Source organism: Micromonospora sp. NPDC002389 (genome assembly GCF_040296095.1).
Classification (GTDB): domain Bacteria; phylum Actinomycetota; class Actinomycetes; order Mycobacteriales; family Micromonosporaceae; genus Micromonospora.
In genome coordinates, this window is sequence record NZ_JBEOWP010000014.1 from 115,344 (window position 1) to 158,103 (window position 42,760).

Here is a 42,760-nt window from a genome sequence, read left to right on the forward strand (position 1 = left end):
CGCGCCGGGCGAAGGTGACGGAGAGGTCGTCCACTTCGAGTAGTGCCATTACGAACCCTCCTACTTCCGCAGCTTCGGATCGAGGGCCTCGCGCATCGCCTCACCGAGCAGGGTGAAGCCCAGCGCGGTGATGATGATGGCGACCGCCGGATAGATGGCCAGCTCCGGCCGTACCCCGAGGTACTGCTGCGCGTCGGCCAGCATGACGCCCCACTCGGGAGTGGCCGAGTCGGGGTTGCCGAGCCCGAGGAAGGAGAGCGCGGCGGCCTCGATGATCGCGGTGGCCAGGGTCAGCGTCGCCTGGACGATGACCGGGGCGAGCGAGTTGGGGAGTACGTGGGTCAGCGCGATCTTCGACTTGCGTACGCCGAGCGAGGTGGCGGCGAGGACGTAGTCACTGTTCGACTGCACGATCATCGAGCCACGTAGCAGCCGGGCGAAGACCGGCACCGAGACCATGCCGACCGCGATCATCACGGTGGTCAGGCTCCGGCCGAGCAGGGCGGCGATGCTGACCGCGAGCAGCAGGCTGGGCAGCGCCAGCAGCATGTCGATGAACCGCATCAGGACGCTGTCGATCCAGCGCCCCCAGCGGCCACCCAGGCCGGCGGCAGCACCCGCCACGCCACCGATCAGCGCGCCGACGGCCAGACCGATGAGGGTGGCCACCACGCCGACCAGCAGGGTCTGCCGGGCGCCCACCACCATCCGGCTGAACACGTCCCGACCCTGGTGGTCGTAGCCGAACCAGTGCTCGCTGGACGGGCCGGGGATGGTGCCCGGCCGGATCACGCCTTCGCGGATGCCCATCGTGTCCGTCGGGCCGTACGGCACCAGGAACGGGCCGATCAGCGCCACCAGCACGAAGATGGCCAGGATGACCGCGCCGATGATGGCCGCCGGGTTGCGCCGCAGCCGCCGGAAGGCGTCCTGCCACAGGCTGACGCCCCGCTCCTCCTCGCGCGCGGCGAGTTCGGCGAGCCGGTCGATCTTCTCGCGCTTCTTGCCACTGATGATCGTCATCGGACCCTCACCCTCGGGTCGATCAGGCTGTACGAGAGGTCCACGATCAGGTTCACCAGCACGTACACCACCGCAATGATCATGATGAAGCCCATCAGGACCGGATAGTCGCGCTGGTTGATGGCCTCGGCGAGGAAGGCGCCGATCCCGCTGAACGCGAAGACGGTCTCGGTGAGCACCGCGCCGGAGAGCAGACCGCCGGTGAGCAGACCGATCGAGGTCACCACCGGGAGCATGGCGTTACGCAGCACATGCCGGCGGCGTACGACGTTCTCGGTCAGGCCCTTGGCCTCGGCGGTGCGGACGAAGTCCTCGTTGAGCACCTCCAGCACGCTGGCCCGGGTGATCCGGACGATGATCGCCAGCGGGATGCTGGCCAGCGCGAGCCCGGGCAGGACCAGATGCCACAGCGCGTCGGCGGCGGCGTCCCACTCCCGGGTCATCAGCCCGTCCAGCACGAAGAAGTTGGTGATCCGGGTGGCGCCGATCGTCGGGTCCTGCCGTCCGCTGGAGGGGAACCAGCCGAGGTTCTCCGAGAAGATCGCCTTCAGCACGTACGCCAGGAAGAAGACCGGGATGCAGATGCCGATCAGCGACCCGCCGACGGAGGCGTGGTCGAGGAAGCGGCCGCGTCGGCGGGCGGCCAGATAGCCCAGCGGGATACCGATGCCGATCGCGATCACCATCGCGGTGACGGTCAGCTCGACGGTGCCGGGGAAGCGCTGGAGGAACTCGGTGGTGACCTCGCGCTTGGTGGAGATCGACGTACCCAGGTCCAGGCGGACCATCCGCCGCACGAACCGGCCGTACTGGATCAGGATCGGCTCGTCGAGGCCGAGATTGCGGCGGATCGCGGCGCGCATCTCGGGTGTGCCCCGCTCGCCGAGGATGGCGGTCTCGGGGCCACCGGGCAACCGCCGGAGCCAGATGAACAACAGGATGGAGAGCCCGAACAGCGTGGGTATCAGCTGCAGGAGGCGTCTGACGATGAACCGGAACACGGCGGCCTCGAAGGGTGTGCTGAGGGTAGCGGGCGGGCGCTGTGGTACAGCGCCCGCCCGCGTTCTATATGCGTCAGATCAGGACTTGAACTCGGCGGTGGAGAACCGCTCGTCGGTGAGCGGGCTCGCCTTGACCCCGGTCACGTCCTTGCCGAACACGATGGCCGGCGGTGCGTGCGAGATCGGCACACCGGGCAGGAAGTTCATGATGTCGGCGTTGATCTCCTTGTAGAGCGCCACCTTGGCCGCCTGGTCCGCGGTGGTGTCCGCCTGCTTGAACTTCTCGAACAGCGCGGGGTTGTTGAAGCCCCACTCGTCCTTCTGCCGGTCGAAGAACGTGCCGATGAAGTTGTAACCGTCGCCGTAGTCACCGGTCCAGCCGAGGAAGTGCAGGTCGTGCGCGGAGCCGGAGGTGGTGGCGTTGAGGTAGTCCGGGCTCCACTTCAGCGGGATCGGCTCGATCTTGATGCCGGCCGCCTGGAGGTCCGCCGAGACCAGCTCGAACAGGTCCTTCGGGTTCGGCATGTAGGGCCGGGTCACCTCGGTCGGGTAGTGGAACCGCAGGGTCAGGTCCGACGCGCCGGCCTCGGCCAGCAGCGACTTGGCCTTGTCGACGTCGTAGTCGTACTTGGTGACGTCGCCGTTCCAGCCCTCGACGGTCTCGGGGAAGAAGTTCACCGCGACCTGGGCGCCCGGGGGCAGCTTCGAGTCGACCAGCGCCTGGCGGTTGATCGCGTGCGCCAGCGCCTGCCGGACCTTGAGGTCGGCCAGCTTCGGGTTCCCCTTCTGGTTGATCGCCAGGTAGAGGATGTTGAAGGCCGGGCGGGTCAGGACGTTGAAGCCCTCGCCCTTGAGCGGCTCGACGTCGGCCGGTCCAACCAGGTCGTAGCCCTGGATGTCACCGGAACGCAGCGCCTGCTTACGCGCGTTCTCGTCCGAGATGGTGCGGAAGATCAGGCTCTTGAGCTTGGCCTTCTCGCCCCAGTAGTCCTCGTTGCGCTCCAGGGTCAGCGTCTTGTTCGGGACGTCCCAGGACTTGAACTTGAACGGACCGGTACCGGTCGGGTGCTCGGTCGCGTACGCCGGGTACTTGATGTCGTCCGCGCTGCCCGTGACGTTGCTGGCGTCGTGCTCCTGCAGCGCCTTCGGGCTGTGGATCGAGAAGGACGGCAGCATCAGGGCGGCCGGGATCTTGCTGGAGACCCGGGTGAAGGCCAGGCTGACCGTGGTCGCGTCGGTGGCGGTGCAGGACTTGAAGAGGCTCTCCGGGAGAGTGTCGTCCTCGTTGGCGGCGAAGCCGCCCATGATGTCCTGCCAGTACGCCGTCACGTCCGGGCTCTGCATGAGGCCCTTGGCGTTGTACCACCGGTCGAAGTTCGTGCAGACGGCCTCGGCGTTGAAGTCGGTGCCGTCGTGGAACTTCACGCCGGAACGCAGCTTGAACGTCCACGTCGTACCCGTCGCGTCGGGCTCCCAGGACTCGGCGAGGCCGGGGCTGACCTTGGTGCCGCCCTCCTCGGGGCGGACCAGCGTCTCGAAGACCTGACGCGCCACACGCAGCGACTCACCGTCGCTGGCGAAGCTGGGGTCGAGCACCTTCGGGTCTCCGGCGACGCCGAAGACGAGGGTCTCGTTGCTACTACCGCTGGAACCTTCGCGATCGCTTTCGGCACAGCCTGCTACCGCGAGGGCCGCGGCCGCCACGGCCGCGATAGCGACCTTCGGCCTGGATGCACGCATGGGTGCTTCACCTCGTCCTTGGGGTTACGGACAACGTGGTGACAGGGTCACCGATGGCGGTGACCATAGCTCCCACTTCGACCGCCGGGAAACGGCGCGCGAAGCTCTTGGTACCGGATCGTGTCCTTAGTGACCGGCCACCAGCAGACACGCTCAGAGGCTATGCGACAAAAGGGGCCAATCCCCCCATACAATCGATATCAATCTGTTACGTGCTCGGGTGAGCCGCCGCCACCGGTGTCACACCCACCCGCCCTCGGTCAGACCGCGCGGCGGCCCTCGAAAGCACGGCCCAAGGTGATCTCGTCGGCGTACTCCAGGTCGCCGCCGACCGGGAGGCCACTGGCCAACCTGGTCACCGAGATCCCCATCGGCTTGACCATGAGGGCGAGGTACGTCGCGGTCGCCTCGCCCTCGGTGTTCGGGTCAGTGGCCAGGATCAACTCGCGGACCTCACCGCCGCTCAGCCGAGCCAGCAGCTCCCGGATACGCAGGTTGTCCGGCCCGATGCCCTCCAGCGGATTGATCGCCCCGCCGAGCACGTGGTACCGCCCCCGGAACTCACCGGTCCGCTCGATCGCGACGACGTCCTTCGGCTCCTCGACCACACAGATCACCTCGTTGCCGCGACGCGGATCACGGCAGATCCGGCACTGCTCCGACTCGGCGACGTTGTAGCAACTGGTGCAGAAGCGCACCAGGTCCTTGACCTTGCGCAGCGCTCCGGCCAGCCGGTTCACGTCGGCCGGATCCGCCGACAGGACGTGGAAGGCGATCCGCTGGGCGCTCTTCGGGCCCACGCCCGGCAAGCGCCCCAGCTCGTCGATCAGATCCTGGATGGCACCCTCGTACATCGGGTGGCTCAGAACCCGGGCAGGCCGAGGCCGCCCATCCCACCCGCGACCGGGCCCATCTTCTGGTCGGTCAGCTCACGGGCCGCCGCGGTGGCGTTGTGCAGCGCCGCAAGGACCAGATCCTCCAGGGTCTCCACGTCCTCCGGGTCGACCGCCTTCGGGTCGATCTTGATGCTCTTGATCTCACCGGCGCCGGACACGGTCGCGGTGACCAGACCGCCGCCGGCGGTGCCGGTCACCTCGGCCTCGGCCAACTCGGCCTGCGCCTTGGCGATCTGCTGCTGCATCTTCTGCGCCTGCTTCAGCATCTGCTGCATGTTCGGCTGTCCACCAGGCCGCACGATCGCTCCCTCGACTCGTCTACAAGACCACGCCCACCCTAACCATGCCCACCGACCACACCCCGGCGGCCACACCCCGGCTGCCGCACCCCGCCCATCGGGCGCGGCGCGTGGGTCAGCGGGTCGGCACCTCGTCGATCTTCTCGGCGCCGAACGCCTCCCGCAGCAGACGTACCGCCTGCGCCTCGCCGGACTCCCGGGCGGTCTTCTCGTCGATGACCTCGTCCCCCGGCTCGTCGCCCGGGTCGAAACCCTCGTAGACCGGCGCCGTGGCCGGCGGGCCACCGCCGGGACGCCCGCCACCGCGCCCCGGACCGTCGAAGTCCGGATCGTACGGCGGCTCACCGGCAAACTCGGCGTCCGCGGTCCGCCGGCCCGCCGCAGCGGTACGTGTGCCCGCCCCAGCGGTACGCGTACCCCGCCCGGCCGCCGCCGCCCGGGCCGCCGCGATCGCGCTGCTGACCGGTGCGCCACCCGCACCACCGTCGCCGTTGCCCACCGGAGCCTGCCGGGGCGGGGCCGCCGCACCGGACCGGCCTGCCGCAGCCTCCACGGCGTGACCGCCCGACGCCGGGGCGGACCGGCCGTTCGCGACCGCGGCCTGCGCTGCCGGGGCGACGGTCGACGCGGACGCACCGCCCGGTCGGGCCGCCTCCGGCCAGCCCTCATCCGACCCGCCCGACCCGCTTGACCCGCCCGACTCGGCGGGCGGCGTCGAGCCACCGGGACGCGCCGGTTCCGGCCAGCCCTCGTCGTCGTCCTCGCCCGACACGGCTGGCGAACCGCTACCAGCCCGTCCCTGCGGTCGTCCGGCAGCACCGAGGTGCGCAGAACCGGGCGCACCCGTGTAGGCCGCACCACCGGAGCGTGCGCTACCAGTCGCGCCACCGGGGCTCCCACCGGCCGTGCCCCCGGTACGGCCTGCGTCAGCAGCACCGGGGCCAGCGTTCGCACCACCGCCAGTGCCCGCGTCGACGCCGCCGGGTCGACCGGCCGCTGCCGCACCGGCGGGACCCGCAGCAGCGGCACCTCCGGGAGCGCGGCCAGCGGAGCCCGGGTGGGCCGTGCCGTCAGACGAACCGCTGTCGACCGGAGTCCCCGCACCAGCGGGACGACCCGAACCCTCGGCGGCGGGACGGCCGGGCCCCTCAGCGGCGGGGCGGCTCGGAGTCTCGGCGGCGGGCGTCGGACGGGCGGGAGCCGAGCCGGCGGCACGCGGGTTGCCGGGCGACATGCCGCCCCGCTCGCCGGCCACCTCGCACCGGATCTGCCAGCGCCCGCCCAGCTCCTCGTAGAGCGCGTCGGTGAGCACCCGGGCGTGGTCGGTCATCATCTTGGCCAGCACGCTCGACTTCACGGTGACCACGAGCGTGTCGCCGTCGAGGTCGCGCACCACCGCGTCCCGCATCAGCGCGGCGATCCGCTTGTTGCTCCGGTTGACCTTGCCGACCACCTCGGGCCAGACCCGGCGCACCGCCACCGCGTCCAGCTCGCCGGGCGCCGCCGCACCGGGGCGGGGCGGCTCCGGGGTCGTCGGATCGGGCATGACGGCCGATGGCGGCACCTGACGACGCGGCGCGACCGGCTCGGCCTGACCCGCATCGCCGCCGGAGCCACCTGCGGCACCTCCGCCCGTTCGGGCGGTGCCGTCAGCGGTGGCGTCGTAGTCGTATCCCGAGGAAGGGGCACTCCCGGCCGGGGCGGCACCGGCCGAGGTGGGGGCGGCAGCCGGCGTGCCGGTCCCGGCCCGGTGCGCGGCGGCAGCCGCGGGCGAGGCGGGAGGCGCTGAGCGTACGGCGGCGGGCTCGGTCGCGGGTGCGGAGCCGACGGCGGCCGACGGTGCGTCCGTGCCGGCGAGCGTGAGCCGACGTTCCATGCGTTCCAGGCGCTGGAGCAGGCCGCCGGTGGAATCGTCGACGCCGGGCAGGAGCATCCGGGCGCAGATCAACTCCAGCAGCAGCCGGGGCGCGGTGGTACCCCGCATCTCCACCAGGCCGTCGTGCACGATGTCGGCGCACCGGGACAGCGTGCCCGGCCCGAGCTGCTGGGCCTGGGCGGCCATCCGCTCGATCTGGTCGTCCGGCCCGTCGATGAGCCCCTTGGTGGCGGCGTCCGGCACCTGCTGGAGCACGATCAGGTCGCGCAGACGTTCCAGCAGGTCTGAGGCGAACCGGCGCGGGTCGTGCCCGGCCTCGGCCACCCGGTCGACGGTCGCGTACGCCGCCGCGCCGTCCCCGGCCGCCAGCGCGTCGCACATCTCGTCGATCAACGCCGCGTCGGTGACGCCGAGCAGCGCGGCGGCCCGGGCATAGCTGACCCCGTCCGGGCCGGCACCGGCGATGAGCTGGTCGAGCACCGAGAGGCTGTCCCGGGCGCTGCCCCCACCGGCGCGCACGACCAGCGGGAACACCGCCGGCTCGACCTGCACGCCCTCGGCCTCGGTGAGCTGCTCCAGGTATGGCCGGAGGGTCTTCGGCGGGATGAGCCGGAACGGGTAGTGGTGGGTCCGCGACTTGATCGTGCCGAGGACCTTCTCCGGCTCGGTGGTGGCGAAGATGAACTTGACGTACTCCGGGGGCTCCTCGACCAGCTTGAGCAGGGCGTTGAAGCCGGCCGACGAGACCATGTGCGCCTCGTCGATGACATAGATCTTGAAGCGACTGTTGGCCGGCGCGAAGAACGCCTTCTCCCGCAGCTCACGGGCATCGTCCACACCACCGTGGCTGGCCGCGTCGATCTCGATGACGTCGATCGAGCCGGCCCCGTCGCCGCTCAGCGAGCGACACGAGTCACAGGTGCCGCAGGGCTCCGGGGTGGGACCGTGCTCGCAGTTGAGCGACCGGGCCAGGATGCGGGCGCTGGAGGTCTTGCCGCAGCCACGCGGCCCGGAGAAGAGGTACGCGTGGTTGAGCCGCCCGCTGCGCAGCGCCTGCGACAACGGCTCGGTGACGTGCTCCTGCCCGATGACCTCGGCGAAGGTACGCGGCCGGTACTTGCGGTAGAGCGCCAGTGCCACGGCGTCCCGCCTCCTCTCGACCGCGCCATTCTCGCCCCGCGCACACCCCACTGACCACCCACCCCGCTGAACCGGGTGCTCCGGGATGCAAGGAAGGGCACCTTATTAACGCCTCCGGTAGAGGAAGGGCCCCTTGTTAACACCGACAGCTCGGTGCCTGACCACGCTGGGTGGGAGGGGAGGCACGGTGCCGGAGACAGAAAGGCCTCCCGTGCACCCGGCAGAGCTCGCTTATCCTTGCTGCCTTCCGGCCCTGGGGAGGTTCACGAGATACCGCCGCACGGGAGGTAGCTCCAGCCTACCCGACCCGTCCCCGATCTTCAGGGGGTGGTGGGGTGGGCGGGTCGGCAGGGACCTGTACTCTGTTCGACGGAGGATTCGCCTAGAGGCCTAGGGCGCACGCTTGGAAAGCGTGTTGGGTTTACACCCTCACGAGTTCGAATCTCGTATCCTCCGCTCGCTTGAGCAGCACGAACGACAGGGCCGGCCCCACGGGGACCGGCCCTGATTCGTTACGCGATGTCTGCTAGGGCCACTCGCCCTCCTCCGGTTGCCGGCTTTCGAACCAACCAGCAGGTACGGCGGCTGGCTATCCTCGTCGTGCAGTGTGGCCGAGCGGCGTCGGGCCGGCGAACAACTGCGGATGCTCATGCAGGCGGAAGACCGGTGGTGAGACCGGCGGGTGTTCGTGCCTGGCCATACTCATGGAGAGCTTCACGCGCCTTCCACAACGCAGCGAGCAATGTCGAACTCCCGCGCTGCCCGTAGCCGCTCCATGAGGAGGGCTGACGGGCCGTACGCCGGGTTGACTCGGCGACCGATGATGACCGCCGCCACGGCTACCGCTCCGGCCGCCTTGAGGGCAAAAGCCAGCGACTGGACACGACTGCCCGTCGTCCATGTGTCATCGAGAAGAAGGACCCTTCCGCCAGAGGCGCTGCTCGGCGGCAGTTGGAAACGATCGTGATGGAAGCTCCGGTCGTCACCACTGTAGGCAGGGCTCGAGACTGGACGAAGGACAGGGAGAGGTAGACGCCTGGCCACGATGGTCTCGAGCGGGTGAACGCCCTGCCGGCCTCGCGTGGAGGGAACAGTGACGACGTGGGTGAAAGGACCGCCAAGCACGTCCGCAAAGCAGTCCCAGTGAAACGCGAGGTAGAGGACCGTCAGCGAGGAGAGGTTTCCCATCGCGACCGCCGACGGCTGAGCCGACTTATAAACAATCAGGTTGTGATCGTGCTGCTCTCGCGCCACCGAGTAGGCGATCGGGGCGACGACGTCTGCCTGAATACCGCCGGATGCAGAACGGTGCTGGCCGCACTGGTAGCACAGCTCGAATCCGCTCCCCGCAGTGCTGCGGCAGACGACACAGATGCCGTCACCCGGCGGCAATGGGCTGCGCAGGTAGTTGCGCTGTCGCTCAACCACCTGCATCTCGTCATGCTGGGCGGTCGCTCATTGTCTATAGGTCGACAAGACGCGGTAGACCTTCAAGTGCCTGAGGGGAATGGGGCATCTGGTGCACGATGAGGTCGACCGTAGCAACGAGCTCGTTAGCTGTCGATACGACATGCACGCCCGGCCGGTCGGCGTACTCGCGCGCCCAGTCGTGCTGCAGGAGCGAGTCGGTCAGGACCACTGGTCGGCCGTGCTGCAGCGCGAGGCGAGCCTGCATCCGAGCTCCGCTACGGTATGCCGCTTCCACCACGATCGTCGCCGCAGCGTAGCCACTCATGACGGCGTTTCGCATCGGGAAGGTGTACTTGGCAGGTGGCGTGTCTGGCCAAAACTGACTGAGCACTAGGCCATCTCTGATGATCTGATCTTGTAGCTGCCTGTTTGCTGCGGGATAGGACTTATTCACCCCGGTGCCGATGACCGCCACCGTGCGACCACCTGCGCGCAAAGCTGCGGTATGCGCCGCCGTGTCGATTCCGGCAGCTAGACCGGAGACAACCGTGAAACCCGACTCCGCCAGAGCAGTGGCACAGGTCTCGGCGATGCCCACGCCGTGCTCCGTGGGCCTACGGGTTCCGACTACGGCAACCGCCCGTCGATCCTCGGCGAGCGCCCCCCGTGTGAACACAATTGGGGGCATCTGGTGAATGTCACGCAGGCGTGTGGGGTAGGCGTCATCAAAGAACGAGTACACCCCGATGCCATCCGCCGCCCAGGCCTGCAACTCGGTCCGCGCAGCGCTCAACGCATCCTGCACCGGGTCATCGCCGAACAGCGTCTCTCCCACCCCGATCTGCCGGTGCAAGACGGCAAGCGCACTGCCTTCGGCAAGCACCTCTGCGGCTATCTCAGTCCAGCGAGCGCCAGGCTGGCGCAGCAGCGCGACGAGGGCCGCCACCTGCACCTGATGGCCTTCTGGCATGGCACTGATCCTAGAAGTGGTGTGTACCGGCGGCAGCGACACGGGACTCGTTGCCGCTCCTTCCCTCGACTCGCCCACGACCCTAAGCCTCGTACAGCCGTACGACTGTTCCGCTCGGTCACGGTAGCGCCATTGTCCAGCTTCGCGGCCCAGCAGTGCATCTGGCCGCACCGGCGAACACGCTGCGCACCGCCGGGCCGAACCGCACTGCCCACAGGCTGGCGGACAGCATGAACGGTTGACGGCATATAACGGTGACCGTAGTATTGGCGGCCATGCAGGAACCCACATTTCTGATCCTCACCGCGCTGGCCGCGCAGCCGTTGCACGGTTACGGCGTGATCCGGGCCGTCGAGGAACTCTCCGCCGGTGAGGTCAAACTGCGACCGGGCACCCTCTACGGCGCTCTCGACCGGCTGACCGAGCAGGGCCTGCTCGTCGTCGACCGGGAGGAGGCCGTCGAGGGCCGGCTGCGCCGCTACTACCGGCTCAGCGACACCGGCGCCGCCGCCCTTCAGGAGCAGATCGCGCGGTTACGCCGCCACGCCACCGCAGCGGAGAGCCAGCTCGGCAAGCGCTTCGGCGGGGCACCGGGCTTAGGGACGGTGACCGCGTGACCACCGTCTGGCCGGAGGCCGACCACAGTTTGGAGCGCAGCTACCGGACGCTGCTGCTCGCCTATCCGCGACGGCACCGGCGTCGGCACGGCACCGAGCTGGTGACCACGCTATTGGAGATGGCGGCACCGGGTCAGCGCCGTCCCCGCGCCGGGGACGCGGTGCACCTGATCGCCAGCGGTCTGCGGCTGCGGCTCCGGCTACCCGCCGGCCGTCCGCTCCTGGCCGTCGTGGCGGTCCTCACCGCGTTGACCATGGGTGGCTTCGGTGCCGCCGCCGGTTCATGGCTGGGCGCGCAGACGTTCGCCGACCTGCCCGACGTCGCCGAGATGACCCGGCTCACCGCACAAGCCACCGGGACGAGCGACGAAGCTCTCCAGTCGCGCGTGGCGACGCCATGGCAGACCGACACGGCCGGGAGCACCACGTTCGTCCTCCAGCCTCGACCAATGCCCTGGCGTGCCGACAGTCCCGGAACCGTCACGTTCTCCGCCAGCACCTGGAACCCCGATCAAGCCCGTCAGCGGTTCGCCGCAGACGGCTGGTCGGTCTCCTCGCTGACACCGCTGAACGGGAAGCATCTCAGCGCCGAGGACGACGGAACCTTCACCGAGACCTCGGTACGCGGCGCGCGGTTCAGCGCCCAGTCGAACGGTCTGATCATCCACGTGAGCGGTTACACGACAGACGGAAGCGTCGTCTCGGTCCAGGCCGCACCAGCGCGTACCGCTGCGTTCCTGCCGATGATCGTGGGCGGGACGGGCGTCGGGCTGCTTGTCGGCTGGCTGGTCGCGGCTTCCGTCGCTTACCGGATGGTGGCGGCGTCGCCCGGACGGCGCTGGAGCGCCGCAGGGCTCTGGTCTGCTGCGCTGCTGGTGCTGGCTCTGCCGGCGGGCGCGTTGTACGGCAACGTCATGCGGGTCTTCCGGGACGGCGATGCCGATTCCTTCCCGGTCATGACCGTGCACAGTGCCTTCACGCCGGGTGAGTACTACCCGTTCGGGCCGCCCTGGCTGATCCTCGGGCTCACCGTGGCCGGGGCTCTGGTCGCCGTCGCCGCGATCCTGGTCGCCCGGCCCGGCGAACAGCCACCGCAGCAGCCCGCCCTGGCCGGCTGAGGACGTACCGCAACGGGGGCAGGGGCCGTCCGGACCGGGCGGCCTCTGGCGGTACGACCGGCCGACGACGGCAGCCGGAAGTCGCCGTTACCGCGATACTGACCGGATGGAGCCGAGCGCTGCCCGACGACGGCGAGCACGCCCGACCACCGTCGCACACATGTTCTATCCACAGGCTGTGGACATTCGGTGAGCTACCAGCTCAGCGCGATCGTGGCGGACGCCGACCTGCTGCGCGAGGAGACCCGGGACCTGGATCACGCGGTGCTCGGCGAGTTGCGGCAGGACTTCGCCCTGCTGCCGGTGACGCCGCAGTTGGTCGAGGAGTTGACCGGCACCCCACCCGACTATGCGGCCGACGAGCCGAGCGCGGGGGAACCGTTCGCGCTGGTGCTCTCCCCCACGCTGGTCGAGGTGCTGGCCCGCTGGTCGCGGCGGGGGCCGGTGGCGTACGTCGAGGCGGAGTTCGCCGGTGGGGTCGGGTGCCAGGCGGCGGCGGTCTGGTTGGGCGGCATCCTGTCCTGGGGGCCGCGCTTCGACGCGGCGTTCGACGGGCCACGTCCAGAGTGGCCGATCAACGCGGCGTTGACCGAGTTGGGCGCGGAGCCGGGGCGGTGGATCGATCCCTTCGCCGAACTGGGACTGCACGTGGAGCGGAGCACCGAGGGCTGGCTCACGCACGGCCGGCGCGGGCTGAGCGCCGACTACTGGGACGAATTGGCCGACGAATGGGAGGCGCGGCAATAACCTCTTCGCTCCCGTCACGTTGGGGACTGGGGGATTCCATGAAATTGCGACAATTCGGCTTCATCGCCACACTGCTGCTTGCTGCCGCGATCTCGGGCAGCGGACCCATGCCGCCGGACACCATCGCCGTCCGCGAGCCGGTCGCCGCGGCCAGCGTCGTCGACCTCGACGGACTGTCCGATGTCGACTTCGGCGACACGGAGGACGATCTGGCCCGGCGCGGCATACTCCGCACCGACGTCGACGCCTGCGGTCCGACGCTGGCCGGGCACGACATGATCAGCCCGGTCTTCATCGACGACCGGCTGGTCCTGCTCTGGGCCGGCGACCCGGTCCGCACCCCGGAGGGGATCGCGGCCGGGTCACCGATCGCCGAGGTCAGGACCAGTTATCCCGAGGTACGCGCGCTGCACGCACCGCCGGGAACGCACCGCTTCGACGGCCTGCTCGCCCGTGACGGCGACCGCGCCTACCTGTTCCTGCACGACGGCCACACGGTCCAGAAGATCATCGCCGGGTACGCGGACTGGGCGCACCGCCTCTTCGTCGAGGGCCACGGCCCCTGCTGAGCACTAGATCGTGGTACGAATCCGCCCTCCGAGGGGCACTTTCGTACCAAGATCTCGTGTCGGTCGGGGCGACCACGAGAACGCCCGGTGCGATCCGTTGGGATCGTGCCGGGCGTTCTCGGTGTTCACGAGCGGTGGCGGCGGGATTTGAACCCGCGGAGGGCGTAAACCCTCACACGCTTTCGAGGCGTGCTCCTTAGGCCACTCGGACACGCCACCGCCGACGAGGGTACAGGACTGTCGGTTCCGACGCCGAACCGGTCCCGGGCAGGTGGGCCTGGCAGGATCTCTGCCATGAGTACGCACATCGGCGCGAAGCCGGGCGAGATCGCCGAGCGGGTCCTGATGCCGGGTGACCCCCTGCGGGCCAAGTGGATCGCGGAGACCTACCTCGAGGGCGCGACCTGCTACTCGACGGTTCGGGGGATGTTGGGCTTCACCGGGCGCTGGAACGGTGTCGAGGTTTCCGTGCAGGGCTCGGGGATGGGCATGCCGTCGGCCTCGATCTATGCGCACGAACTGGTCAACGAGTACGGCGTGACGTCGCTGATCCGGGTCGGCTCCTGTGGTGCCCTCACCGAGGACCTGAAGCTGCGTGACGTGATCGCGGCGATCGGGTCGTCGACCGACTCGAACATGAACCGGATGCGGTTCGACGGGCTGATCGACTACGCCCCGGTCGCCGACTTCGGGCTGCTGCGTACCTCGGTGGAGGTGGCCGAGCGGCGCGGCGTGGCGATGCGGGTGGGGCCGATCCTGGCGGCGGACGCCTTCTACACCGACCGGCCGGACCTCTACGACAGCCTGGCGCAGTACGGCGTGCTGGCGGTGGAGATGGAGTCGGCCGCGCTGTACACGATCGCCGCGCGGTTCAAGGCGCGGGCGTTGACGCTGTTGACGGTCAGCGACCACATCAAGACCGGCGAGAAGACCACCTCGCAGGAGCGTGAGCAGACGTTCAGCCAGATGGTCGAGATCGCGCTGGACACGATCATCGCCTGAACACCGCGCCGCCGCATCCAACGCCGCCGCCCTAGCGCCGCTGCCGTCAGCACCGCGCCGCCGCCAGCGCCGCCACTGCGGCAGCCGCATCGACCGTCCCGTCACCGCCTCGCGGTGGCGGGACGCGGCACGTCAGGGCCGGTGACGATGGTCACCGCGTAAATAAATACGACCGGTCGGTCTTCTTTAGTAGGGTCGCCGTATGACCGTCGACGGCCGGCTCGCCCGTGGTGAGCGCACCCGCACCGCAGTGCTGGACGCCGCCGTCAGCCTGGCCTCCGCCAACGGGCTCGACGGCCTCTCCCTCGGGCACCTCGCCGACTCCCTCGGCGTGAGCAAGTCCGGCCTCTTCGCCCACTGGCGGTCCAAGGAGGCCCTGCAGCTCGCCACCATCGATCGGGCGGTCGCGCAGTGGCAGGAACGGATCGTCGCGCCGGCCCTGCGCGCACCCCGGGGCGTACGCCGCATCCGGGCGCTGCACGAGGCACGGATCGACTTCTACGTCGCGCGGGTGCTGCCCGGCGGCTGCTTCTTCGCCACCACCGAGTTCGAGTTCAACGCCCGCCCGGGGCCGGTCCGGGATCGCCTCGCCGAGGTCTTCGCCGACTGGACGGCGTTCCTGGAACGGCTCGTCCGGGAGGCCGTCGAGCTGGGCGAACTCCCCGCCGACCTGGACGTCGCGTTGCTGGCGTACGAGATCGACGCGTACGGGATCGCGGCGGCGATGCGCTCGCGGCTGCTCGACCCGGACACCACCTATCGACACGCCCGCCGGGGCGTACTGGCCCGTCTGCGGGCGCTGTGCCCCGATCCCACCCTGCTACCGGAAGGCCCCTGATGACACACGCCCTCGCCGACCAGTCCGCCGTCACGTACGGCCACGTCGGGCAGGCCATGGTGCACTTCGACGACCTCGACGCGCTCGGTCTGCTGCACAACGCCCGGTACGCGTTGCTGCTGGAGCGGGCGATTACCGCGTACTGGTCGGATCGGGGGGTGGCCTACCGCGCCGGGCGGGCCACCACACCGGACGTGTTCCACGCGGTCCGCGAGTTCAGCATCACCTACCGCGCGCCGGTCACCGGCACCGGCCCGATCGCCGTGCACTTCTGGCTGGAGCACTTCGGCACCAGCAGCGCCGTGTACGCCTTCCGGTTCCACTCCCTGGACGACGACACCACTACGTACGCCCAGGGGCGGCGGGTCATCGTCCGGTTGGACCCGGCGACCATGCGCCCGACACCGTGGACGGAGGCGGCCCGGGCGGTGGCCGACACGCTGCTCCGCCCGACCCCGGCCTGACGCCTCGGACGGCACCGCCCGACGGCGATCAGCGGCGACACGCAGCGCACGACCGGACCGCGACACGCGGCAGCGCACGACCGGACCGCGACACGTGGCAGCGCACGACCGGGCTGCGACACGCGGCAGCGTCAGCGGAAGAAGGCGCGCAGGACGGCGGCGTTCTCCGCCTCCAGCACGCCGCCGTAGACCTCGGGGCGGTGGTTGAGTCGGCGGTCGCGCAGCACGTCCCAGAGCGAGCCGGCGGCCCCGGTCTTCGGCTCCCACGCGCCGAAGACCACGGTCGAGACCCGGGCCAGCACCAACGCGCCCGCGCACATGGTGCAGGGCTCCAGGGTCACCACCAGCGTGCAGCCGTCCAGCCGCCACCGGCCCAGCCGCTGGGCGGCCCGGCGCAGCGCCAGCACCTCGGCGTGCGCGGTCGGGTCACCGGTCAGCTCCCGCTCGTTGCGGCCGATCGCCAGCTCGGCGCCGTCGGGCCCGTAGAGCACCGCGCCCACCGGCACGTCGTCGATCGGTGCGGCCGCATCGGCGTCGACCGGTACGGCCGCGTCGGCCTCATCCGCATCGGCGTCGACCGGTACGGGTGCGACGCCGGCAGCCGGAACGGCAGAACCGGTCACCGCGATCTCCAGCGCCCGACGCATCCAGAGTTCGTGCCGCTGTCGTCGGCCGGTGCCGGTCAGATCGGCGAGCGCCTCGTGCGCTCCCGGCCCCACCCGGCCGACCGCGCCGGGAGTGGGTTGGCCCGGCCGGACCGTCTCCAGTGCCGGGTCGGTCGCGTCGACCGGTCCACCGTCGCCGGACCCCGGCGCGCCCTCGACGGGCTCAGACCTCACGCAGCTCCTCGACGTCGTCCACGCAGCCGAGCACCTGGCACACCTCGGCGGTGACGTCGGCCGGCATCATGCCCTCGTGGGCGCAGAGCGCGAGCAGCCGCTGCGCGGGGATGCCCAGGTCGGTGAGGAGGTCCGCCTCGCCGACCGGGTCCGCCTCCGGGTCGACGGCGGGTTGCTCGTTGTCGTCGCCACCGCTGGTCGCCGCCGGGCGTACCTCCTCGGTGTCGTCCAGCCCGGTGACCGACGTCTTGAGGTCGCCGACCAGCAGGCCGCCCAGCCGGGACTCCTCGGCGTACGCCGAGTCGGAGCCGAAGACCCGCAGGTCCTCGCCCTCGTCCAGGCGAAGGATGACCAGGTAGGTGTCGTCCGCCTCGACGAACAACAGCGACAGGTCCGCGTCGGGGGCGAGGTCACGGAGACGCTCGGCCACCTCGTCGACGTCGGCGGCCCCCCGCAGACTCAGCTCGGCGGCCGTCCAGCCGCCCTTCTCGCGCACGACGGCCGCAGCGAAGTACGACACGGTTCCCCCAAGTAGCCTCGGCACAGCACACGCCGACCCGTTACGCGTGCACGTTAGCCGGTCGGGTCGGCAGGCGACCGGTCAACGCCCCGAAGGGCCGGTCATTCCTGGGGAAAGTGACGGGCGCCGGTCAGCCGGTCAGGCGACGGCGGGTGGCGATCAGCTGGCGGAGCCGATCGGTGCGTGCCCGCTGTGGCCGCTCGCGTTCGCGCACCGAGCGGGCGTCCGCCAACTGCGCCAGGAGCTGCATGCGGCGACGGCTGCGATCCGGATCGAGCCGCGGAGTGGTCCAGGCCATACCGGGAGCGTGCCGAGTCACGGCGGCCGAGTCAAGACGGGTTTCGGTGCCTGCACAACAACGCAGCGCAGTCACCGCCGGTGGCGGCCGTCGCCGCTGCTCGACACCGTCGCGCCGGGTCCGGCGTCCGCGCTACCAGAGCGGCCAGTCGCCGCTGGCCGCCCAGCGGGTGACCACCGCGACGGTGGCGATGCTCCAGCCTCCGGCGGTGACGATCGCGATGCCGGCGGCCGCTCCCCGGTCGCCGAAGCGGACCAGCACCAGGGCGGCGAGCCAGGCCACGCCACCGGCGAGCAGGGTCCACCAGGCGTACCCGGCGAGGCTGCGTCCGAGCAGGGCGAACAGGCCCAGCCAGGCGAGCGCGCCGACGGCTCCCGACGCGACACCGGCGCCGCTGACCGGGTGCGGCTCGCGATAGGTGGGGCGCGGCGGGCGTCCGGACGGGAAGAGGCCCGAGGGGCTGTACGGCATCATCCCTGCCACTCCTCCCACGCGTGGACGTCGTCCACCCACCGTAGGCGATACCTGTCAGGATGGCCGGATGGTCTCGCTGACGATCGGACGCCGTCGCGCGTACGCCGCGCTGCTGCTCGTGCCGATGCTCGCCGCCGCCGGCTGCGGGACGCCCCCTCCCCCGCGCGTGGTGCCGCCGACCGGCTCGCCCGCGCCGCCGATCATCGGCGAGGCGGCACCGCCGCAGGACGCGCCGGGACCGACCGGCGCGACGCCGGACACCGCGGACCAGCCGGCGGCGACCGCGAGTCCGACCCGCGCCGGGCTCCGGCACGTCTTTCCGGTACGCGCGACGAAGGTGGCCTACCATCCGACCCACTCGGCGTACCCGGGGACCGACATCTTCGCCGACTGCGGCGAACCCGTCGTGGCGGTCACCGACGGCACGATCGGCGAGGTCAGCCGCCGGGACCGGTACGACAAGCAGGGGCCGCAGGGGCCGTACAACGGTGGCCTGTCGGTGTCGGTGCTCGGTGACGACGGTGTGCGCTACTACGGCTCACACCTGACCGAGATCGCCGACGACATCGCGCCGGGCGTGCGGGTACGCGCCGGGCAGCAGCTCGGCACCGTGGGCCGGACCGGGAACGCCAACAACGTCTGCCACCTGCACTTCGGCATCTCCCCGCCGTGCCTGGGCGAGGACGGCTGGTGGATCCGCCGGGGCGTGATCTGGCCGGCGCCGTACCTCGACTCGTGGCGCGAGGGCGGCAACCGCGAGCCGGCGGCGAAGGTGGCGGCGTGGCACCGCAAGAACGGCTGCCCGGAGCGACCGCCGGCGCGCTGAGCCGGAGACGTCCGGTCCGGCGTCATCCGCATTTCATAAGTCCGACACATTGACGCAGGTCGTGCCGGTGAACTACCGTCGCGTAACAACGAGAGAGCGCTCTCTCATGGAACCAACCCCCCAAACGACGACGAAACGCGCCGTCGACCGGCGCGCCATGGAGGAAAGATGCGACCTCCCGTCCCACGCCGTACCCGTCATCGGCTGCTGGCCGCCACCGCCGCCGCAGCTCTCGTCCTCGGCGGGCTGGCCGTCACCGCCACCTCCCCCGCGCAGGCCGCGCCCGTCGGCGCCGGCAGTTACACCACCACCCCTGTCGGCCCGCTGCCCAGCGGCTGCGGCGACATGACCACCAACCCTCGGCAGTTCGCCACCGCCGACGCGCCGCCGGGCCCGATCCCCACCAACGACTGGTGGTCCTCGCTGCTGTGGAAGCGGCTCAACTGTTCGTTCAGCGAGCCGCTGCACGCCCACCCGGCCTCCTACCGGCCGGTCACCGACGGGCTCGGCTTCTCCGCCGAGTCGGTGGCCGCCATCAGCGGCACCGCGACCGGCGTCGGCGAGTACAAGTACCCCTACGTCGAGGACATCCGGGTCGGCGTGGCCGGCCTCGCCGCACCGCTCGTCCGGGTCGCCGACTGGACGGACTGGACGGTCACCCCGTACTGGAGCGACGGCACCCGCACCCTGCGCGCCACCATCGGTCACGGCCTGCCGTTCGCGTACTTCCGCACCACCGGCGGCGACGCGGTGATCAACGCGAATGGCGGCGGCTTCACGGTCTTCTCCAACAGCGCCGGCCGGATCAGCTTCAGCGTCCGGGGCCACGACTACGTCGCGTACGCGCCGTCCGGCGCCACCTGGACCGTGAGCGGCACCCGGATCAGCTCCAACCTCGCCGGACGCGGCTACTTCTCGGTCGCTTTGCTCCCGGCCACCACCGACGCCACGGCCCGCGCCCAGCTCGCCACCACCTACGGCCAGTACGCGCACGCCCACGTCACCGGCACCCGGGTCGGCTACACCTACAACCAGTCGACCAGCCGGGTGGAGACCCGCTACACCTTCACCACCACCCCGCGCGAGGGCACCGAGACGCGGACCGTGGTGAGTCTCTATCCGCACCAGTGGAAGTCGCTGACCGGCGCCACCCCGATCGCACCGACCTACCCGTCGGCGCGCGGCCGGATGAAGGTGCTCACCGGTGTCGGTGAGTTCCGCACCTCGATGCGGTTCCACGGCGTACTGCCCGAGCTGCCGGCGGTCGCCACCGGCGCCGGTGCCGACCTGACCACGCTGCGGCAGCACCTCGCGGCGGTCCGGAGCAACCCGATGGACCAGCGCGGCGGCGACACCTACTGGACCGGCAAGGGCCTCGGCCGGGCCGCCCGGATCGCCGAGATCTCCGACCTGGTCGGCGACACCGAGACCCGCACCTCGGCGCTGAACGCCATCCGGTCCACGCTCAACGACTGGCTCACCGCCTCACCCGGCGAGACCGAGCGCCTCTTCTACTACGACCAGCGGTGGGGCACCCTGATCGGCTACCCCGCCTCGTACGGCTCCGACCAGGAGCTCAACGACCACCACTTCCACTACGGCTACTACATCGCCGCCGCCGCGACGCTGGCCAAGTTCGACCCGTCCTGGGCCCGACAGGACCAGTACGGCGGCATGATCGACCTGCTGATCCGGGACGCCAACAACTACGACCGGAACGACACCCGCTTCCCGTACCTGCGGGACTTCGACATCTACGCCGGGCACGACTGGGCCTCCGGGCACGGCTCGTTCGCCAGCGGCAACAACCAGGAGTCGTCGTCCGAGGGGATGAACTTCGCCAACGCCCTGATCCAGTGGGGGCAGGCCACCGGCAACACCGCGGTTCGGGACGCCGGCATCTTCATCTACACCACCCAGGCGGCGGCGATCCACGAGTACTGGTTCGACGTCAACGACGAGAACTTCCCGGCCGGGTTCGGGCACTCGAACGTGGGCATGGTCTGGGGCGACGGCGGTGCGTACGCCACCTGGTTCAGCGCCGAGCCGGAGATGATCCAGGGCATCAACCTGCTGCCGATCACCGGCGGCCACCTGTACCTGGGCTACCACCCGAACTACAACTCCATCAAGTACCAGGAGCTGGTCCGCAACAACGGCGGCGAACCCACCGTGTGGCAGGACATCCACTGGCAGTTCCTCGCCCTCGGTGACGCCGATTCGGCGCTGGCGAAACTGCGCGCCAACCCCGGTTACACGCCGGAGGAGGGCGAGAGCCGGGCTCACACCTTCCACTGGATCCGCAACCTCGCCGGGCTGGGCCGGGTCGACACCGGGATCACCGCCGACCACCCGCTGGCCGCCGTCTTCAACCGCAACGGCGCCCGCACCTACGTGGCCAGCAACATCTCCGCGACCCCGCTGACCGTACGGTTCTCCGACGGTACGCAGCTCACGGTTGCCGCCGGACGTACCGCCACCAGTGGCGCGCACACCTGGACCGGCGGCAGCGCCGGCGGGGGCGTACCGCCGGGCCCGACGCCCACCCCGACGCCGACCCCCACGCCCACCCCGACTCCGACGCCCACCCCGACGCCGACCCCGACGAACCCGCCGGGCTCGGGTCAGCCGACCCGCTACCTGCTCGCCGGCGGCGGACTGGCGGCGGCCGGCACCGCCGGGACCACGACCGTGGCCAGTGCCGGCGGCACCAACCGGGACGGCACGCCGACCAACCCGGCGGTGTTCACCGCGACCGGGCTCAACCTCAACCACACCGGCGGACAGACCGCGTTCGACCTCTTCCTCGACGCCGGCAACGCGGTCGGCAACGGGGTGCAGGTACGCGTCTCGTACGACCTGACCGGTAACGGGAGCTGGGAACGGGTGGAGACGTACCGCTACTTCGCCACCGACCCGGTACCCGGCTGGGAGACCTACACCCAGGCGGCCGGACTGCACTCCAGCACCGGCAGCCTCGGCAACCTGCGCGGCGGCACGGTCCGGGTGGAGGTCTGGTCCGCGATCGGCAACAACCCCAGCACCCTGGGCGTCGGCAACCGCTCGGTGGTACGCCTGCCGTACTCCTGATCCGCTGACACCCGCACTCCGCGCCGCCGGTCACACCCCGACCGGCGGCGCGGACGCGTAGCTTGCAGTACATGCGTGACGCTGTTGCTGATCTGCGCCGGATCGCGTTCCTGTTGGAGCGCGCCAACGAGGCCACCTACCGGGTCCGGGCCTTCCGGTCGGCGGCGAACGCACTGGCCGCGCTGCCCGCCGCCGAGCTGGCCGAGCGGGCCCGCAGCGGCACGCTCACCGAGCTGGCCGGGGTCGGCGACGTCACCGCCCGGTGCGTCACCGAGTCGCTGGCCGGTGAGGAACCGGTCTACCTGCGTCGGCTGGTCGCCACCGAGGGCACCGACCTGGACGCCGAGGCCGCCGCGTTGCGCAGCGCGCTGCGCGGTGACTGCCACACCCACTCGGACTGGTCCGACGGCGGGTCACCGATCGAGGAGATGGCGCTGGCGGCGGTCGAGCTGGGTCACGAGTATCTGGTGCTGACCGACCACTCGCCCCGGTTGAAGGTGGCCCGGGGACTGACCGCGGATCGGCTGCGCCGCCAGCTCGACCACGTGGCGCAGCTCAACGAGGCGCTGCCGGAGGGCTTCCGGATCCTCACCGGCATCGAGGTCGACATCCTCGCCGACGGCTCGCTCGACCAGGAGGAGGAGTTGCTGGCCCGGCTGGACGTGGTGGTCGGCTCGGTGCACAGCGGCCTCAACGACGACCGGGCGAAGATGACCCGCCGGATGGTGGCCGCCGTCGCCAACCCGCACCTGGACATCCTCGGCCACTGCACCGGGCGCATGGTGTCGTCGCGTCCGGCGGGGGTGACCGGACCCGGTGACCGGGGGCATCGGGCCCGTACCCGGGCGGAGAGCGACTTCGACGCCGATGCCGTCTTCGCCGCCTGTGTGGAGCACCGCACCGCAGTGGAGATCAACTCTCGGCCGGAGCGGCAGGATCCGCCGAAGCGGTTGATCCGGCGGGCCCTGGAGGCCGGCTGCCTGTTCGCGATCAACACCGACGCGCACGCGCCGGGGCAACTCGACTGGCAGCGTTTCGGCTGCGAGCGGGCGGCCCGCTGCGGCGTACCCGTCGACCGGGTGGTCAACGGCTGGTCGGCGGACGACCTGATCGCCTGGACCCACGGCTGAGCCGGTCGGACACGGCGAGCAGGGCCGACATCACAGACGTACGGGTCACGTAGGGTTCGCTGCGTGGGACGAATCGATGACCTCGCGAACCGGTACGTCGCCGACTGGGCGGCGCTGAGTCCGGCCGGCGCGACCATGGTCGGCATCTCCGGGCACGACGACCAGCTCGACGACCTGTCACCCGACGGGTACGCCGCCCGCGCCGACCTGAGCCGGCGCACCCTGACCGAACTCGACGCCGTCGAGCCGCAGTCGGAGGCCGAACGCACCGCCCAGGAGGCGATGCAGGAGCGGCTCGGCCTGGACCTCGCGCGCTACGACAGCGGCGAGACGAGCAGCGAGGTCAGCGTCATCACCTCCGGGCTGCACGAGATCCGGATGGTCTTCGACCTGATGCCGCAGGAGGGCGAGCAGGCGCAGGCCGACATCGCCGCCCGGCTGAACCTCTTCGCCGGCGCGTTGGAGTCCTACAAGACCACGCTGCGCGAGGCGGCCGCCGCCGGACACGTCAGCTCGCGGGTGCAGTTGCTCGAGGTGGCCAAGCAGTGCGACACCTGGGTGGACCCGGACGGCGACAACGTCTTCCACGGGCTCGTCGAGCGGCTGGGTGCCGACGGTGCCCTCGACGCGGAGTTGCGCCGGGGCGCGGCGGCGGCCACCGCGGCGACCGCCGAGTTCGGGCACTTCCTGCGCGCCGAGCTGGCCCCGCACGGCCGGGAGAAGCAGGCCGCCGGGCGGGACCGCTACGAGCTGGCCTCGCAGTACTTCCTCGGCGCCCGGGTCGACCTGGACGAGACGTACGCCTGGGGGTTCGCGGAACTGGCCCGCCTGGAAGCCGAGATGCGGACGGTGGCGGCGCAGATCGCCGGGCCGGGTGCCACGATCGACGAGGCGGTGGCCAAGCTGGACGCCGACCCGGCCCGCACGATCCGGGGCAAGGAGGCGTTCCGCGACTGGATGCAGGGGCTGGCCGAGCAGGCGATCAGCGACCTGAACGGCACCCACTTCGACATCCCGGAGCAGGTCCGGCGGATCGAGTGCATGATCGCGCCGACCAGTGACGGCGCGATCTACTACACCGGTCCGAGCGAGGACTTCAGCCGACCGGGCCGGATGTGGTGGGCGGTACCGCAGGACCTGACCGAGTTCTCCACCTGGCGGGAGGTGACCACGGTCTACCACGAGGGGGTGCCCGGCCATCACCTCCAGGTGGGGCAGACCGCCGTCCGCGCGGAGCTGCTCAACCGCTGGCAGCGGCTGCTCTGCTGGGTCTCCGGCCACGGCGAGGGCTGGGCCCTGTACGCCGAGAACCTGATGGACGAGCTGGGCTACCTGGCGGACCCGGGCGACAAGCTCGGCATGTTGGACGGCCAGGCGTTCCGGGCCGCCCGGGTGATCGTCGACATCGGCATGCACCTCGAACTGGAGATCCCGGCGGACAACCCGTTCGACTTCCACCCCGGCGAGCGCTGGACGCCGCAACTGGGGTGGGAGTTCCTGCGGGCGCACTGCCGGGTGCCGGACGAGATGCTGCGCTTCGAGCTCAACCGCTACCTGGGCTGGCCGGGGCAGGCGCCCTCGTACAAGGTGGGCGAACGGATCTGGCTCCAGGCCCGGGAGGACGCCAAGGTCCGCAAGGGCGCCGACTTCGACCTGCGGGAGTTCCACCGCCAGGCGCTCGACCTGGGCGCTCTCGGGCTCGATCCGCTGCGCCGGGCGCTGGACCGGCTCTGAGCGACGAACACGGGACGAGGGTCGCCCCTCGTCCCGTGTTCGTTCCGGCGTACGGGGATCAGTTCTTGTCGGAGTCGCTGCGCGCGGAGCGTTGCCCCGGCGCGGTGGGCTCGTCGGATTTCCAGTTGGTCGACGCCGGTGGGATCTCGTCGGACAACGGGCCGCTCTGCCGCTGGTCGTCGCGGACCGCCGGCTGGTCGACCCGGGTCGGCGTCGAGGTCGCGGCATGCCGACCGGTCGGGCCACTCCGGCCCCGGTCGCGGGAGACCAGGAGTCCGACCAGGATCATCGCCACACCGAGTACGGCGAGCCCGAGGGGCGCGTACACGCCGAGGATGGTGAGCTGGCCCCGGCTCTCCTTGGCGCGCTCCACCGAGGCCGCCACGGTCTCGTCGTTGTAGGCGAAGTCGGCGTCGAGCAGCGTCACCTGGGCACCGGTGTTCGGCACCAGCACCTTCTTCTGCTGCTCGCGCACCTTGAGGTAGGAGCCGGTCACCGGGTCGACCCAGACCGTACGGATGTTGCTGTAGACGACGTCGCCGGAGGTCGACCCGGGGGCGAGCGCACCGAGCAGCAGGCCGACCCGGTCCGCCGGCAGCGGCAGCTTCTCGTCGGTGATGACCTGCTCGTACCGGTACGCCTCAAGCCCGTCGATGTCCTCGGTGCCCTTGAACTCGGCCACCCGGGTCTGCCGCAGATCCCGGTCGAAGACCTCGTAGTCGGTCTGGGCGGAGTTGAACGGGAACTTGTAGATCTGCCCCGCGTACGGGACCTTCTCCTGGGTGCCGCTGTCGTCGAGGTAGCCCTCGCTCCACTCGACGGCGGCGCCGGAGACCCGGTCCAACGCCAGCTCGGCACCGTACGCGCTGACCAGCTCCTTGGTGTCGGTCCGGTCGACGGTCTGACCGACTCGCCAGACCACCGTGTCACCGGCCAGGTCGCCGCTGAGCGCCGCCGTCTTGTCCCGCTCGGGGGTGACCAGGATGGTCGACTTGAGATCGGCCTGGTTGATGGCCGCCGCGCCGTTGGTGATCTGCAGGAAGGTGGCGTTCTTGGCCTCGGCGACCGACGTCGAGGAGTCCAGGTCGTAGGGCAGCTTGGTCATCGCGGGTTTGACGACGAACACCAGCCCGGCGGCGAGCGCCAGGAGCAGTACGCCGCCGCCGAACAGCACAGCACCCACGGCGCGGTGCTTCATGTTTCCTCCCCGAGGAGCTAATTTTCGTCGGCATCGATTAGTGTGGCCGCGAGGTTACTACCAAGTCACATAGCAACGCGACCCCCGGTCAGCCCCGATTTCGCCACCTCGTCGGATCGTCTGCCAGCGGACCGTCGCAGGACGAGCACGAAGTTCCACGCCGCCACCTCGCGAAGGCCCGGCACCCGGATCACCCACCGCGCCCACCAGGGGTGGTAGCGGGGCAACGCGTCGACCACGTCGACGTCGCCGTTACCGCGCGCCCATCGCAGCGTGTCCGAGATGGAGACCGGGAAGAGCGTCTCCTGGAAGCGGTTCTTCGGCGGTCGCCCGTGGCGTCGTTCGTAACGGCGACGCGCCCGGTGCCCGCCGAGCCAGTGCCACGGCGCGGTCTCGTGCCCGCCCCACGGCGACAGCCAGGGCGTGTACGACACGAAGATCAGCCCGCCCGGTCTGGTCACCCGTACCATCTCGTCGAGCATCGACGGGGGATCCGCGACGTGTTCCACCACGTTGGACGAGAACGTCACGTCCACGCTGCCGGTCCGCACCGGCAGCGCCGTGCCGCTGCCCCGCAGCATCCCCGACACCGTCTCGCCGCCGGCCGAGAAGTCACCCACGTCCGGGTCCAACCCGACGTACCACGCCCCGGCGGCACGGAAACTGGTCGCGAAGTACCCCGGTCCGCCTCCCACGTCGAGCACCGTCCGCCCGGCCAACTCCGTGTAGCCGGAGACCTGGCGTACCGAGTCGGCGGCGAGCAGTCCGTAGAAGTGGTCGGGATCGGTCTGCTCGACCAGGAAGGCCCGGAACAGCGTCACCGAGCGCCGCAGGGTCGCGAAGCGGCGCAGCGCCGCCCGCCGCGTATGGTCGTCCAGCGCAGTCACCGTGTCACCGTCCCGTTCTCGCCCTCGCTGCCGACATCGCTCACGCCGGGCGACGCGGTCGCTGTGTCCGGCGTCGCATCATCCGGTACGGGTGGCGCGGCACGCATCCCGGGGACCGGCACCACTGCGGCGACCACCGCGCCGATCGCGACCAGCATCGCCGCCTGCACCCACGTGCCGTAGGCCCAGTCCTGTCCGTGGCCCTGCAACCGGCCGGTCACCGCGACCGCCGTGGCCACGGTCAATCCGCCCAGCACCACCACCGGCAGGGCACGCGGGGCCAGTTGGCGGAGCACCATCGCGGCCAGCACGATGGCCACCGGCAACACCCCGCCCAGGAAGACGAGCAGCGCCAGCAGCAGCGCTCCGATCGCCCAGGCAGACGTCTCGGCGGGTACGCCGCGCGGCACGTCGGCGTCGGGCACGGGCCTGCGGCGTACCGGCCACCCGGCCAGGACCAGCACGCCGGCCGCCGTCAGCGCGCCCGCGCCCAGACCGGCGCGGTACGGCTGGTCGGGCGCGAAGACGAGTCGGACCTCTCCGCCGGAGCCGGCCGGCAGCACCCACGCCTGTTGCCAGCCGTCGACGCGGGTGGTGGTCAGCCGTTCACCGTCCAGCGTGGCCGTCCAGCCGGGGTTCGCGTTCTCCGGCACCACCAGCAGCGCCTGCTCGCCCGCCGCGACCCGGACCGTGCGGTCGGTCGGCGCCCAGTCGACCACCTCGACCTCGCGGTGCCGTGGCGCGACGGCCACGTCGCCCTCCGGCCGCAGCGTCGCGTCCTGCACGACGAACCCGGCCGACGGCGAGGTCACCAGCCGGTGGCCGCCTGCGGGCAGGTCCAGGACCGCACCGTCCTCGCCGCAGATCCGCACCGGCACCGGCCGCCCGGCCCGTATGTCGGCCAGGCTGGCGGTCACCGAGGTGCGGTAGCGGAAGCCGTCCATCTCGACGGTCGGACCGTCGCCGCAGCCCTCGACCACCAGGGCGTCGGCGGTGATCGGCGTGAGCAGGTCGGTCAGTGCCGGGATCTCCACCTCCGCGATGCCTGCGGTGGCGGGCCAGCCGTTCACGCGCTCGTCCGCGACGCGGTGTTCGGTCTCCAGCACGACGATCTCGATCCGGTCGGTGCGGACCGCCGGGAAGCGGACCACACCGTCCGTGTCGACCGGCACCGTGACCTCGCGTTCCGGGGTGCGGATCTCGACGCGTCGCGGTAGCGAGCCCACCGGCAGGTCGGCGGCGCGCAGCCGCACCTCGTCGATCCGGCGCTGCCCCGCCCACCCCAGCCGCAGGGTGGGGCGCAGGTCGTCGGTACCGGCGAGCCAGGCCGTGCCCGGGTCACCGTCGACCGCCGCGTACGCCGCTACCGCCGCGTCGCCGCCGAGCTGTGACGAGGAGGTGGCGGTCAGCGCGCTGTCCGGCAACTCGAACTCGCCGCCCGGCCGGGGCACGGCCCGCAACTGGATCCGGTAGGTGCCCGCCGTCGGGTTCCGGAACACCCGGTCCAGGCCGGACGGCTCCTCACCGGCCCTGGCCAGGAACCGGTCGCAGCGGATCACGCGGTCGCCCGCCATCGGATCCGCGCCGTCGGCCGGGCTCGGATGACACGCGGGCCGGTGGGTCGTGCCCCGACTGAACGCCCACCTGACCGGCGTGGACGTCGTGTCCGGCAGGTCGGTCGGCGCACGCAGACCACGTCGCGGCTCGGTGTCCGGAATGGTCATCTCCTGGATGCCCACACCACCGTCGAGCCGACCCTCGGCCACCTGCAACACCGTCACCCGCACCCGACTCGTCGAGCCGGGGAGGGTGTAATACGAGTGGGCACCCAGGGTCTGGGCCACCTCGTGGTCCACCGAGCCCCGGTCGGTGGTGAGGCGGAACCGGGTCACCGGCCACCCCACCGCGAGATCGCTGACGAACGCGAGACGTACGTTGTCCACCGGACGCGGTGTGTCCAGGTCCACCTGGAGCCACTGACCGATCGGGCCGCCCAGCGGTGCCGAGTGCCAGGCGGTGCCGGGATCACCGTCCAGGGCCGCGAACGGCAGGCGCGAGGGGTCGGCCGGGCCGAAGGAGTCCGCGAAACTCACCGCCGAGGAGGCGCTGACCTCGCGTACGCCCTGGTAGGTGGCGGTCGTCTGGTGCCGGTCGGCGGCGAAGGGCAGCAGGTCGAGGGCGACCCGCCCAAGCCGCCCCTCCTCGTTCGCGGCCAACGTCTGGGAGAGGTTGTCCCGCACCCGGCCGATGTCCCGTTCGCGGCGCCGCAACCCGTCCGTGACGATCCAGGAGTCACCGGTGGCGTCGGGATACTGCTCCCGGTCACCGGCGAGCACCACCGGCCGGTCCCGTTCCACCATCCGCTGCTCCAACAGGGGCAGCAGCGATTCGGGGCCGCCGCTGACCGTGGGCACGTCGGCGGTGAGCACCGCCGAGGCGGCGGAGACCGGCCGCTGCACCTCGTACACCTCGACCGCCGGCAGGGTGCCGGCCGGATCGTCGACGGGGCTGCTCCAGGTGCGGGCCAGCACGTCGGCGGTGCCGAAGCTCGCCACCCGGGCGATGCCCGGTGACTCGGCAAGAGCCCGGCGCAGCACCGCGACCGGTGGCGCGTCGACCTGGGGGCGGTCGATGTCGTTGCGCAGCAGCAGGTGCCGGAAACCGGAGCGGGCGAGCAGGTCGGCCAGCCCGGCCGAGCCTCGACCGCTGGCCAGGGCCTCCTCGACGGTGTCCATCATCCGGGTGTTGCCGGCCGAACCGAGCGGGACCTGGTGGCGTACCGCCCACGGCGCCCCGGCCAACGCCTGCAACGGCTCGTCGACCGTGCGTCCCCACTGGTACTGCCCGAAGCTGGTGCCCGGCACCACGAGTGTCCGGGCCATCGCGTCGCGGTCGGCGAGCCAGGTCGCCGCCGAACGCCAGTGCGGTGGCAGGTCGGACCAGCCGGGACCGGGCCGCAGCAGGCCCAGCCAGGCGGGCGCGGCGGCCCCGAGCACGAGCAGCAGCACCGGGGCGAAGACCAGCGGCCGGAGCCGGAGCCCGGGCCGACGCCGGGCCAGCGCGTGGTGCAGTCGGGTGGCCGCTGCGGCGACCCCGTGCGCGAAACCGAGCATCAGCGGCAGCCGCAACACCGGGTCGAGTTTGTGGACGTTCCGCAACGGTGCCAGCGGACCGTCCAGCAGGCCGCGCACCTGCTCGGAGATCGGGCTGTCGAGCGCGCCGACGTAGCCGACGGTGAGCAGGGTCAGCCCGGCCAGGAAGCCGGCCACCAGGAACCGCCGCTCGGGCAGCAGGTTGCCGGCCAACCCGGCCAGGCCGATCAGCGCCATCACCGCGGTGAGCGTCATCAGCACGGGATGGTCGATCAGCAACCATCCGGCGGGCCACCAGGGCTCGCCCTGCACGATGTACGCCACCCACTGGTTGGTGCCGCGCACCGCCTGGAACAGCGAGACGACCGCCGTGGTCGTGGTCGACGACTCGATGTGGTCGAGGAACGGGAGGCTGTACTGGCCGAGCAGCAGCAGCGGCACGATCCACCACAGGCAGACCCCGAGCACGCAGACGCACCACCAGACGACCAGGCGTCGATGTGCGGCGTCCCAGCGGCGGGTGAGCAGCCACATTCCGGGGAGGAGCAGTGCCAGCAGCACCACGGCCGCGTTGATCCCGCCCATCCCGAGCACCGCCAGCGCGGAGAGGGCGGCGGCCCGCCGTGGCGAGCCGATCCGGTGGACGGTGACCAGCGGCAGCAGCACCCAGGGCAGCATCGAGGCGGCGAGCGTCTCCGAGGAGAGCGCCCCGACCTCGGTCAGGATGCGGGGGGCGAGTGCGTAGCCGAGTGCCGCCGCGTACCGGGTCGGTTCGCTGCCGATCCCCAACGCGCGGGCCAGCCGCAGCAACCCGTAGAACGCGGCGACCAGCAGCAGCGCCGTCCACAGCCGCTGGGTGATCCACGGTGGCACCGACAGCAGTTGCCCGACGGCGAAGAACGGTCCCATCGGGAAGAGGTAGCCGTACGCCTGGTTCTGCAGTTCTCCTGAGGTGGCCTCCGGATTCCACAGGTGCAACGCACGGGCCATGAAGTGGATCGGGTTGGCGGCGAGGTCGAGCTTGGTGTCGAAGGTGACCTGGCCGGGCCGTTGCACGAAGGCGATCACGGTGAGCAGCAGCATCGACAGCGTGGTGCCGGGCGAGCGGCGCAGCACCGACAGCATCCGGCTCACCTACGGCACTCCGGGGGCTGGCAGCCCAGGTCGGCCAGGGCCGAGAAGAAGATGCGGCGTATCCCGCCGTGCTGCCTGGTCACGAACACCCGTCCCCCGGTCGCCTCCGCGATCGCCCTCAGCTCCGCGGGGTCGACGTCCTCACCGAGTCCGATGAAGATGATCGGCAGCGGTTGGCGCGGCTCCTGCAACCGCCTCAGCTGCGTGAGGAGCTCCGCCCGGCTGATGCTGTCGTCGTCCTCGTTGCGACCGTCGGTCATCACCAGCACCAGGTTGATGCGGCCGGGTGTCCAGTTGCGGCGGGCGTCCCGGTACGCGGCCAGCGTGCTGTCGTACAGTCCGGTCCCGCCCTGCGGCTCGACCCGGACGGCGGCCAACCGTTCGGCGAGCAGTCGCCGCTGCGGACCCAGCGGGCCCACCGGCAGGATCTCCCGGTAGTCGCGGTCGCCGTCGAGCTTGGTGGAGAAGGTCCAGATGCCGAGTTCGCTGTTGTCGAGCAGCAGCGCGGCCCCCTCCTCGGCGGCCCGGACGGTGGCCTCCAGCCGGCTGCCCTCACCGGGCACCTGCGCCGCCATCGAGCCGGAGATGTCCAGCAGGGTGAGGATCCGGCCGCTGCGCTGCACGCCGCTCCAGCCGGTCAGCACCTCGGTGACCGTTTCCTCGGCGGGCAGCGGGACCGGCCGCCGCTCCTCCCCCAGCAACCGGCCGTCGTCCGGCACCGCCGGCGGGAAACCCGCTGCGGTGCGGAACCCGTAGCCGGTGAACACCTGCTGTGCCGTCGGGGTGAGCAGACCGGTGAGGAATCCGGCGGCGGCGTCCCGCGCCCGTCCCTGGGTGGCGGGCAGCACCACGTACGGCAGGTCGAGCCAGGGGACGGCGATCTCCGGGTACGCCGCGACCAGCTTGTCGGTGCCGGCCAACGCGTTGTGCTCGCGGACGGCCCGTTCGCTCGCCACGACGGCGTCGACGCCACCGGGCAGCCGTCGGTCCGGGGTGAGCGAGCCGTCCGGCGACTCCGGGCTGAACGTCCGCTTCGCGAGGGCGCGCAGGGTGGCGGTCGTGGTCGCGGCCGAGTCCCGGTTCTCGTCGGCCAGCACCCGTACGCCGAGCAGGGCGGCGGACCCGACCGGGTCGACCGCCGGGTCCGGCACACCCACCTGGACCTCGCGTGCCGTGGACCCGATCAACGCCGCCCAGGTGGGCCGATCGTCCGGCCAACCCGAGCGGCGGGCGAGCCGATCGGGCACCGCGAGCACCACCGGAGTGCTCGCGATGGAGGTGCCCTGTCCGGCGACCTCGAAGGCACCCGCCGCCCGTGCCCGGCGCAGCCAGAAGGTCGACTCGGGCACCCAGACCTCGGCCACCTCCGCGCCGTCGGCGAGGTCGCGGGCGACGACGGCCGACTCCGAGGTGCGTACCTCGACGGAGACGCACGGCTGGCTGCCGGCCCTCACCCGCGCCACCCGGTCGAGCGCGGGAGCGATCAGCGGAGCGGCCGCCACGCGCAGCCGGACCTGTTCGACGCAGGTCGGTGTGCCCCGGTCGGCACGCACGTGGGCCACCGCCGCCCAACCGGCCAGCACCACCGCCAGTGCGGCGCTGAGCAGCACCACCGGCGAGCGGCGGAACGGGGCCCGCGTCGGCGCGGGACGGTCGGCCACCACCGCGGCCTCACCTCCTCGTCAGCCCTGCGCCCACCCTTCGACGCAGGTCGCAACGCCACCACGAGCGAAGGACTCGGCGATCGCGGGCGGTTGCGCTGCACACCCTGCCAAGGTTTCCGTCCGTCGGCAAACCCCCGATCGATGGACGGGCATGGGCCGTCACGGCCGGAACTGCCCATTGCGCACTCGGGCCGAGCGGTCCTAGGGTGGCGCGATCGTGCTCAGTTACTCACCAGTAGGAGCAGCGTGGACACCATCGGCATCCCCTCCCGCCACGTTCTGTTCCTCAACTGGCGCGACACCACCAACCCGGAAGGTGGCGGGTCGGAGGTCTACATCGAGCGCATCGCCGCCGAACTGGTCGCCGTGGGTCACCGGGTGACCCTGTTCTGCGCCGCCCACGGTGCCGCCGCCGCGTCCGGCACCACCGAATCGGGGGTCCGCGTGCTGCGCCGGGGCACCCGGATGACCGTCTACCTTCGCGCGGCGCTGACCTGCATCGCCGGCCGGTTCGGGCTGGGGCCGCTGAGCCGTCGTCGGCTGGGTCGGCCGGACCTGGTCGTCGACGTGTGCAACGGGGTGCCCTTCTTCGCCCCGCTCTACGCCGGACGGCCGGTCATCGCGCTGGTGCACCACGTGCACCGGGAGCAGTGGCCGGTGGTGTTCGGCCCGTGGATGGCCCGGCTGGGCTGGTGGATCGAGTCCTGGTTGGCGGTGCGGCTCTATCGGGGCTGCCGGTACGTCACCGTCTCGGAGGCCAGCCGGGCCGAGCTGACCACGCTGGGCGTGACCGCGGAGCGGATCGACGTGGTGCCCAACGGCACGCCGCCGGTGATCGGCCCGGCGTGGCCGCGTACGCCGCACCCCTCGCTCCTGGTGCTCGGCCGCCTGGTCCCGCACAAGCGGGTGGAGATCGCCCTGCGTACGGTCGCCGAACTCGCCCGGGAGCTGCCCGAACTCGAACTGGTGGTGGCCGGGCAGGGCTGGTGGGAGGAGCCGTTGCGGGAGCTGTGTGCCCTGCTCGGCATCACCGACCAGGTGCGGTTCGCCGGGTTCGTCAGCGAGGAGGAGAAGCACGCGCTGCTCTGCTCGGCCTGGCTCGCCCTCGCCCCCTCGCTCAAGGAGGGGTGGGGGCTGACCATCGTGGAGGCGGCGGCGCGCAGCACACCGACGGTGGCGTTCCGCTATGCCGGTGGCGTCGCCGAGGCGATGGTCGACACCCGGACCGGCCTGCTGGTCGACGACGAAGAGGAGTTCACCGCAGTGGTCCGCGAACTCCTCGGCGACGATGTCCGGCGCAAGGCGATGGGCGAGGCCGCACTGGTGCACGCCGCCCGCTTCACCTGGGCCGCGACCGGGGCGCGGTTCGCGCGGCTGGTGGCGCGGGCGACCGCTGCCACCGGTTGAGAAGCCGGGCACGGTGACGGGGTGCCCGCAGACGCGGACACCCCGGCGGACGTTCTCAGGTCAGCGGGTGCCGTAGAGGGGAGCCTCGGTCTGCTCGCTCACCGTGGAGTTCGCGGCCTCCTTGGCGGACGGACTGAGCACGTTCGTCAGACCGACGCTGCCGAGCATGCCGAGCACGATTCCGAGTACCCCGACGGCGATGAACGCAGGCAGGTTCTTCATCCACCTTCTCCTTCCGCGGGACTCGCGTGCCGGGACGTTACCACGCGGTAGCACCATTGCGCAGTGCCCGAAAGACCGACGGCCAGCAGCGCCGTCGCGGCCAGCAGATGGGCCAGGCCGACCGGCCCCGGCCGGGCCGGTTCGGGCGGAGCGGTCCACATCGGATTCTCGTACAGGGTGATCTCGGTCCCGGCGAACCGCTGGCGCAGGCCGTCCAGCGTGACCGGGTCCGGCGGCGGCCCGGCCGCCCGCTGCACCAGCACCCAACGAGGGTTGGTCGACGCCACCGGCTGCCCGGCCGCCAGGACCTCGCGCAGCCGCGCCGCCCGGGAGTCCTCACCGGCGACCGAGGTGGGGCCCACCCGTAGCGTGTCGTCGATCAGCACCGGCACACCGAGATAGCGGGGCGCCGGATCGATCACCACCTGACCGTCGTTCCAGGCATAGATCTGGTACTGCTGGAACGGCAACGAGACGACCTCACCCGGACGCTCGGCGACCAACCGGCTCACCGTCGTCCAGTCGGCCGGCCAACTCACCGGACGAAGTCGACCGGCAGCACCGAACGCCAGGTCGGGCAGGACCGCCACCGGCAGCAACGCCGCACCGACCAGGAACACCCGCCCGGTGGCGGCGTCGAACCGGGCAGTCAGGTGCCCGGCGGCCCGCTCCGCCCCCAACGCCACGGCGAGGGCCAACGCCAGGACGTACGGCACCAGCAGCTTCTGCCCGTCCCGGACCAGGCCGGCGCCGGGTACCTCGGCCACCGCCCACCGCAGCAGCGCCGCCCCGCCGGGCAGCACGCCGAGCGCCGCGACCAGCCACGACCCCACGGCCAGCACACCGAGACGCGCGACGATCGGGGTGGCCCACCGACGCCGCAGCAGGGGTACGCCGTACCCGGCGACCGCCAGCACCAGCACGGTGGCCAGCGGCACCAGCCAACTCGCCCGGGACGCCGGAGTGGCATCGGCGCTCCAGATACCGCCCGTGCCGGCCAGCGCCGCCCACGGGCCGGCCCAGTTCTCGCCCCGCGCGGCGAAGGCGGCGACCCCGGCCGGATCGGAGCGCGCGTCGCCCGCCCCGGCCACCCCCGCCACCAGCCACGGCGCGTTCAGCAGCACCGCCACGCCCAGCCCGGTCGACGCCGCCCGGATCGCCCCCGGATACCGCCCCACCAGCAACACCGCCGACACGACCAGCGCGAGCAGCCCACCGGTCGGCGTGATCGCCGAGGCCGCCACGCACAGCAGCAGGCGATGCAGGGCGTACCGCTCACCCGCCCGCACCCCGATCGCCGCCCGCAACAGCCACGGCAGCACCGCGTACGCGACCAGCAACCCCCACTGTCCGATCAGCAACCGCTCGGCCAGGAACGGGGTCCAGGCGTACCCGAGTGCGGCTACCGCCCGTACCGCCACCCGCTCGGTCGGGACGAGCCGCGCGGCACCCAGCGCGGCCAGATAGAGGATCGCCACCAGGACCAGCCGTTGCAGCAACCATCCCGGGGCCAGCTGACTAGCCAACGCCACCAGCGCGTCCTGCGGGACGGCCCGGGGCAACGCGGTGGCCGGAGCGATCAGCTCCCAACTCGACGTCTGCCGAGGCACGAACACCATATCGTACCGCAACACGTAGCCGGGCCGGGCGAGCGGCGCGAGCACCACCGCCACGACGGAGGCCGCCACCGCGTGCGGCACCAGCCGTTCCCGCATCCGTCGACCCCATCACAGCCGGGCGCGGCATCGGCCACGCTGGTGGCGGCCACTGTACGCGGCCCGTCGCAGCAGCGGCCGTCGAACCATCCGTTGGCCTGATGGGGGCGACATACCCGGTGTGGCAATCTTCCCGCCATGACATCGACGGGGGCGGACGTGACGGCGGCGCCTGGCCGGACGGCCGGATGGTGGAACGGCGACCCGATCCGGGCGACCGCGCTGGCCATGATCACGCTCAGCGTGCTCTGGCGAACCCACGTGGCGTTCCGCGGCTTCCTGGCGGCCGACGACTACGTGCTCATCACCCAGGCCGCGGAGTCCGACCTGACCGTCGCGCACCTGTTCGCGCTCTACAACAACCACCTCATGCCCGGCGGGCGACTGATCATCTGGCTGGTCACCGAGTACGTCGGCCTGGACTACTGGCCGTACGTGCTGCTCATGGCGCTCGGTCAGGCGATCCTCGGCGTCGTCTTCCTCCAGTTGCTGCGCCGCCTGCTCCAGCCGTCGTGGCTGATTCTCCTGCCGCTCGGTCTGCTGCTGTTCAGCCCGTTGACGCTGGAGGCGACGTCCTGGTGGGCGGTCGGCGTCAACATGCTGCCGATGCAGATCGCCATGGTGCTCGCGATCCGCGCGCAGGTCGACTACGTACGGACCCGACGGCCCCGGCACCTGGTGGCCCTGGCGCTCTCCGTCCTGTTCGGGCTCTTCTTCTTCGAGAAGGCGATCCTGGTCGTGGCGCTGGTCTTCCTGCTGACAGCCACCCTCTACGCCGACGGTGGCCCGCTGCGCACCGTCTGGACCACGATCCGTCGCTGGTGGCCGTCATGGTTGCTGCTGACGGTGCTTTCGCTCGTCTTCATGGCCGCGTACCTGACACGGTCGGAGTCCTCCCTGCGCCGCCCGGACTCCCCCGACGAGGTCTTCTCGTTCCTGACCCAGATGCTCAACTCGACCGTGGTGCCGGGCCTGGTGGGCGGGCCGTGGCAGTGGCTCGGGGCCGGCGACGGCGCCCCGGTCACCGCGCCGCCGGAGATCGGCACCTGGGCGAGCTGGGTGATCGTCGTCGCCCTGGTCGTGGGGACGGTCCGCCGTCGTCCGCGCGCCGGACGGGCCTGGCTGCTGCTCGTCGCGTACCTGGTCATGGTGGCCGCGATGCTGGCCGCCACGCGGCTCGGGTCGGCCTTCAGCGGCGTGGCGGGCGGGGTGCCCCGATACGTCAGCGACGTGGTCGTGGTCGCCGCGATCTGCCTCGGAGTAGCCGTGGTCGGGCCGGCCCGGCCGCCCGCCACCGCACCGTCCGACGCCGCACCGCCCGACGCGGAACCGGCCATGCCGGACCCGGCGTCGCCCGGATCACCGCCACCGGGACTGTCCGGCCCGCTGCCGGAGCGCTACCGGGAGCCGGTGGCCATCACGCTCGCCCTGGTCCTGGTGGCCGTCTGCCTCGGCACCGCCTGGACCATGTCCCGGTACGGCGACGAGTGGGCGGCGAAGTCCGGGCGGTCGTACATCGACACGGTGCGGATCGAGTTGGCCAGTGCACCACCCGACACCGTCTTCTTCGACTCCCCGGTCCCGGACAACGTCGTACCGCGCCTCTCGGAGCCGTACAACCTCCAGTCCCGGTTCTTCCACGCGCTCGGTGCCCGTCCCACCTACGTCGACGAGGCCGAGCACCCGTCGGTGCTCGACGGACTGGGCCGGGTCAAGGTGGCCACGGTCGTGGGCAGCACGATCCAGCCCGGCCCCCGCGAGGGCTGCGGTTACCTGGTGGCCGGCGGCGAGACGATCCGGATACCGCTGAACGAGCCGCGCTTCTCATGGCACTGGGTGGTACGCGTCGGCTACCTGAGCTCGGCCGACGGCACGGCCACGCTGCGACTGGGCAGCGGCGAGGCGGTCTTCCCGATCAGGAAGGGGCTTAACCAGCGCTTCTTCCGGATCGTGGGCGGCGGGGACAGTGTGGAGCTGACCGTGACCGGCACGGACATGACGCTCTGCACCAACGAGATCGCGATCGGCGATCCGGCACCCGAGCCGGAGGGGTAGCCCGTCGGCTTCTCGTCCGGCGGACCCTCACTCGGGACGGAACAGCACCGAGTTGACGTAGCGCGGACGCGGCCAGAGCACCCGTCGGGCGAAGCTCTGGCCGACCCGCGCGATGGACTCCCGCTGGTGCCCGCCGAGGTCGAAGTCGGCAAGCGGAATCCACTGCCGGTCGGGCAGCACGTATCCCCGGTACCCCCAGCCGGTCAGCAGGTCCAGCAGCGGCTCGACCGGCTGGATCCGCTCCTCGACCTCGATCAGCAGCACCGGACGGTCACGCCGGACGGTCTCCGCCGCGCCCCGCAGCGCCGGCAGTTCGTGGCCCTCGATGTCGAGCTTGACGAACCGCACGTCGGTAAGGCCGAGCGAGTCGAGCGTGATCCGCCGGACGGACACCGGGTGGCCCTGCGTCTCGTCCTCCAACGACGAGGTGCCGACGATCGCCCCGCCCTCGGGGAGATAGAGCGTCGCGGTGCCCTCGTGGTCGGAGACGGCAGCCTCGACCACCTCGACGGTCGGGAACGCCACCCGGAGCTGACCGGCCAGGGCGCTGGTCGGCTCCACCGCGACCACCCGGTCGGCACGCCGTACGAGTCGCGCCGTCCACGGCCCGTACCAGGCACCCACGTCGACGGCGGTGCCACCGGCCGGCACGAAGTCGGTCAGCCGCGCCAGTTCCGGCTCCACCCGGGGATAGACCCGGCGGATCGCCCCGGCGAGCAACCGCTGCGGGAGGATCGCCGCCACACCGGAGGTCGCTGCCGGTGACCGCTTCGTCGATGCCATGGGGCAGCACACTAGACGCTCACCGACCGTTGAGGCAGGGGCTGTCGGAGACATCTACCGGCCGGTAGGGTCTTGCCGGTCGGGCCATCTCCCGACTCGAATCCGCCCGGGCCGGACCCGAGCGGGTCCGCCGGCCGCCGGCACGACGCGGAGTGGCATGACACGGACCAGGGGCAAGGACGCCGCGAGGGTACGGTTCGGCGCGGCCGGTGCCGCCGTCACCGTCGCCACCCTGGCGACCAACGCACTGGCGTACGTCGTACCCGTGCTGGGCGCACGCCGACTGAACGCCGCCGATCTGGGCGCACTGGCCACGGTCCTCGCCTTGGCGGCGATCGCCGCGGTCCCCGGCTTCGGTCTGCAGATCGCGGTCGCGGCGCACCGGGCCCGTCGCCAGAGCGGTGGCGAGGCCGGGCTGGCTCTGCGCACCGCCGCGTTCACCGCAGCGGCCACCCTCGCGGCCACACCCGTGCTCTCCGTGGCCCTGCGGCTGCCGGTGGCCCTGGCGCTGCTGCTCGCGGCGACCACGTTCGCCACCGTGCTCAGCGGCCGCTGGCTCGGTGAACTTCAGGGGGACCAGCGGTTCCTGCGGCTCGCCGCCGCGATGACCGTGCTGGCCGTCGGCCGCTACGGCGGACTGGTCGTCGGCCTCCTGGCAGGTCGGGGACCGGTGACCTGCCTGCTGTTGGGTACGCTCACCGGCCTGCTCGCCATCCCGATCCTGGCTCGCCTCGCGGCACCGTCCGTCGCCGTGACGCCCCCGCCGGCTTCCGCAGACGCCGCCGCGTCCCGGCCACTCGGTGGACGCCAGGTGACGACCGCGTGCGTGGCGACGCTGGCGATGCTCACCATCTCGTACGCCGATCTGCTCCTCGCCCGCCAACTGCTGCCGGCGGCCGACTCCGGCGCGTACGCCGTCGGCGCGGTCCTCACCAAGGGCGCGCTGTGGGCACCTCAGGTGGTCACCCTGCTGGTGCTGCCTCGGCTGGCCCAGGGCGACCGTCGGGCCCGTCTGGTGGCGTTGGGGCTGATCCTGGCCTGCGGCGCGGTCCTGGTCGCGGCGGCCGCCATCGGCGGGGAGATGGCGTTCCAGCTCGTCGGCGGCACCGACTACCGACATCTCGCCGGTTCCGCGCCGCTGTTCGCCGCCACCGGCGCCCTCTACGCGGTGGTGTTCATGCTCGTCAACGATCGGGTGGCGACCGCCGCCCGGTGGCCGGCCCTACCGCTGTGGGTGGCGTCGGCCGTGCTGGCGGTGGCGGCCACCCTGATCGCGCCGCGCACCGTCACCGGTGTGTTGTCCTGTGCCCTGGCCACCGCTGCCGGAACCGCGCTGGTGATGGGCTGGTTGGTCTTCCGTCGCAGCGCCGCTGACCCGCCGACGAATGAACGGTCACCAGGAGTGACCGTGAGAGCCGTTCCGACCTGCCGGACGGGCTCTCCGGACGACTGACGGGTCACTCGGACTCCCCGCCGGCCGCACCGTTGGTTACCGTAGTTGTCTTCCGGGTGGGTCCCATCCCCCTGCGGTAGTTCCCCAAAGAGGTAGCTGTGACGTTGTACGGCGAGAAGAAACCCCCCGCCGACGATCGGCCCACCGTGGAAGTGACCGCGGTCAACTGGCCGAACGATCGGCCGGAGCCCGAGGCGAGCGCCGCCCCGCCGGGTACACCGGCCCGGCCGCGCCGGTTCCGCCTGCTCCTCGCCTCCGGGGTGGCCACCGCCGTGCTCGCCTCGGTGGGCGCGGTCACCGTCTGGGCGTACGCCGGTGACGTGCCCCGAGGCACCAGCGTGATGGGCACCGAGCTCGGCGGGCGCAGCCGGACCGACGCGGCACGTGAGTTGCGGGCACAGCTCGACCGTCGCGCCGCCGAACTCGCCGCCCCGATCCAGGTACGCATCGGCGAGCGGACGGCCGAGATCAACCCGGCCGAGGTCGGGCTCACCGTCGACGTGGACGCCACGGTGGCTGCTGCGGCCTCCACCGACGCGCACGCGGTGGACCGGCTGGTCGGCTCGCGGCAGGTCGAACCGGTGGTCTCCGTCGACGTGCCGAAGCTGGAAGCCGAGCTGAAGAAGCTCGTCGGCGACCAGGGCCGCAAGATGACCATGCCGGCGATCACGTTCACCGGCACGAAGCCGAAGGTGCGTCACCCCAAGCCGAGCCTCGCCGTCGACCCGGAGCACTCCGCCGACGTGGTCAAGGCGGGCTGGTTGAGCGGCCAGCCGGTGACGGTGCCGCTGGTGGAGAACCACCCGGCCACCTCCGCCGAGGAGGTGGACCGTCTGGTGCGCGAGCTGGCCGAGCCGGCGGTCGCCGCACCGGTGAAGCTGACCACGGACCGGGGTTCGGTGAACATCCCGGCAGCGGCTATCGCGAAGGGCCTCCGCTTCAAGGCCGACAAGACGGGCAAGCTCACTGCCAGCATCGACATGAAGCGGCTGCGGGACGCCCTGGGGAACCGGCTGAACGAGGTCGAGGTGGCACCCAAGGACGCCACGATGACCATTTCCGGCGGCAAGCCGAAGGTCGTCGAGGGGCGCGCCGGCCAGCAGGTGGACACCGACGGCCTGGGCGACGAGCTGATGGCCGTCCTGCCCCGCACCGACGACCGTACGATCACCGCGAAGCTGACGGAGAAGAAGCCGAAGCTCACCGCGGAGAAGCTGGGCGGCCTCGGCATCAAGGAGAAGGTCTCCTCCTTCACCACCAACTTCACCGGCGGCCTCTCCTCGGCGCGCAGCCAGAACATCGTGACGATCGCCAAGAAGGTGGACGGCACCGTGGTGCTGCCCGGCGAGACGTTCTCGCTCAACGGGCACACCGGTGAGCGCGGCTACGCCCAGGGCTACCGCGACGCGCCAGTGATCATGGACGGCAAGCTGGTGCCGGGCGTCGGCGGCGGCACCTCGCAGTTCACCACCACGCTGTTCAACGCCACGTACTACGCCGGCCTCGAAGACGTCGAACACAAGCCGCACTCGTACTACTTCAGCCGCTACCCGTCGGTCATCGAGTCGACCATCTTCTGGCCCAACCTCGACTTCAAGTTCCGCAACAACACCGACCACGGCGTCCTGATCGACACCTCGTACACGGGCAGCTCGATCACCGTGTCGATCTGGAGCACGAAGATCTGGGACAGCGTCAAGACCGAGTACAGCCCGCGACGCAACATCACGTCGTCCAAGACGGTCTACCTGGAGCCGGGCCCGACCTGTATCCCCGCCAGCGGCAGCCAGGGCTTCACCCAGGACGCCTTCCGGGTCATCAAGAAGGACGGCAAGGTGGTCAAGCGGGAGAAGTTCACCTGGACGTACAGCGCCGAGCCGCGCTTCATCTGCGCCAAGGAGCCCGGCGCCTGACGTCCGTCCTCCACCAGCTCCATCACGGCCCCGCCGGCCCCACGCCGGCGGGGCTTTCCGTGTAAGGAAGGGTCCCCTGTTAACGCCTCGTGCATAGCAGGGGTCCCCTGTTAACACCCTTCCTCGCCCGGCCATCAGCGGCGCAGGCGGGCGGTGTGGCGGGCCATGCCGATCCCGGGCGCGACACACGGTCGAGTCCCGAGCGGAACCCTTGCGGGTATGACCGTCGTCCAGGGGCCTGCACCAATCTCGGTTCGGCGCCTCCGCCGGACTGCTGCTGCCCACCGCCGCAGGCTGTGATGCCGCAGCGCCCCCCTTATCGCTCCCATCCAGGCCGCTAGGGGCAGGGTCGGCGGCGCAGCGGCTCCAGCTACGCCCAGCGAGGGTGAGCCAGCCACTCTCTTCTTGCCTTGTCTACGGCGGTGCCACGACTCGCGAAAGCCACGCTGGGCCGCGCTAAGGGAGCCCAAATGCGTTTAGGGCCACCCCCAGATGGGGGTGGCCCTAAATCGAAAAGATGTCCGGCGGTGTCCTACTCTCCCACACCCTCCCGGGTGCAGTACCATCGGCGCTGGAGGGCTTAGCTTCCGGGTTCGGAATGTTGCCGGGCGTTTCC

33 protein-coding genes, 2 tRNA genes, 1 rRNA gene, 1 other RNA gene and 1 pseudogene (1 of these 38 running past the window's edge) are annotated in these 42,760 nt (G+C 71.4%); 16 read left to right on the forward strand and 22 right to left on the reverse strand.

Annotated features, from left to right (window positions below):
* The 8 genes and pseudogenes from ABT008_RS24340 to ffs all read right to left on the reverse strand — a co-directional run.
* A pseudogene (locus ABT008_RS24340) lies at positions 1-49 on the reverse strand (ABC transporter ATP-binding protein); its annotated part reaches 977 nt to the left of the window's first position; the annotation flags it as partial.
* An 11-nt stretch (positions 50-60) separates the two neighbouring features.
* Positions 61-1,023, reverse strand: coding sequence for an ABC transporter permease (locus ABT008_RS24345; RefSeq protein ID WP_350698735.1), 963 nt, complete (start codon positions 1,021-1,023; stop codon positions 61-63).
* A complete protein-coding gene (locus ABT008_RS24350; protein ID WP_117227296.1) occupies positions 1,020-2,024 on the reverse strand; it encodes an ABC transporter permease in 1,005 nt (334 codons plus the stop codon). Before ABT008_RS24350 ends, ABT008_RS24345 begins: the two co-directional genes overlap by 4 nt.
* 78 nt (positions 2,025-2,102) lie before the next feature.
* On the reverse strand, positions 2,103-3,764 hold the full coding sequence (locus ABT008_RS24355; protein ID WP_350698736.1) for an ABC transporter substrate-binding protein: 1,662 nt from the start codon (positions 3,762-3,764) through the stop codon (positions 2,103-2,105).
* 260 nt (positions 3,765-4,024) lie between these two features.
* Positions 4,025-4,618 carry a recombination mediator RecR gene (gene recR, locus ABT008_RS24360; RefSeq protein ID WP_350698738.1) on the reverse strand — a complete coding sequence of 198 codons (594 nt, stop codon included), beginning with the start codon at positions 4,616-4,618 and terminating at the stop codon, positions 4,025-4,027.
* An 8-nt stretch (positions 4,619-4,626) separates the two neighbouring features.
* A complete protein-coding gene (locus tag ABT008_RS24365; RefSeq protein ID WP_350698740.1) occupies positions 4,627-4,935 on the reverse strand; it encodes a YbaB/EbfC family nucleoid-associated protein in 309 nt (102 codons plus the stop codon).
* Positions 4,936-5,074: 139 nt separating this feature from the next.
* Positions 5,075-7,975, reverse strand: coding sequence for a DNA polymerase III subunit gamma and tau (locus tag ABT008_RS24370; RefSeq protein ID WP_350698742.1), 2,901 nt, complete (start codon positions 7,973-7,975; stop codon positions 5,075-5,077).
* Positions 7,976-8,175: 200 nt separating this feature from the next.
* Positions 8,176-8,265, reverse strand: an RNA gene (gene ffs, locus ABT008_RS24375) — signal recognition particle sRNA small type.
* 81 nt (positions 8,266-8,346) lie between these two features.
* Between ffs and ABT008_RS24380 the strand changes: the two genes are divergently transcribed.
* Positions 8,347-8,431, forward strand: a tRNA-Ser gene (locus ABT008_RS24380).
* A 258-nt stretch (positions 8,432-8,689) separates the two neighbouring features.
* On the opposite strand, the gene ABT008_RS24385 is transcribed toward ABT008_RS24380, so the two are convergent.
* Positions 8,690-9,409, reverse strand: coding sequence for a phosphoribosyltransferase (locus tag ABT008_RS24385; RefSeq protein WP_350698744.1), 720 nt, complete (start codon positions 9,407-9,409; stop codon positions 8,690-8,692).
* A 28-nt stretch (positions 9,410-9,437) separates the two neighbouring features.
* Positions 9,438-10,355: a DNA-processing protein DprA gene (locus ABT008_RS24390; RefSeq protein WP_350698745.1), complete on the reverse strand. Its 918-nt coding sequence runs from the start codon at positions 10,353-10,355 to the stop codon at positions 9,438-9,440.
* Between the two features lie 275 nt (positions 10,356-10,630).
* Here ABT008_RS24390 and ABT008_RS24395 point away from each other — a divergent pair, with 275 nt between their 5' ends.
* The 4 genes from ABT008_RS24395 (at position 10,631) to ABT008_RS24410 (ending at position 13,406) form a co-directional block, all read left to right on the forward strand.
* Positions 10,631-10,972 carry a PadR family transcriptional regulator gene (locus ABT008_RS24395; protein WP_350698747.1) on the forward strand — a complete coding sequence of 114 codons (342 nt, stop codon included), beginning with the start codon at positions 10,631-10,633 and terminating at the stop codon, positions 10,970-10,972.
* Positions 10,969-12,090: a hypothetical protein gene (locus tag ABT008_RS24400; RefSeq protein ID WP_350698748.1), complete on the forward strand. Its 1,122-nt coding sequence runs from the start codon at positions 10,969-10,971 to the stop codon at positions 12,088-12,090. Before ABT008_RS24395 ends, ABT008_RS24400 begins: the two co-directional genes overlap by 4 nt.
* A gap of 189 nt (positions 12,091-12,279) precedes the next feature.
* Positions 12,280-12,837: a hypothetical protein gene (locus ABT008_RS24405; RefSeq protein ID WP_350698750.1), complete on the forward strand. Its 558-nt coding sequence runs from the start codon at positions 12,280-12,282 to the stop codon at positions 12,835-12,837.
* 74 nt (positions 12,838-12,911) lie between these two features.
* Positions 12,912-13,406: a hypothetical protein gene (locus ABT008_RS24410; RefSeq protein WP_350698790.1), complete on the forward strand. Its 495-nt coding sequence runs from the start codon at positions 12,912-12,914 to the stop codon at positions 13,404-13,406.
* Between the two features lie 132 nt (positions 13,407-13,538).
* Here ABT008_RS24410 and ABT008_RS24415 read toward each other — a convergent pair.
* Positions 13,539-13,625, reverse strand: a tRNA-Ser gene (locus ABT008_RS24415).
* Between the two features lie 75 nt (positions 13,626-13,700).
* On the opposite strand from ABT008_RS24415, the gene deoD reads away from it, so the two are divergent.
* The 3 genes from deoD to ABT008_RS24430 all read left to right on the forward strand — a co-directional run bounded on the left by deoD (position 13,701) and on the right by ABT008_RS24430 (position 15,710).
* Positions 13,701-14,408: a purine-nucleoside phosphorylase gene (gene deoD, locus ABT008_RS24420; RefSeq protein WP_350698752.1), complete on the forward strand. Its 708-nt coding sequence runs from the start codon at positions 13,701-13,703 to the stop codon at positions 14,406-14,408.
* A 202-nt stretch (positions 14,409-14,610) separates the two neighbouring features.
* A complete protein-coding gene (locus tag ABT008_RS24425; protein WP_350698754.1) occupies positions 14,611-15,246 on the forward strand; it encodes a TetR/AcrR family transcriptional regulator in 636 nt (211 codons plus the stop codon).
* Entirely contained in the window at positions 15,246-15,710 is a 465-nt protein-coding gene (locus ABT008_RS24430; protein WP_350698755.1) for an acyl-CoA thioesterase, read from the forward strand. Before ABT008_RS24425 ends, ABT008_RS24430 begins: the two co-directional genes overlap by 1 nt.
* 131 nt (positions 15,711-15,841) lie before the next feature.
* Here ABT008_RS24430 and ABT008_RS24435 read toward each other — a convergent pair whose 3' ends face one another.
* From ABT008_RS24435 to ABT008_RS24445, 3 genes are all read right to left on the reverse strand, one after another.
* Positions 15,842-16,549, reverse strand: coding sequence for a nucleoside deaminase (locus ABT008_RS24435; RefSeq protein WP_350698757.1), 708 nt, complete (start codon positions 16,547-16,549; stop codon positions 15,842-15,844).
* Positions 16,539-17,069, reverse strand: a complete 531-nt coding sequence (locus ABT008_RS24440) for a tRNA adenosine deaminase-associated protein (protein ID WP_350698759.1) — start codon at positions 17,067-17,069, stop codon at positions 16,539-16,541. The genes ABT008_RS24435 and ABT008_RS24440 overlap by 11 nt, the downstream gene beginning before the upstream one ends.
* A gap of 430 nt (positions 17,070-17,499) precedes the next feature.
* Positions 17,500-17,841 (reverse strand): hypothetical protein, encoded by a 342-nt coding sequence (locus ABT008_RS24445; RefSeq protein WP_350698761.1) that lies wholly within the window; start codon positions 17,839-17,841, stop codon positions 17,500-17,502.
* Positions 17,842-17,965: 124 nt separating this feature from the next.
* Here ABT008_RS24445 and ABT008_RS24450 point away from each other — a divergent pair, with 124 nt between their 5' ends.
* The 4 genes from ABT008_RS24450 (at position 17,966) to ABT008_RS24465 (ending at position 24,621) form a co-directional block, all read left to right on the forward strand.
* Complete coding sequence (locus ABT008_RS24450; RefSeq protein ID WP_502890502.1) at positions 17,966-18,667, forward strand: M23 family metallopeptidase; 702 nt, start codon at positions 17,966-17,968, stop codon at positions 18,665-18,667.
* Between the two features lie 168 nt (positions 18,668-18,835).
* Positions 18,836-21,757, forward strand: coding sequence for a glycosyl hydrolase (locus ABT008_RS24455; protein ID WP_350698765.1), 2,922 nt, complete (start codon positions 18,836-18,838; stop codon positions 21,755-21,757).
* A gap of 71 nt (positions 21,758-21,828) precedes the next feature.
* Positions 21,829-22,887, forward strand: coding sequence for a PHP domain-containing protein (locus ABT008_RS24460; RefSeq protein ID WP_350698767.1), 1,059 nt, complete (start codon positions 21,829-21,831; stop codon positions 22,885-22,887).
* Positions 22,888-22,950: 63 nt separating this feature from the next.
* Positions 22,951-24,621, forward strand: coding sequence for a DUF885 domain-containing protein (locus tag ABT008_RS24465; protein WP_350698768.1), 1,671 nt, complete (start codon positions 22,951-22,953; stop codon positions 24,619-24,621).
* A 58-nt stretch (positions 24,622-24,679) separates the two neighbouring features.
* On the opposite strand, the gene pgfA is transcribed toward ABT008_RS24465, so the two are convergent.
* The 4 genes from pgfA to ABT008_RS24485 all read right to left on the reverse strand — a co-directional run bounded on the left by pgfA (position 24,680) and on the right by ABT008_RS24485 (position 32,596).
* On the reverse strand, positions 24,680-25,819 hold the full coding sequence (gene pgfA, locus ABT008_RS24470) for a cell envelope lipid trafficking protein PgfA (RefSeq protein ID WP_350698769.1): 1,140 nt from the start codon (positions 25,817-25,819) through the stop codon (positions 24,680-24,682).
* A gap of 65 nt (positions 25,820-25,884) precedes the next feature.
* Complete coding sequence (locus ABT008_RS24475) at positions 25,885-26,706, reverse strand: class I SAM-dependent methyltransferase (RefSeq protein ID WP_350698771.1); 822 nt, start codon at positions 26,704-26,706, stop codon at positions 25,885-25,887.
* Positions 26,703-30,923: an alpha-(1->3)-arabinofuranosyltransferase domain-containing protein gene (locus tag ABT008_RS24480; RefSeq protein ID WP_350698792.1), complete on the reverse strand. Its 4,221-nt coding sequence runs from the start codon at positions 30,921-30,923 to the stop codon at positions 26,703-26,705. The genes ABT008_RS24475 and ABT008_RS24480 overlap by 4 nt, the downstream gene beginning before the upstream one ends.
* Positions 30,924-30,928: 5 nt before the next feature.
* Positions 30,929-32,596, reverse strand: a complete 1,668-nt coding sequence (locus tag ABT008_RS24485) for a substrate-binding and VWA domain-containing protein (protein ID WP_350698772.1) — start codon at positions 32,594-32,596, stop codon at positions 30,929-30,931.
* Between the two features lie 246 nt (positions 32,597-32,842).
* Between ABT008_RS24485 and ABT008_RS24490 the strand changes: the two genes are divergently transcribed.
* The gene (locus tag ABT008_RS24490) at positions 32,843-34,003 is read left to right on the forward strand and encodes a glycosyltransferase family 4 protein (RefSeq protein WP_350698774.1); all 1,161 of its coding nucleotides are present in this window, start codon (positions 32,843-32,845) and stop codon (positions 34,001-34,003) included.
* 60 nt (positions 34,004-34,063) lie between these two features.
* On the opposite strand, the gene ABT008_RS24495 is transcribed toward ABT008_RS24490, so the two are convergent.
* Positions 34,064-34,225 carry a hypothetical protein gene (locus ABT008_RS24495; protein ID WP_161594961.1) on the reverse strand — a complete coding sequence of 54 codons (162 nt, stop codon included), beginning with the start codon at positions 34,223-34,225 and terminating at the stop codon, positions 34,064-34,066.
* Positions 34,222-35,940: an MmpA family trehalose lipid delivery protein gene (locus ABT008_RS24500; RefSeq protein WP_350698775.1), complete on the reverse strand. Its 1,719-nt coding sequence runs from the start codon at positions 35,938-35,940 to the stop codon at positions 34,222-34,224. Before ABT008_RS24500 ends, ABT008_RS24495 begins: the two co-directional genes overlap by 4 nt.
* A 138-nt stretch (positions 35,941-36,078) precedes the next feature.
* On the opposite strand from ABT008_RS24500, the gene ABT008_RS24505 reads away from it, so the two are divergent.
* Complete coding sequence (locus tag ABT008_RS24505; protein WP_350698777.1) at positions 36,079-37,995, forward strand: hypothetical protein; 1,917 nt, start codon at positions 36,079-36,081, stop codon at positions 37,993-37,995.
* Between the two features lie 27 nt (positions 37,996-38,022).
* Here ABT008_RS24505 and ABT008_RS24510 read toward each other — a convergent pair whose 3' ends face one another.
* Complete coding sequence (locus ABT008_RS24510) at positions 38,023-38,778, reverse strand: FkbM family methyltransferase (RefSeq protein WP_350698779.1); 756 nt, start codon at positions 38,776-38,778, stop codon at positions 38,023-38,025.
* Positions 38,779-38,935: 157 nt separating this feature from the next.
* On the opposite strand from ABT008_RS24510, the gene ABT008_RS24515 reads away from it, so the two are divergent.
* The gene (locus ABT008_RS24515; RefSeq protein ID WP_350698780.1) at positions 38,936-40,231 is read left to right on the forward strand and encodes a polysaccharide biosynthesis protein; all 1,296 of its coding nucleotides are present in this window, start codon (positions 38,936-38,938) and stop codon (positions 40,229-40,231) included.
* 98 nt (positions 40,232-40,329) lie between these two features.
* Positions 40,330-42,144, forward strand: a complete 1,815-nt coding sequence (locus ABT008_RS24520) for a VanW family protein (protein ID WP_350698781.1) — start codon at positions 40,330-40,332, stop codon at positions 42,142-42,144.
* Positions 42,145-42,663: 519 nt separating this feature from the next.
* Here the strand turns inward: ABT008_RS24520 and rrf are convergent.
* Positions 42,664-42,760: ribosomal RNA gene (gene rrf, locus ABT008_RS24525) — 5S ribosomal RNA — on the reverse strand; the annotation flags it as partial.

What these genes read in the sequence shown, in the direction of transcription:
- ABT008_RS24345 (WP_350698735.1), bottom strand. Translation starts at nt 1,023, where the DNA reads ATGACGATCATCAGTGGCAAGAAGCGCGAGAAGATCGACCGGCTCGCC.
- ABT008_RS24355 (WP_350698736.1), bottom strand. Translation starts at nt 3,764, where the DNA reads ATGCGTGCATCCAGGCCGAAGGTCGCTATCGCGGCCGTGGCGGCCGCG.
- recR (WP_350698738.1), bottom strand. Translation starts at nt 4,618, where the DNA reads ATGTACGAGGGTGCCATCCAGGATCTGATCGACGAGCTGGGGCGCTTG.
- ABT008_RS24365 (WP_350698740.1), bottom strand. Translation starts at nt 4,935, where the DNA reads ATGCAGCAGATGCTGAAGCAGGCGCAGAAGATGCAGCAGCAGATCGCC.
- ABT008_RS24385 (WP_350698744.1), bottom strand. Translation starts at nt 9,409, where the DNA reads ATGCAGGTGGTTGAGCGACAGCGCAACTACCTGCGCAGCCCATTGCCG.
- ABT008_RS24390 (WP_350698745.1), bottom strand. Translation starts at nt 10,355, where the DNA reads ATGCCAGAAGGCCATCAGGTGCAGGTGGCGGCCCTCGTCGCGCTGCTG.
- ABT008_RS24395 (WP_350698747.1), top strand. Translation starts at nt 10,631, where the DNA reads ATGCAGGAACCCACATTTCTGATCCTCACCGCGCTGGCCGCGCAGCCG.
- deoD (WP_350698752.1), top strand. Translation starts at nt 13,701, where the DNA reads ATGAGTACGCACATCGGCGCGAAGCCGGGCGAGATCGCCGAGCGGGTC.
- ABT008_RS24425 (WP_350698754.1), top strand. Translation starts at nt 14,611, where the DNA reads ATGACCGTCGACGGCCGGCTCGCCCGTGGTGAGCGCACCCGCACCGCA.
- ABT008_RS24430 (WP_350698755.1), top strand. Translation starts at nt 15,246, where the DNA reads ATGACACACGCCCTCGCCGACCAGTCCGCCGTCACGTACGGCCACGTC.
- ABT008_RS24445 (WP_350698761.1), bottom strand. Translation starts at nt 17,841, where the DNA reads ATGATGCCGTACAGCCCCTCGGGCCTCTTCCCGTCCGGACGCCCGCCG.
- ABT008_RS24450 (WP_502890502.1), top strand. Translation starts at nt 17,966, where the DNA reads ATGCTCGCCGCCGCCGGCTGCGGGACGCCCCCTCCCCCGCGCGTGGTG.
- ABT008_RS24455 (WP_350698765.1), top strand. Translation starts at nt 18,836, where the DNA reads ATGCGACCTCCCGTCCCACGCCGTACCCGTCATCGGCTGCTGGCCGCC.
- ABT008_RS24460 (WP_350698767.1), top strand. Translation starts at nt 21,829, where the DNA reads ATGCGTGACGCTGTTGCTGATCTGCGCCGGATCGCGTTCCTGTTGGAG.
- pgfA (WP_350698769.1), bottom strand. Translation starts at nt 25,819, where the DNA reads ATGAAGCACCGCGCCGTGGGTGCTGTGCTGTTCGGCGGCGGCGTACTG.
- ABT008_RS24480 (WP_350698792.1), bottom strand. Translation starts at nt 30,923, where the DNA reads ATGCTGTCGGTGCTGCGCCGCTCGCCCGGCACCACGCTGTCGATGCTG.
- ABT008_RS24495 (WP_161594961.1), bottom strand. Translation starts at nt 34,225, where the DNA reads ATGAAGAACCTGCCTGCGTTCATCGCCGTCGGGGTACTCGGAATCGTG.
- ABT008_RS24500 (WP_350698775.1), bottom strand. Translation starts at nt 35,940, where the DNA reads ATGCGGGAACGGCTGGTGCCGCACGCGGTGGCGGCCTCCGTCGTGGCG.
- ABT008_RS24505 (WP_350698777.1), top strand. Translation starts at nt 36,079, where the DNA reads ATGACATCGACGGGGGCGGACGTGACGGCGGCGCCTGGCCGGACGGCC.
- ABT008_RS24510 (WP_350698779.1), bottom strand. Translation starts at nt 38,778, where the DNA reads ATGGCATCGACGAAGCGGTCACCGGCAGCGACCTCCGGTGTGGCGGCG.
- ABT008_RS24515 (WP_350698780.1), top strand. Translation starts at nt 38,936, where the DNA reads ATGACACGGACCAGGGGCAAGGACGCCGCGAGGGTACGGTTCGGCGCG.